The organism is Bartonella sp. P12B (assembly GCF_055796185.1).
Map to the genome: position 1 here is coordinate 172,803 of NZ_JBTTDI010000003.1, position 57,671 is coordinate 230,473.

General features: G+C 36.0%; 55 protein-coding genes and 1 tRNA gene (1 of these 56 only partly in view). 30 read left to right on the forward strand and 26 right to left on the reverse strand.

Going from position 1 to position 57,671, the window contains the following annotated elements; translation table 11 throughout:
* Positions 1 to 95: 95 nt before the first annotated feature.
* Complete coding sequence (locus AC0QT1_RS03430) at positions 96 to 776, reverse strand: alpha/beta hydrolase (protein WP_473200475.1); 681 nt, start codon at positions 774 to 776, stop codon at positions 96 to 98.
* Positions 777 to 936: 160 nt separating this feature from the next.
* Between AC0QT1_RS03430 and AC0QT1_RS03435 the strand changes: the two genes are divergently transcribed.
* From AC0QT1_RS03435 to AC0QT1_RS03480, 10 genes are all read left to right on the forward strand, one after another.
* Positions 937 to 2,082 carry a cysteine desulfurase family protein gene (locus tag AC0QT1_RS03435; RefSeq protein WP_473200474.1) on the forward strand — a complete coding sequence of 382 codons (1,146 nt, stop codon included), beginning with the start codon at positions 937 to 939 and terminating at the stop codon, positions 2,080 to 2,082.
* Positions 2,083 to 2,266: 184 nt separating this feature from the next.
* Positions 2,267 to 3,781 carry a Fe-S cluster assembly protein SufB gene (gene sufB, locus AC0QT1_RS03440; protein WP_473200473.1) on the forward strand — a complete coding sequence of 505 codons (1,515 nt, stop codon included), beginning with the start codon at positions 2,267 to 2,269 and terminating at the stop codon, positions 3,779 to 3,781.
* Positions 3,782 to 3,833: 52 nt separating this feature from the next.
* Entirely contained in the window at positions 3,834 to 4,589 is a 756-nt protein-coding gene (sufC, locus tag AC0QT1_RS03445; RefSeq protein ID WP_473200472.1) for a Fe-S cluster assembly ATPase SufC, read from the forward strand.
* A gap of 11 nt (positions 4,590 to 4,600) precedes the next feature.
* Positions 4,601 to 5,863, forward strand: coding sequence for a Fe-S cluster assembly protein SufD (gene sufD, locus AC0QT1_RS03450; RefSeq protein WP_473201641.1), 1,263 nt, complete (start codon positions 4,601 to 4,603; stop codon positions 5,861 to 5,863).
* 9 nt (positions 5,864 to 5,872) lie between these two features.
* Positions 5,873 to 7,117 (forward strand): cysteine desulfurase, encoded by a 1,245-nt coding sequence (locus AC0QT1_RS03455; protein ID WP_473200470.1) that lies wholly within the window; start codon positions 5,873 to 5,875, stop codon positions 7,115 to 7,117.
* Positions 7,110 to 7,511, forward strand: coding sequence for an SUF system Fe-S cluster assembly protein (locus AC0QT1_RS03460; RefSeq protein ID WP_473200469.1), 402 nt, complete (start codon positions 7,110 to 7,112; stop codon positions 7,509 to 7,511). Before AC0QT1_RS03455 ends, AC0QT1_RS03460 begins: the two co-directional genes overlap by 8 nt.
* An 82-nt stretch (positions 7,512 to 7,593) precedes the next feature.
* Complete coding sequence (locus AC0QT1_RS03465; protein ID WP_473201642.1) at positions 7,594 to 9,234, forward strand: site-specific DNA-methyltransferase; 1,641 nt, start codon at positions 7,594 to 7,596, stop codon at positions 9,232 to 9,234.
* Between the two features lie 21 nt (positions 9,235 to 9,255).
* Entirely contained in the window at positions 9,256 to 12,039 is a 2,784-nt protein-coding gene (locus tag AC0QT1_RS03470; protein WP_473201643.1) for a DEAD/DEAH box helicase, read from the forward strand.
* Between the two features lie 428 nt (positions 12,040 to 12,467).
* The gene (locus AC0QT1_RS03475; protein ID WP_473201644.1) at positions 12,468 to 12,806 is read left to right on the forward strand and encodes a hypothetical protein; all 339 of its coding nucleotides are present in this window, start codon (positions 12,468 to 12,470) and stop codon (positions 12,804 to 12,806) included.
* Positions 12,807 to 13,043: 237 nt separating this feature from the next.
* Positions 13,044 to 13,199 (forward strand): hypothetical protein, encoded by a 156-nt coding sequence (locus AC0QT1_RS03480; RefSeq protein WP_473201645.1) that lies wholly within the window; start codon positions 13,044 to 13,046, stop codon positions 13,197 to 13,199.
* A 320-nt stretch (positions 13,200 to 13,519) separates the two neighbouring features.
* On the opposite strand, the gene sodC is transcribed toward AC0QT1_RS03480, so the two are convergent.
* The 4 genes from sodC to AC0QT1_RS03500 all read right to left on the reverse strand — a co-directional run bounded on the left by sodC (position 13,520) and on the right by AC0QT1_RS03500 (position 16,626).
* Positions 13,520 to 14,047: a superoxide dismutase [Cu-Zn] SodC gene (gene sodC / locus AC0QT1_RS03485; RefSeq protein ID WP_473200465.1), complete on the reverse strand. Its 528-nt coding sequence runs from the start codon at positions 14,045 to 14,047 to the stop codon at positions 13,520 to 13,522.
* Between the two features lie 317 nt (positions 14,048 to 14,364).
* The gene (locus AC0QT1_RS03490) at positions 14,365 to 14,670 is read right to left on the reverse strand and encodes a hypothetical protein (RefSeq protein ID WP_473201646.1); all 306 of its coding nucleotides are present in this window, start codon (positions 14,668 to 14,670) and stop codon (positions 14,365 to 14,367) included.
* Positions 14,663 to 15,007, reverse strand: coding sequence for a hypothetical protein (locus tag AC0QT1_RS03495; RefSeq protein WP_473201647.1), 345 nt, complete (start codon positions 15,005 to 15,007; stop codon positions 14,663 to 14,665). Before AC0QT1_RS03495 ends, AC0QT1_RS03490 begins: the two co-directional genes overlap by 8 nt.
* 452 nt (positions 15,008 to 15,459) lie before the next feature.
* Positions 15,460 to 16,626: a UbiH/UbiF family hydroxylase gene (locus AC0QT1_RS03500; protein ID WP_473201675.1), complete on the reverse strand. Its 1,167-nt coding sequence runs from the start codon at positions 16,624 to 16,626 to the stop codon at positions 15,460 to 15,462.
* Between the two features lie 271 nt (positions 16,627 to 16,897).
* On the opposite strand from AC0QT1_RS03500, the gene pcsA reads away from it, so the two are divergent.
* Genes pcsA through AC0QT1_RS03515 form a run of 3 tightly spaced genes read left to right on the forward strand, consistent with a single transcriptional unit; the run spans position 16,898 to position 19,119 of the window.
* Complete coding sequence (pcsA, locus tag AC0QT1_RS03505; RefSeq protein WP_473200462.1) at positions 16,898 to 17,668, forward strand: phosphatidylcholine synthase; 771 nt, start codon at positions 16,898 to 16,900, stop codon at positions 17,666 to 17,668.
* Between the two features lie 21 nt (positions 17,669 to 17,689).
* The gene (locus AC0QT1_RS03510) at positions 17,690 to 18,727 is read left to right on the forward strand and encodes an enoyl-CoA hydratase/isomerase family protein (RefSeq protein ID WP_473201648.1); all 1,038 of its coding nucleotides are present in this window, start codon (positions 17,690 to 17,692) and stop codon (positions 18,725 to 18,727) included.
* On the forward strand, positions 18,724 to 19,119 hold the full coding sequence (locus AC0QT1_RS03515) for a DUF6163 family protein (protein ID WP_473201649.1): 396 nt from the start codon (positions 18,724 to 18,726) through the stop codon (positions 19,117 to 19,119). The genes AC0QT1_RS03510 and AC0QT1_RS03515 overlap by 4 nt, the downstream gene beginning before the upstream one ends.
* Positions 19,120 to 19,588: 469 nt before the next feature.
* Here the strand turns inward: AC0QT1_RS03515 and AC0QT1_RS03520 are convergent, their stop codons facing one another.
* The 9 genes from AC0QT1_RS03520 to AC0QT1_RS03560 all read right to left on the reverse strand — a co-directional run bounded on the left by AC0QT1_RS03520 (position 19,589) and on the right by AC0QT1_RS03560 (position 27,838).
* Positions 19,589 to 19,948: a hypothetical protein gene (locus AC0QT1_RS03520; protein WP_473201650.1), complete on the reverse strand. Its 360-nt coding sequence runs from the start codon at positions 19,946 to 19,948 to the stop codon at positions 19,589 to 19,591.
* 107 nt (positions 19,949 to 20,055) lie between these two features.
* The gene (locus AC0QT1_RS03525) at positions 20,056 to 20,871 is read right to left on the reverse strand and encodes an MBL fold metallo-hydrolase (RefSeq protein WP_473200458.1); all 816 of its coding nucleotides are present in this window, start codon (positions 20,869 to 20,871) and stop codon (positions 20,056 to 20,058) included.
* 10 nt (positions 20,872 to 20,881) lie between these two features.
* Positions 20,882 to 21,655 carry a TatD family hydrolase gene (locus AC0QT1_RS03530; RefSeq protein ID WP_473201651.1) on the reverse strand — a complete coding sequence of 258 codons (774 nt, stop codon included), beginning with the start codon at positions 21,653 to 21,655 and terminating at the stop codon, positions 20,882 to 20,884.
* Position 21,656: 1 nt separating this feature from the next.
* Positions 21,657 to 23,204 (reverse strand): methionine--tRNA ligase, encoded by a 1,548-nt coding sequence (gene metG / locus AC0QT1_RS03535; RefSeq protein ID WP_473201652.1) that lies wholly within the window; start codon positions 23,202 to 23,204, stop codon positions 21,657 to 21,659.
* A 61-nt stretch (positions 23,205 to 23,265) separates the two neighbouring features.
* Positions 23,266 to 24,321 carry a DNA polymerase III subunit delta' gene (locus tag AC0QT1_RS03540; RefSeq protein ID WP_473201653.1) on the reverse strand — a complete coding sequence of 352 codons (1,056 nt, stop codon included), beginning with the start codon at positions 24,319 to 24,321 and terminating at the stop codon, positions 23,266 to 23,268.
* Positions 24,318 to 24,965, reverse strand: coding sequence for a dTMP kinase (gene tmk, locus AC0QT1_RS03545; protein WP_473201654.1), 648 nt, complete (start codon positions 24,963 to 24,965; stop codon positions 24,318 to 24,320). The genes AC0QT1_RS03540 and tmk overlap by 4 nt, the downstream gene beginning before the upstream one ends.
* Positions 24,966 to 24,994: 29 nt before the next feature.
* Positions 24,995 to 26,158: a D-alanyl-D-alanine carboxypeptidase family protein gene (locus AC0QT1_RS03550; RefSeq protein ID WP_473200453.1), complete on the reverse strand. Its 1,164-nt coding sequence runs from the start codon at positions 26,156 to 26,158 to the stop codon at positions 24,995 to 24,997.
* 364 nt (positions 26,159 to 26,522) lie between these two features.
* Entirely contained in the window at positions 26,523 to 27,377 is an 855-nt protein-coding gene (locus tag AC0QT1_RS03555; protein ID WP_473201655.1) for a septal ring lytic transglycosylase RlpA family protein, read from the reverse strand.
* A 385-nt stretch (positions 27,378 to 27,762) separates the two neighbouring features.
* Positions 27,763 to 27,838 (reverse strand) — tRNA-Lys (locus AC0QT1_RS03560).
* An 819-nt stretch (positions 27,839 to 28,657) separates the two neighbouring features.
* Between AC0QT1_RS03560 and lexA the strand changes: the two genes are divergently transcribed.
* Both lexA and rimO read left to right on the forward strand, forming a co-directional pair.
* Positions 28,658 to 29,371: a transcriptional repressor LexA gene (gene lexA / locus AC0QT1_RS03565; RefSeq protein WP_473200451.1), complete on the forward strand. Its 714-nt coding sequence runs from the start codon at positions 28,658 to 28,660 to the stop codon at positions 29,369 to 29,371.
* 103 nt (positions 29,372 to 29,474) lie between these two features.
* The gene (gene rimO, locus AC0QT1_RS03570; RefSeq protein WP_473201656.1) at positions 29,475 to 30,788 is read left to right on the forward strand and encodes a 30S ribosomal protein S12 methylthiotransferase RimO; all 1,314 of its coding nucleotides are present in this window, start codon (positions 29,475 to 29,477) and stop codon (positions 30,786 to 30,788) included.
* A gap of 38 nt (positions 30,789 to 30,826) precedes the next feature.
* Here the strand turns inward: rimO and ttcA are convergent, their stop codons facing one another.
* The 4 genes from ttcA to AC0QT1_RS03590 all read right to left on the reverse strand — a co-directional run bounded on the left by ttcA (position 30,827) and on the right by AC0QT1_RS03590 (position 34,394).
* Positions 30,827 to 31,705, reverse strand: coding sequence for a tRNA 2-thiocytidine(32) synthetase TtcA (ttcA, locus tag AC0QT1_RS03575; RefSeq protein WP_473201657.1), 879 nt, complete (start codon positions 31,703 to 31,705; stop codon positions 30,827 to 30,829).
* 248 nt (positions 31,706 to 31,953) lie between these two features.
* On the reverse strand, positions 31,954 to 32,571 hold the full coding sequence (rpsD, locus tag AC0QT1_RS03580; RefSeq protein WP_473200448.1) for a 30S ribosomal protein S4: 618 nt from the start codon (positions 32,569 to 32,571) through the stop codon (positions 31,954 to 31,956).
* 181 nt (positions 32,572 to 32,752) lie between these two features.
* Positions 32,753 to 33,565, reverse strand: coding sequence for a glutamate racemase (gene murI, locus AC0QT1_RS03585; protein ID WP_473200447.1), 813 nt, complete (start codon positions 33,563 to 33,565; stop codon positions 32,753 to 32,755).
* A complete protein-coding gene (locus AC0QT1_RS03590; RefSeq protein WP_473201658.1) occupies positions 33,558 to 34,394 on the reverse strand; it encodes an RNA methyltransferase in 837 nt (278 codons plus the stop codon). Before AC0QT1_RS03590 ends, murI begins: the two co-directional genes overlap by 8 nt.
* Positions 34,395 to 34,687: 293 nt before the next feature.
* Between AC0QT1_RS03590 and sfsA the strand changes: the two genes are divergently transcribed.
* From sfsA to radC, 3 genes are read left to right on the forward strand one after another with little or no spacing between them, the layout of a single operon-like run.
* Positions 34,688 to 35,407, forward strand: coding sequence for a DNA/RNA nuclease SfsA (gene sfsA, locus AC0QT1_RS03595; protein WP_473201659.1), 720 nt, complete (start codon positions 34,688 to 34,690; stop codon positions 35,405 to 35,407).
* Positions 35,408 to 35,448: 41 nt separating this feature from the next.
* Positions 35,449 to 36,279 (forward strand): type I methionyl aminopeptidase, encoded by an 831-nt coding sequence (gene map / locus AC0QT1_RS03600; protein ID WP_473200444.1) that lies wholly within the window; start codon positions 35,449 to 35,451, stop codon positions 36,277 to 36,279.
* A gap of 17 nt (positions 36,280 to 36,296) precedes the next feature.
* A complete protein-coding gene (gene radC / locus AC0QT1_RS03605; RefSeq protein ID WP_473201660.1) occupies positions 36,297 to 37,091 on the forward strand; it encodes a RadC family protein in 795 nt (264 codons plus the stop codon).
* 27 nt (positions 37,092 to 37,118) lie between these two features.
* On the opposite strand, the gene AC0QT1_RS03610 is transcribed toward radC, so the two are convergent.
* The 4 genes from AC0QT1_RS03610 to AC0QT1_RS03625 form a co-directional block, all read right to left on the reverse strand.
* Complete coding sequence (locus AC0QT1_RS03610) at positions 37,119 to 37,331, reverse strand: DUF3126 family protein (RefSeq protein WP_473200442.1); 213 nt, start codon at positions 37,329 to 37,331, stop codon at positions 37,119 to 37,121.
* 483 nt (positions 37,332 to 37,814) lie between these two features.
* The gene (locus tag AC0QT1_RS03615) at positions 37,815 to 38,588 is read right to left on the reverse strand and encodes an alpha/beta fold hydrolase (RefSeq protein WP_473200441.1); all 774 of its coding nucleotides are present in this window, start codon (positions 38,586 to 38,588) and stop codon (positions 37,815 to 37,817) included.
* A complete protein-coding gene (locus AC0QT1_RS03620; protein ID WP_473200440.1) occupies positions 38,585 to 39,103 on the reverse strand; it encodes a DUF192 domain-containing protein in 519 nt (172 codons plus the stop codon). Before AC0QT1_RS03620 ends, AC0QT1_RS03615 begins: the two co-directional genes overlap by 4 nt.
* A gap of 251 nt (positions 39,104 to 39,354) precedes the next feature.
* Positions 39,355 to 39,930 carry a cold-shock protein gene (locus AC0QT1_RS03625; RefSeq protein WP_473200439.1) on the reverse strand — a complete coding sequence of 192 codons (576 nt, stop codon included), beginning with the start codon at positions 39,928 to 39,930 and terminating at the stop codon, positions 39,355 to 39,357.
* Between the two features lie 296 nt (positions 39,931 to 40,226).
* Between AC0QT1_RS03625 and AC0QT1_RS03630 the strand changes: the two genes are divergently transcribed.
* From AC0QT1_RS03630 to AC0QT1_RS03650, 5 genes are all read left to right on the forward strand, one after another.
* Positions 40,227 to 41,360 (forward strand): ABC transporter substrate-binding protein, encoded by a 1,134-nt coding sequence (locus AC0QT1_RS03630; RefSeq protein WP_473200438.1) that lies wholly within the window; start codon positions 40,227 to 40,229, stop codon positions 41,358 to 41,360.
* A gap of 118 nt (positions 41,361 to 41,478) precedes the next feature.
* A complete protein-coding gene (locus AC0QT1_RS03635) occupies positions 41,479 to 42,555 on the forward strand; it encodes a branched-chain amino acid ABC transporter permease (protein ID WP_473200437.1) in 1,077 nt (358 codons plus the stop codon).
* Positions 42,555 to 43,613 (forward strand): branched-chain amino acid ABC transporter permease, encoded by a 1,059-nt coding sequence (locus AC0QT1_RS03640; protein ID WP_473200436.1) that lies wholly within the window; start codon positions 42,555 to 42,557, stop codon positions 43,611 to 43,613. Before AC0QT1_RS03635 ends, AC0QT1_RS03640 begins: the two co-directional genes overlap by 1 nt.
* Positions 43,610 to 44,392, forward strand: a complete 783-nt coding sequence (locus tag AC0QT1_RS03645) for an ABC transporter ATP-binding protein (protein ID WP_473200435.1) — start codon at positions 43,610 to 43,612, stop codon at positions 44,390 to 44,392. Before AC0QT1_RS03640 ends, AC0QT1_RS03645 begins: the two co-directional genes overlap by 4 nt.
* On the forward strand, positions 44,379 to 45,089 hold the full coding sequence (locus AC0QT1_RS03650; protein ID WP_473200434.1) for an ABC transporter ATP-binding protein: 711 nt from the start codon (positions 44,379 to 44,381) through the stop codon (positions 45,087 to 45,089). Before AC0QT1_RS03645 ends, AC0QT1_RS03650 begins: the two co-directional genes overlap by 14 nt.
* A gap of 105 nt (positions 45,090 to 45,194) precedes the next feature.
* Here AC0QT1_RS03650 and gatA read toward each other — a convergent pair whose 3' ends face one another.
* Together gatA and gatC are read right to left on the reverse strand one after the other, a co-directional pair.
* On the reverse strand, positions 45,195 to 46,679 hold the full coding sequence (gene gatA / locus AC0QT1_RS03655) for an Asp-tRNA(Asn)/Glu-tRNA(Gln) amidotransferase subunit GatA (protein WP_473200433.1): 1,485 nt from the start codon (positions 46,677 to 46,679) through the stop codon (positions 45,195 to 45,197).
* Between the two features lie 30 nt (positions 46,680 to 46,709).
* Complete coding sequence (gene gatC / locus AC0QT1_RS03660) at positions 46,710 to 46,997, reverse strand: Asp-tRNA(Asn)/Glu-tRNA(Gln) amidotransferase subunit GatC (RefSeq protein ID WP_473200432.1); 288 nt, start codon at positions 46,995 to 46,997, stop codon at positions 46,710 to 46,712.
* A gap of 116 nt (positions 46,998 to 47,113) precedes the next feature.
* Between gatC and ruvX the strand changes: the two genes are divergently transcribed.
* Entirely contained in the window at positions 47,114 to 47,593 is a 480-nt protein-coding gene (gene ruvX, locus AC0QT1_RS03665; protein ID WP_473200431.1) for a Holliday junction resolvase RuvX, read from the forward strand.
* On the opposite strand, the gene AC0QT1_RS03670 is transcribed toward ruvX, so the two are convergent.
* Entirely contained in the window at positions 47,578 to 49,206 is a 1,629-nt protein-coding gene (locus tag AC0QT1_RS03670; RefSeq protein WP_473201661.1) for an acyl-CoA dehydrogenase family protein, read from the reverse strand. The genes ruvX and AC0QT1_RS03670 overlap by 16 nt on opposite strands.
* Before the next feature lie 126 nt (positions 49,207 to 49,332).
* Here AC0QT1_RS03670 and AC0QT1_RS03675 point away from each other — a divergent pair, with 126 nt between their 5' ends.
* The 4 genes from AC0QT1_RS03675 to dprA are packed head-to-tail and all read left to right on the forward strand — an operon-like array spanning position 49,333 to position 53,429.
* Positions 49,333 to 50,298: an aspartate carbamoyltransferase catalytic subunit gene (locus tag AC0QT1_RS03675; protein ID WP_473201662.1), complete on the forward strand. Its 966-nt coding sequence runs from the start codon at positions 49,333 to 49,335 to the stop codon at positions 50,296 to 50,298.
* The gene (locus AC0QT1_RS03680; RefSeq protein ID WP_473201663.1) at positions 50,295 to 51,590 is read left to right on the forward strand and encodes a dihydroorotase; all 1,296 of its coding nucleotides are present in this window, start codon (positions 50,295 to 50,297) and stop codon (positions 51,588 to 51,590) included. The genes AC0QT1_RS03675 and AC0QT1_RS03680 overlap by 4 nt, the downstream gene beginning before the upstream one ends.
* A gap of 17 nt (positions 51,591 to 51,607) precedes the next feature.
* The gene (gene plsY, locus AC0QT1_RS03685; protein ID WP_473201664.1) at positions 51,608 to 52,225 is read left to right on the forward strand and encodes a glycerol-3-phosphate 1-O-acyltransferase PlsY; all 618 of its coding nucleotides are present in this window, start codon (positions 51,608 to 51,610) and stop codon (positions 52,223 to 52,225) included.
* The gene (gene dprA, locus AC0QT1_RS03690) at positions 52,215 to 53,429 is read left to right on the forward strand and encodes a DNA-processing protein DprA (protein ID WP_473201665.1); all 1,215 of its coding nucleotides are present in this window, start codon (positions 52,215 to 52,217) and stop codon (positions 53,427 to 53,429) included. The genes plsY and dprA overlap by 11 nt, the downstream gene beginning before the upstream one ends.
* Here dprA and AC0QT1_RS03695 read toward each other — a convergent pair.
* Positions 53,359 to 53,565, reverse strand: coding sequence for a hypothetical protein (locus tag AC0QT1_RS03695; RefSeq protein WP_254771059.1), 207 nt, complete (start codon positions 53,563 to 53,565; stop codon positions 53,359 to 53,361). The genes dprA and AC0QT1_RS03695 overlap by 71 nt on opposite strands.
* Positions 53,566 to 53,830: 265 nt before the next feature.
* Between AC0QT1_RS03695 and topA the strand changes: the two genes are divergently transcribed.
* Positions 53,831 to 56,416: a type I DNA topoisomerase gene (gene topA / locus AC0QT1_RS03700; RefSeq protein WP_473201666.1), complete on the forward strand. Its 2,586-nt coding sequence runs from the start codon at positions 53,831 to 53,833 to the stop codon at positions 56,414 to 56,416.
* 3 nt (positions 56,417 to 56,419) lie between these two features.
* On the forward strand, positions 56,420 to 57,671 hold the 5' portion of the coding sequence (gene rnr, locus AC0QT1_RS03705) for a ribonuclease R (RefSeq protein ID WP_473201667.1). It continues 1,028 nt past the right edge of the window; the window shows 1,252 of its 2,280 coding nt (coding positions 1–1,252); the start codon lies at positions 56,420 to 56,422; its stop codon lies beyond the right edge, outside the window.

Here is a 57,671-nt window from a genome sequence, read left to right on the forward strand (position 1 = left end):
TTAAAACTCAAGCGGATGTAAGAGAGCTAGAAGATAATGTGAAAAACAAAATCCCTCTTTGATTATCAGAATGAATTTTTTATATTTTTAGTGTTCTAAGTAAGGGACAACATTTCAGGGGGAGGAGCGAGAAATTCGCCCGTAATATGATCATCCAAATATTGAGCGCATCGTTCAATAAGTTCTTTATTGCATCCACTAAAAAAGTGGTTAGCACCTTCTAAGGTTTCTTGTGTAATGGTGATACCTTTTTGTGTCTTTAGTTTATCTACAAGAGTTTGAATATCTTTTGGGGGAGCAACTTTATCGATATCGCCATGAATGATAAGCCCAGAGGAAGGGCAGGGAGCAAGAAATGAAAAATCATAAACATTAGGTTGAGGAGCAACGGATATAAAACCCTCAATTTCTGGTCGGCGCATTAAAAGCTGCATACCAATCCAAGCACCAAATGAATATCCAGCTACCCAACAGTTTTTAGAATCAGGATGCTGTGTTTGTACCCAATCGAGAGCAGCAGCAGCGTCTGAAAGTTCTCCTATTCCATAATCAAATTCGCCTTGGCTGCGGCCAATACCACGAAAATTAAAACGTAATGTAGTAAAGCCACGTTGTTGGAACATATAGAAGAGATCATAAACAATTCTATTGTTCATTGTGCCACCAAATTGGGGATGAGGATGTAAAATAATAGCAATTGGTGCATTTCTTTGTTGTGAAGGCTGATAACGTCCTTCAAGTCGACCTGCGGGACCATTAAAAATAATTTCTGGCATTAAATGCTCCTTAAATGCTATAAAGGCTCTTATTGACCTTAATCGACTTTTACCATAGAATCTCTATTTAATTACTAGATATTCTTTTTTAAGTGCATTTTTCAAGAAAATTGCACCATTTTTTTAAATCAATTCATAAGATTAATGGTTGCGATGTAAAATGGTTGTAAGACGCCGATATTTTGATCACAATGCGACAACACCGCTCAAGAAAATTGCACGGGTGGCATTATTAGAATCTCTAGAGATATTTGGTAATCCATCATCCGTTCATGCGGAAGGGCGTGCTGCTAAAGCCTTATTGGGAAAAGCGCGCCGACAAATCGCTGAAAGCCTTAATACACATTCAGACCACGTTGTATTTACATCTGGTGCGACTGAAGCAGCGATGACTTTATTGACACCTTTTTATAGTATGGGAAGCTCTAAAGTTCAATTTTCTCATCTATATCTTGGAGCTACTGAACACCCATCTCTTGCAGAAGGAGGACGTTTTTCTAAAGAATTCATCAGTACAGTTTCTGTTGATCAAGATGGTCTTATTCAACAAGATAAATTAATTTCTCTCTTAACTGTTCACGACAACACGAAAGGTCTTCCTCTTGTTGCCATTCAAGCTGCCAATGGTGAAACCGGTGTTATTCAACCAATAGAAGAAATAGCCGCTATTGTTCACAGTTTTGGAGGCATTCTTATTGTTGATTTGACACAATACGTAGACAAAAATTTTGTTGATATTCATCAAATGGGAGGGGATTTTTTCATACTGTCTGCGCATAAAATTGGTGGACCTAAAGGAATCGGAGCTTTTGTTTCATGTGGAAATCTTTTGATGCCATATCCTCTTATTATAGGAGGAGGGCAAGAGAAAGGTTCGCGTGGAGGAACTGAAGCCCTGCCGCTTATCGCAGCTTTTGGGGCAGCAATAACTGATTGTTTTACTCAAGAAGAAAGAGAACAGTTAATATATTTACGCAATAAATTAGAAGATGGAATACAGACAATATCTAATGATGTTGAAATTTTTGGTAAAAGAGTTCAACGTTTGCCAAACACAACTTATTTCACGGTGCGTGATATAAAAGCTGAGACTATGCAAATTGGTTTTGATTTAGCAGGATTTTCTGTATCAGCAGGTTCTGCTTGTTCTTCAGGAAAAGTAAAGCAAAGCAAGGTCTTGACAGCAATGGGGCATCATGTTCCTAATGGAGCGATACGCATTTCAATAGGACAGAGCACAACATCCCAAGATGTTGATGATTTTTTATTGTTTTTTTCTCAATTTATCAGTAAGAGGAAGAGGTAGAATTTAATCATTTACATTTAACGCTTCTAAATTAAAATTATTTTGAAAATTAAGTAAGCTTTTAAGCTTGATTGAAATTTTTCCACTTTCCATATAACCTAGAAAACGAATTGCTTACTTCAATTCTATGAAAAAACAAGACTTTTAGTTACCGGTTCTTGATGCCAAAAAATGGAGAAAGTTTATGTCGCCGGCAGTACAAGAAACAATACGCCAAGTACGGGAAATAGATGTTGATCAATATAAATATGGGTTTGAAACCAATATTGAAACAGATAAAGCCCCAAAAGGTTTAAACGAAGATATTATCAGATTTATTTCTGCTAAAAAACATGAACCTGAATGGATGCTGACATGGCGTTTGCAAGCTTTTCGTCGTTGGTTAACAATGCAAGAGCCTAATTGGGCGCGCATTAAATACCCCAAAATTGATTTTCAAGAGCTCTATTATTACGCTGCTCCTAAGAATCATACAGGACCAAAGTCTTTAGAGGAAGTGGATCCTGAGTTGTTGGCAACTTATGAAAAACTTGGTATTCCTCTCAAAGAACAAGAAATTTTGGCAGGGGTAAGAAAACAGTCTGATCCTTCTACTTTTGATGATAATATTTATGCATCAGGACAGGTCGCTGTCGATGCAGTCTTTGACTCTGTTTCTGTTGTAACAACATTTAAAAAAGAGTTGGCACGTGCTGGTGTTATTTTTTGTTCTATTTCAGAAGCAATTACTGAACATTCCGCTCTTATTAAGGAATATTTAGGAACCGTTGTGCCTGTCGGTGATAATTATTACGCTGCTTTAAATGCAGCTGTTTTTACAGATGGTTCATTTGTTTATATTCCTAAAGGCGTTCGTTGTCCTATGGAGCTTTCAACCTATTTTAGAATTAATGAACGCAATACAGGGCAGTTTGAACGAACATTAATTATTGCTGATGAAGATTCTTATGTTTCTTATCTTGAAGGGTGTACAGCCCCCCAACGTGATGAAAACCAACTTCATGCTGCTGTTGTTGAGCTTATTGCTCTTAAAAATGCAGAAATTAAATATTCTACAGTACAAAATTGGTATCCCGGTGATAAAGATGGTAAGGGCGGTATTTATAATTTTGTAACAAAACGTGGAGATTGCCGAGGCGATAACGCTAAAATTTCATGGACACAAGTTGAAACGGGTTCTGCAATTACTTGGAAATACCCATCTTGCTTACTCCGTGGCGACAACTCGCGTGGAGAGTTTTATTCTATTGCCGTTGCAAATGGCTATCAGCAAATTGATTCTGGTACAAAAATGATTCATTTGGGAAAAAATACATCAAGCCGTATTGTTTCTAAAGGTATTTCTGCTGGTTTTTCAAATAACACTTATCGGGGGCAGGTTACAGCACAGAGAAAGGCGCAGAATGCACGCAACTTTACGCAATGTGATAGTTTATTAATTGGGAATGATTGTGGTGCTCATACAGTCCCCTATATTGAAGCAAAGAATGCGACAGCTCAATTTGAACATGAAGCAACGACATCAAAAATTTCTGATGATCAGCTTTTCTATGTTATGCAACGAGGGATTCCTGAAGAGGAAGCTATCGCATTAATTGTGAATGGTTTTGTCAAAGAAGTCATTCAAAAACTTCCAATGGAATTTGCTGTTGAAGCACAAAAACTTATTGGTATCAGCCTTGAAGGTAGTGTGGGATAATTATTAAATAAAGAGCACACTTGATATAAAATAGCCAGAACAGGATTACATTATGTTGGAGATAAAAAATTTGCGTGCTCGTATTGTTGGGACCGATACAGAAGTTATTCGTGGTTTAAATTTGACCGTTCAAGATGGTGAAGTTGCGGCTATTATGGGACAAAATGGAGCTGGAAAATCAACTTTATCTTATTTACTTGCTGGTCGTGATGATTATGAAGTGATAGAAGGTGATATTCTTTATAATGGACAATCACTTTTAGAAATGGATCCAGCAGAACGTGCTACCTATGGTGTTTTTCTTGCGTTTCAATATCCAATGGAAATTCCTGGAGTAGCAACGATGGAATTTTTAAAAGTTGCAATGAATTCTCAACGTAAAGCGCGTGGTAATGAAGAACTTAAAATTCCTGAGTTTATAAAATATGTTAAGGAGATTTCTTCAAAACTTGAAATAGATATGGACATGTTAAAACGTCCATTAAATGTAGGTTTTTCAGGTGGAGAAAAAAAACGTGCTGAAATTTTACAAATGGCGCTTCTTGAACCTAAGCTTTGCATTTTAGATGAAACAGATTCCGGTTTAGATATTGATGCGTTAAAAATTGTTGCAGATGGTGTTAATAAACTTCGGGATTCAAAGCGTTCATTTTTAGTTATTACCCATTACCAACGCCTACTTAATTATATTATTCCTGATACGGTACATGTTCTTTATAAAGGACGAATTATTAAAAGTGGAGACAAATCATTAGCGCTTTATTTAGAACAAAATGGATATGCTGATCTCATTAGTGAAGCGGCTTAAGGTCATCAAATATGAAAGCACAGCAAAAGTTGTTACCAGTTGAAAAAGATATACTCAATAATTTCAACCAATGTATAAGCAATTTACCTGGCGATAGAGCTATACAGGCAGTTCGCAAAAAAGCTATTGAACTGTTTCAAAAAAAACAACTTCCTTCACGTAAAATTGAAAGTTGGCATTATACGAATTTGCGCACGTTATTGAAATCTGTTAGTCATTTTTCAGAAACAAACAATGAGGAATTCGTTGAATCATTACTTTCACAAAGTGCTATTTTTTCCATTTTTAATGGAAAAACAGTTACACAATCGAAGATAACAAATATTACAGTAAAACGTCTTGCAGAGGCATTAAAAGAAAATTCTATAAAGATAGATCAAATTATTTCTGATGAAGATTTTGTTGGACAATTAAATACAGCTTTTGTTACGGATGGTTGGCTTTTTCACATTCCTGAAAATACAAAGATAAATGTTCCTATTGAATTACAAAATGTTCAAATGGGAGGACAATCCCATGTTTTTTCAGAGATAAAAATTGAGAAAAACTGTCAAGCTATATTTGTTGAACATCAGATTGGTAATGATAAAGATACCTTTGTTAGTTCGATATCTTCCTTACATGTTGCCGCTTATAGTGATGTTACATGGATTATTGTTTGCAATCGTGATTTTCATTCCACGCAGTTTAGCCGATTTCGTGCTATCCTTGGTCAAGGAGCAAAATTATCCCTTTATGTAATTAATATAGGCAGTCAACTTAATCGTCAGGAAATTGATATTGAGTTACAAGAAGAAGAATCTAACTTTCAATTGCGAGTTATAAATTTGTTATCAGGACAAACGCATAGCGACCTCACGATGACTGTTCGTCACATTGAAGAAAAATCAACCTCAACCGAAATTATACGCAATGTTGTCACGGATAAGGCAGTCGGTGTTTTTCAAGGAACAATACGTGTTGCTCAAAAAGCTCAAAAAACAGATGCACGCATGGCTTGTAATAGCCTCATACTTTCAGATACTGCCGAATTTAATGCAAAGCCTGAACTAGAAATTTTTGCTGATGATGTTGCATGTGGTCACGGTGCGACAGTTGCCAATATTAACCATAATCATCTTTTTTATCTCATGGCGCGCGGTATTCCTTTTAAAACTGCTCGCGGACTTTTAATTAAAGGATTTGTCTTTGAACTTATTGAAGACATCAAACAAGATGATATTCAAGCTATTTTGAAAAATATTATTAGCAGATGGTTAGAAAAAAATGTTTAAGGGAAATAAATGGAAAATGACGGACAGACATTAAGTTATGATGTAGAAAAAATTCGGCGTGATTTTCCTCTTTTACAGCAGAGTGTTTATGGAAAACGATTAGTCTATCTCGATAATGGCGCCTCTGCTCAAAAACCACAATCAGTGCTTAATGCTATGAATAATTTCTATCAATGCAACTATGCTAATGTGCATAGGGGAATATATTTTTTAGCAAATGCGGCAACACAATCTTATGAAAATGCTCGTGAAACGGTTCGTGCATTTTTAAATGCTCAAACTGTTGAAGAAATTATTTTTATGAAAAATGCAACAGAGGCCATTAATGCTGTTGCTTATGGTTGGGGTATGTCCAAATTAAAGGAAGGTGATGAAGTCGTTCTCACTATTATGGAACATCATTCAAATATTATTCCTTGGCATTTCCTTCGTGAACAAAAGGGTATTAAGCTCACTTTTGTTCCGATTGATGAAAATGGTATTTTACATATTGAGGATTTGCAAAAAGTTTTAAGTGAACGAACAAAACTGATTGCTATTACGCACATGTCCAATATATTAGGAACTATTCCTCCTGTTAAAGAGATTGTTCAGCTAGCACATCAAAATGCCATTCCAGTTCTTGTTGATGGTTCTCAAGGTGCTGTACATTTAACAGTTGACGTGCAAAATCTTGATTGTGATTGGTATGTTTTTACGGGTCATAAGCTTTATGGTCCTACAGGTGTTGGTGTTCTTTATGGTAAAAAACATCGGCTAGAGGAAATGCGTCCTTTTCAAGGAGGAGGGGAGATGGTCGAGGATGTAACACCTGATAAGGTTTCTTATAATGCTCTCCCCTATCGCTTTGAAGCGGGAACGCCTCCCATAGTTCAAGCTATTGGATTGGCTGCAGCCATTGATTATATGCAAAAAAAGGGTAGAAATGCTATTCATGTCCATGAAACAGCACTGTTAGCTTATGCACATGAAAGGCTTGAAACGGTTAAGTCATTGCGTATTTACGGACGTTCTCCTCATAAAGGAGCTATTGTATCTTTTGAGATGGAAGGTATCCACGCACATGATATTGCTATGTTTATTGATAGAAAAGGAGTTGCTATACGTGCGGGAACACATTGTGCACAGCCTTTATTACAACGCTTTGGTTTAACATCTATTTGTCGTGCATCATTTGCTATGTATAATACCCACGAAGATATTGACCAATTAGTAGAAGCATTAGAAAAAGCAAGGACGTTTTTTAATGGCTAAAACAATTGAAGAGCATCATTCTACAGGACCTGTTGAATCTGTAAGTGAAAATGGAAAATCTTATATATCAGCCATTCCAGCAGATGAAATTGATCGTATGACGAATGATATTATTTCTGCTCTCAAAACAGTTTATGATCCAGAGATTCCTGCTGATATTTATGAGCTAGGATTAATTTATCGTATTGATATTGAAGATGATCGTTCAGTAAAAATTGAAATGACACTCACGGCACCGGGATGTCCCGTCGCCGGTGAAATGCCTAGTTGGGTAGAAAATGCTGTAAGCGCAGTTGAAGGTGTTTCGCATGTTGAAGTCTCCATGACTTTTGATCCCCCATGGACGCCTGATTGTATGTCAGAAGAAGCACAAATTGCTGTCGGATGGTACTAAGATATTGTTAAACAACTCTAATTTAGCCATTCATGAATAAGGTGTTTACTTTTCGCAAGCGTTTAAATTTAAGGACGATCATATGAGTTATAATAAACAAAAATTGGAACTCACTTGGATTGGAAAAGAGAAACGCCCAAAACTAGAACCTCGTATTTTATTAGAAGATCTTGAAAAATCTTACCACGCTCCACATCAAGTATCTTCTCAAGATATTTTTGATAATAAACTTATCTTTGGTGATAATTTACTTGCGCTCAAAGCGCTTGAACAAGCATATACAGGTAAGGTGAAATGTATCTATATTGACCCACCTTATAATACGGGCAATGCATTCGAACATTATGAAGACGGTTTAGAACATTCCATATGGCTAAGCCTTATGAGAGATAGATTAGAATTGTTACATCGTTTGCTTGCAGATGATGGAAGTATTTGGATATCCATTGACGACGATGAACAAGCTTATCTTAAAGTTATGATGGACGAAATTTTTGGTCGAAAAAATTTTGTAAATAATGTCATTTGGCAAAAGAAATATGCTCCACAAAATGATACAAAATGGCTTTCAGATAACCATGATTTTGTAATGGTTTATGCCAAAGATAAAACTATTTGGCGTCCTAATTTGCTTCCTCGTTCAGCTGATATGGATGCACGCTATAAAAATCCTGATAATGATCCTCGTGGATTATGGCAATCAGATAATTTATCTGCGAAAAGAGTAACACCTAAAGATATTTATGAAATCATTACGCCTTCTGGGCGTAAGGTGATGCCTCCAGCTGGAGCGAGTTGGCGCGTTAGTAAACAAAAATTTGTTAAGCTACTAGAAGATAATCGTATATGGTTTGGGTCAGATAATGGCGGAGTACCACGTATTAAACGTTTTTTATCAGAGGTGAAAAATGGTATGGTTTCAATGACTATTTGGCTCTATACAGAAGTTGGACACAATCAAGATGCTAAAAAAGAAGTCAAGGTCTTTAATTCTGATAATGTATTTGCAACCCCAAAACCTGAACGTCTTATCGAACGCATTATTCAACTTGCCTCCAATCCTGGTGATCTTGTACTGGACTCCTTTGCCGGTTCTGGTACCACTGGAGCGGTTGCTCACAAAATGGGACGCAAGTGGATTATGATTGAACTTGGGGAGCATTGTCATACACACATCATCCCTCGTTTAAAACAAGTGATTGATGGCACTGATCAAGGTGGCATTTCTAAAAATGTAAATTGGCAAGGTGGTGGAGGATTCCGCTATTATCGTCTTGCTCCCTCTCTGTTGCAAAAAGATCCATGGGGACAGTGGATTATTAGTCGTGAATATAATGCTGCTATGCTTTCAGAAGCTATGTGCAAACATATGGGATTTATCTATGCCCCCGATGAAAACCATTATTGGATGCAAGGATACTCAACCGAAACGGATTATATTTATGTCACAACCAATGCAATGACACATGAACAACTACGCGTTATCAGTGAAGAAGTTGGTCCTCATCGTACTTTACTTATTTGTTGTGCAGCTTTTGATACGAAACCAGAATCTTTTGAGAATCTCACGCTTACAAAAATACCCCGTGCCGTATTAGAAAAGTGTGAATGGGGGAGGGATGATTACAGTCTAAATGTAGCAAATCTTGAACCAATGGTGGTAGTGAAAAAAACTCAAAAAGATAAAGATATTGCACAAGTAGAATTAGATCTATTCGGATAAATAGAAAAAGCGGAGTTTTTCATGAACACTATTGAAAAAAGGATTTCTGCTCGCTTGTCATTGCGTTATCCTCAACAGGAAGCTTTAAATATTTTAGTGAAAATCCTAGACAATATTGAACTTTCTAAAAACACTGATTTAGTTGCAAATTTAGAAGGGATAAAAAAACTCTATCCTTCTATACAAGATTTTGAACGCGATTTTCCTTCTTTTTGTTTTGCTTTGGCGACCGGAGTTGGGAAAACACGTTTGATGGGCGCTTTCATTAGCTATCTTTATTTAACAGGCCACAGTCGCCACTTTTTTATATTGGCGCCTAATTTGACTATTTATGAAAAGTTAAAACAGGATTTCAGTCCTCAAAGTCCCAAATATGTATTCACTGGAATGAATGAGTTTATTGCAAATAGACCGGTCATTATTACCGGGGATGATTATGAAAGTGGTAAAGGAATTCACTCTACTGAACCAAAATTTTATGGACAAAAGCGTTTGTTTGAGGATGGGGATACAATTTTCATCAATATTTTTAATATTTCCAAAATTAACACAACCGATCATAAAAAAGGAACTGCAAAATCAAATGTTCCGCGGATTAAACGTTTACAAGAAACTATTGGAGAAAGTTATTTTGATTATCTTGCAAATCTTCCTGATCTAGTGCTTCTAATGGATGAAGCGCATCGTTATCGAGCTTCTGCGGGAGTTTCAGCGATTAATGAGTTAAAACCTGTTTTAGGCTTAGAACTTACAGCAACACCGAAAACAATAGGGGCAAAACCCGTGGATTTTAAAAATGTTGTTTACGGCTATTCACTTACAGAGGCTATGAGAGATGGGTTTGTGAAAGAGCCAGCTGTCGCTACACGCAAAGATTTTCAACCCCAAAACTACACGTCTGAACAATTAGAGTATATTAAACTACAAGATGCAATTCATGCACACGAAAAAGTAAAAGCAGATTTAGTTATCTATGCTAACGATTACAAAAAGAAATTCGTTAAGCCTTTTGTTTTGGTTGTCGCTCAAGATACAGAGCATGCGCAGAAATTACGTGATTTATTAGAAGCAGATAATTTTTTTGCGGGGGCTTATAAGGGAAAGGTTATAGAAATTCATTCAAAACAATCGAATACAGAAGAAGATAAAAATATTCAAAAGTTGATTGCAATTGAAGATCCTCGTGAGCCAACGGAAATTGTTATTCATGTTAATAAATTGAAAGAGGGATGGGATGTCACCAATCTCTATACCATTGTGCCGTTGCGCGCATCTACTTCAGAGATTTTAACTGAACAAACAATAGGTCGTGGATTACGTTTGCCTTATGGGAGTAAAACCGGCATAGAATCTATTGATCGTTTAACAATCATTGCACATGATCGTTTCCAAGATATTATTGATCGTGCTAATGAGCCAAACTCAATTATTAAAAAGCATATTGAGATTGGAATAGGCGGAGATATATCAACTGAAAAAACAGATATACTTACAGTACCAAGTTGTGCAGAAATAGAATTAACCAAGAAAACGATGACACGTCGCTCCAATATAAATGGAGCAGTTGATTTACAAGATGTCGTGTTGCATAATACGAATCCATCTATCACTCCCGAAGAGAAAAAAATTGCTGATATCACGTGGAATATTATCAAAAGATATGAAAATTTACCGAGTTCTCAGGCACTTTGCTCCACTGTAATCCAAGAAAAAATTAGTAATGAAGTTATAGCAACCATGCATGCATCAAAGGATGCTCTTATTTCTGATAGCAGAAAGGCAGAAGTTGAAGCTTTGGTGCCAAAAGTGGTTGCAGACCTAACAGAAAATTCAGCAAAGCTTATAATAGATATTCCTAATATTGTGCTTATTCCTACGAGTGAGGTTACTTATGGTTTTTCTGACTTTGACTTGAAGAACTTAGAAAGTTTAAATTTACAACCTGTGAGTAAAGAACTTTTAATTCGAGAATTACGCACACATAAAAGCATTTTCCTTACCTCTGAACATGAGTATCTCAAAGAACCTCATCTTGAGAATTATATCATTCGTGGTTTAATTGATAATGACTTTATCGATTATGACAACCATACACCACTATTACGAAAATTAGCGGGTCAGTTGGTGCAACATTTTCGATCTTATTTATCAAATGATGCTGCTATTGAGAATGTATTGATTCACTATCAGCATCAACTTAACAGTTTTATAGTTGCTCAATTAAAGTCACACCAGTGGAAAACACAACTGGATTATGAGATTAAAATCACGCGGGGGTTTACAACCTTAACACCTATTCACTACGTTCTACCAAAGGGTACATTACCCCTTAATTTTCGTTGTATTCCTTCCAATAAAAGCGACATTAGAACATTTGTATTCGAAGGATTTGAAAAATGCTGTTATCCTGTACAAAAATTTGATTCAGTGGAGGGAGAATTGCGGTTTGCCCAAATATTAGAGGATGATGTAAAAGTGTTAAAATGGATGAAGCCCGCACGAGGTTTTTTCAAGATAGAATATGATAAAGGATTGACATATGAACCGGATTTTGTTGTAGAAACGAAAGACGCAAAATATCTTTGCGAACCTAAAAAAGCATCTGAAATGCAAAATCCTATTGTTTTGAAAAAGAGAAATGCAGCGGTTCAGTGGTGTTATCATGCAACGAATTATGCTGTTACGCATGATGGAAAACCATGGCATTATGTTCTTATTCCACATGATACTATTAAGGCCAATCGTAGTTTTGAAGGTTTGTGCGCAGAGTTCACAATTTCAAGAGCTGAACCTAACGCAGAATAGCTCTTTTTCCAAATAATAATAACCTCAATGCGAAAAAAGAAGTTTATTTAAAATAAAAAAATATCCGGATTTCATTTAGCAAATTGAGTGATGTAAAAGAAATAAGCTCTTCTCAAAAAAGATAAAACTGTTTATTGCTCTTTTTCTTGTAAAACCTGACTATAGTAATCTACCTATAATAGACTATAAAAATGGATGATTTGATGTATGATGCTTCTAGATTTAACGAAAACTACTTTTAGCTTTTTAAAGCAAAATCCGACAAAAAAATTTACAGCTAGAGAAATCGCTCAATGGATATTCGAAAATTACCCAAAGGAATGTCATAAAAAACAAAAGCGTTCAACAGCAACAGTTACCCCCCCCTTAACAGTGAGGCTGCTCTTATTCAGCAAATTGTTGCTGAAATAGGATCTAGGCGCCCTCAATTGCAAAAACGTTATCCAGAAATTAAAACCACTGAGGGTCGACCACGACAATATTATTTTACACAATTAACAGATAAAGATGAAATTGACGAAGTAGAAAAAAGTGTATTGCATACAGCTTCTGAGACAGGTAGTTTTTCTATTAGAGAGCATGAACTGTATCCATTATTATCTCAATTTTTATGGTCAGAGCTTGAAGTGTATAGCAAGCGTATTGACGAGAAACGTTCTCGTAACAAACAAGGGCTTGGTGGAAATAAATGGCTTTATCCAGATCTTGTGGGGTTGCAAGATTTAAGTAACAAATGGCATCGTGAAATCAAAGATTGTGTTTTGTAATATTTTGATAAAAAAACAAAGCTCTGGTCTTTTGAAGTAAAAATTCTTATCAACCGCTCAAATTTACGGCAAGTCTTTTTTCAAACAGTTAGCAACTCCTCATGGGCTAATTTTAGTTATTTAGTAGCCAGTGAAATTGAGGGTATTGATACTTTAAAAGAGCTTCGGATACTTTCAAGTTTACATGGAATTGGATTTATAAGACTTAATAAGGAGAATACATCCGAGAGTCAGATTATGATTCCTGCTAAAGAACGCAGTGAAATTGACTGGAATACTGCTAATAGATTGGTAGAAGAAAACAAGGATTTCCTTGATTATATTAAACTCATTCGTCAATTTTACCAGACTGATGAAATTCGCCCATCTGATTGGAATCAGATAAATCCATGAGCATAGTGATAAAGATTACTATCACTCTAAAATTTTTTAGTTTATTTCTTTTATTGTTTTTAGCTATTTGTTATCAAGATAAAGTCATCAACTATATCTTGAAAAAATCCTTGTTTACATTCCCTTGAATTAAGAAATATTATTTTTGCGAGTATTTCTATCATAGAAACAATTAATGACATTCGTAATCAATAGAAAAAACTAACATTATTTATTGCTATGATAAAGTAAGCGAATATAAAAATATTCATCCTAAAAAATATAGTGTTGATGAACTATGGAAATGTACATTTTTTCCATAGTTTATCGCGATTTTAAGCTTATTCTTCGATAATACCACATGCCAAACGCGCTCCACCTCCGCCAAGCGGTAATGGCTTGTCAGAGTGGTTGTCTCCTCCTAAATGAATGATTAATGAGTGCCCTTTTAGCTCAGAAAGCTTTTTAATTCTTGGGGCAATAACACTCATTGTTGATTGCCCTTTATCATCAACATACAGCGCAGGTAAATCACCTAAGTGACCATTAACATTATAAGGTCCAAGATGTTTATTGGTATGCTGTGGGTCATAATGTCCACCTGCAGCACCACCAATTATACCCTCTTTCATATCACATGAAGGATTTACATGGACATGAAAACCGTGCAAACCTTCCGGTAAGTTGAACAAATTGGGCACGAAAATTAAACCATATGTATTTTCTTCAATTTTAATTGTACCAATAGATTTTTTTGTATTGTTATTTTCTATCTCATAAATCTTTACCTGCATAGATTTTGCTAAGGTTGTAGAATAATTAAATAAAAACATTAGTAAGGTCAAAAGGAGAAAGAAAGATCTATTCATATAACACCTCTTTATAGTTATTTGAAATAAATTTTATTAAAAAAAATAAAATAAAAATCATAATGATAAAAAATATTTTTTATATTCTATGTAATTCCGTACTTTATATACTTGATAAATCATATTTTTTGAAACAACTTTCTTTACACATTTTTAAGCATATCCTAAAATAATATCACCTCTTAAATTATTGCTTTTACAGGCAGTTTAGTTATATTTTTTTAGGAGATAACTCCTAAAGCAGATTTCATAATTTTATAAAAAATTTATGTTTCTAAGAAAGATTAATTTACAAAAGTGCTTATTTATCATTAAATTTAAGCTATTGTAATGTATATATATCCAACAAAAACACAAAATGCACCGATAAAAACACCCATTATTGATCCTATCATTGCACCAATTATCGTTCCGGTAAAAAATGCCATACTGATACCCATTGCAACAATTGGACCAAATCCTGGCAGAGAAATATAACCATAAGTTGCAAGAATCGCTGCAATTGCTCCTGATACACTACCATTTAAACTTCCAATAAAAGCAGGTTCTTTAATAGAATGATAGATTTTTTCGAAAAAAGTTTTCTCACAACTATTAGAATCGCTTTTGCTCAAATTAATCATATTTTTTTCTTTCGCTTTGAATACCAACTGTTCCAGAGTAATCAACTGATACAAGAAAATGGTGTTTTTTAAATTCTACTAAAGCGCGCCAAATACCTTTATCGTCTAAACGCAATCGTTTAATATCCATAAAACCATTTTGCATAAGACAGTTTTTAATTTGCGAAGCTGTAAATGAATTTTGCCCTTGTTTAGTGATATCTTTCGTGGAAGTATACGTGGAAGTTTGACAATAGGGAGCATAAAAAATCTTACTTATTGAAGCTGTAACTATAGATAAAAGACAGATAATCGTCATAAAAAGAATACCTGATCTTAAAATTTTACTTAATCTCATCTCTTCATCACCTGTTAAAACAACACTTCATTAACATCTGTATTACTAACAGGTTCCTCAAAATATTTTATTTTTACTATTATACTTAACGAAGAAATTTTTTTAAATTTATGTTAATTAACCAAAATCGTTTTAAGCTTCTTATAAGAAAAATGGACGTAAGTTTCTGTTTGTAATAATTTTTTATACTTCTGAAACAACTAATATAAATAGAAAAGATATATGATGATAGATTTTATGCATTATATTGTTATATGGATTATCACGTAATATTTTTTGATTACAATTTATTAAAAAATCTTACTGCTGTGATGACCTAGAAATAATATGGTATTTAATTTTAAATGTTTGATAAAAATCTGAAAACCAAAAATACTTCTTTTACCAGCATAAATATTCGCCGATCCTGTTTGTTCTCTTAATTACTATATATTTTGATTTCACTAAAAAAATCAAATGGGCGTGTTTGGTAGATTTTTTAGGAATGTTTGCATAATTTTTTTGAATCCGTAACTAGGATACATTCCTTCTCGCATAAATAAATTCCGTAACGGTGAGCAATTACGTAACAATCCAAGTCCAACACTTCGCACAATATGAACAGGCAACATATCGGAAAGTAAAGCAGAGTTAAGCGTATGAACAGCTCCACTTCTGATAATTATATCAGGTGTTCGACATTTGTTATAACGCACAATAATCATTTCAGCGTTAGAATCGGATATTTGGTTGGGTAAAATATCAATCAAAGTTTGGACATCACGAAATCCTAAATTTAATCCCTGTGCTCCAATAGGAGGAAAAACATGGGCTGCTTCGCCTATTAATATTATTCGGTTGGCAGCAAAACGATGAGCAATAAGTCCTGAAAGTGGCCATGCTTGAATTGGTGTTTCTAATGTCAGTGTTCCAAGCATAGACTGCATTTGATCTTCCATTATTTTTTCAATTGTTTTTGACCCTATTGTTAACAATTTCTCAGCACGAGAAGGACTAACAACCCATACAAGACTGGATTTTTTTCCTAGTAATGGAACCTGTGTAAATGGACCATTTTCTGTATGAAATTCAGTTGATGTATTTTGATGAGAAAACTCATGAGAAAAATTGAGAACAAGTGCTTTTTGCGGATAATTCCACTGCTTAACACCTATACCTGCTGCCGTTCGTGTTGGAGAGTGACATCCATCAGCAGCAATAACAAGAGAGGTTTGAATATCTCTACCATCTTCAAGAGTAATAGAGACATGTTTTTTTTGATAATGAAAAAATTTTGCTAAAGAAATAAATCTTATGATATTAGGTGTATGTGCAATTTTAGAGACTAAAGCATTGTTTAACTCTATATTAGGGATATTATAACCGAAAGCCTCTTCACCAATTTCAGCAGAAGAAAAATTTACAGTAGGGGCACGAACGCTTCTAGAGGTTATGTCTATAATTCTCATGAATGATAAAGGGGCGGCATGTTGTTTAAGAATATACCAAATGTTGAGTTTTTGAAGCATACGTATTGCCGGCATCATAAGAGCAGTTGTCCGTAACTCATTTGCACGAGTAGGTGGACCAATAAGACAAACAGAGCAGCCCTTATGTGCAAGACTAAGCGCTGCTAGCATACCCACTGGTCCCGCACCAATGACAGCAATATCTTTATGCTTGTTTTTCAATGTCACAGCGGATTGAGCCTTTTTCCATTTACCAAATATTTTAATGTTTCTAAAAAAATAATCTCTTTTTATTGTATGAAGATCTTCTATTATATTATGTAATAATAATGCGATATAAAAAAGTAACCTTTTTATGATTTTTGTACGGTAAGTCATATCATAAGTAAAAATGGCGTATTGGTATATTGATGAAAATTTTTGAAGCAAGGATAAGAAAACTTTGAAACGTAAGTTAACAAAAAAGATTAAAAAGAATGCCGATCTATTGCGCCATAAAAAAGTAACGATGCCACAAGCAAAGGCTTTTTCTGTCCATTTATTAACAGCTTCAGGTTCATTTTTAGCATTTCTTTCTCTAATATCGGCATCTCAAAAAGAATGGACTGCTATGTTTTGTTGGCTTGGATTTGCACTTCTTGTTGATGGTATTGATGGGCCAATTGCGCGCAAACTTGATGTCAAATACATTCTACCAACTTGGTCCGGAGAACTTTTAGATAACATTATTGATTACGTAACTTATGTTTTAATTCCAGCTTTTGCACTTTATCAAAGTGGTTTAATGGAGTCAGAACTATCGTTTTTATTGAGTGCTATCATTGTCATTTCATCCGCTATTTATTATGCAGACACTGGAATGAAAACCAAAGAAAACTTTTTTAAAGGTTTTCCTGTGGTTTGGAATATGATGGTTTTCGTGCTTTTTGTAGTAAAACCAGGGGAGTGGGTTACTTTTATCATTATTGTTTTGTCAGCAATTATATCTTTTTTACCAATTTATTTTATTCATCCAGTAAGAGTTATTCGTTTGCGGTGGCTTAATTTTCCAATTTTTCTTTTATGGTGCTCTTTTGGCCTAGCCGCATTTTTTTACAAACTAGATGCTCCATATTGGGTTAAACTAGGAATTTCAGTAACAGGCATTTATATATATTGTATTGGTGCTATCATGCAGCTATTTCCTAAATTGGGTGAGAAAAAACAAAAATAGATACTTTGGGAAAGGTATGAGATGCAGATTGATTTTGGGGCGGGTAATGATATTCTTTTTAAAAAAGAGGGACATGCTGGCATTATAAAGCTCACGCGTCCTTTAGCGTTAAATGCTCTTAATCATCGAATGGTTTACGCCTTAAAAAAAGCTCTCAACACTTGGGCAACAGATGATGGTATTTCTTGCATCTTAGTTGAAGGAGAGGGACGTGCTTTTTGCGCTGGTGGAGATGTTGTAGAAATCTATCATACGGATTCTTCTTACCAATATTTTAGCGACGAGTATCGTTTAAATGCTTATATTAAGCGTTTTCCAAAACCCTACATTTCTTTTTTAAACGGTATTTGGATGGGAGGAGGGGTAGGTATTTCCATATACGGTTCACACCGAATTGTTACAGAAAATGCGCTCTTTGCTATGCCAGAATGTGCTATTGGATTTTTTCCAGATGTTGGTGCAAGTTTTTTCTTACCATCTCTTCCTGATCATTTTGGTATTTACCTTGCATTGACTGGCGCGCGCATAAAATGGGGTGATTGCTTAAATTTAGGGTTAGCAACACATGCTGTTCCTGAAATTGATTTAGAGTACATTAAAAAAACTATTATTGAACAAGGAGATCTTAAATTAGCTTTAGAAGAACGAGCAATAACGAAAGACTATGAAACAAGTCATGAAATACGCTGTATTATCAACGCTTGTTTTGGTGCCGATACGTTGGAAGAATGTCTCGAATTGCTTGATAGAAAAAGCAAAGAAGGCATTTTATTTGCCAAAAAATGTTATGATATTTTGCGATCACGCTCTCCAATAAGTTTAAAAGTGACTTGGAAACAAATGAAACGAAATCTATCTCAAACTTTAGAAGATTGTATAAAAATTGAAAATCGCATCGCACATCATATGATAAGTTCGCATGATTTCCGTGAAGGTGTGCGTGCAATGTTAATTGATAAAGACAAAACACCTAAATGGCAGCCAAACAAACTTTCGTCAGTAACAGATGAAATGATAGATGCTTATTTTCAACCTGTTGAAAAAGAATTATTATTTTGAAAAAAGATTCTCAAAAACAGATCGCAAAAATCAATTTAATTTATAAGTGTTATTTGCGTTTTTTAGCGCTCATTTGCTTAGCTTTAAGCGTTTTTTATTGGGTGCGTCTCGTTGGTGTTCTGCCAGGTATTCTATGGCGTTTTGATCTCATGCCATGGCAGTGGCAATTTGCATCAGCCATATTAGCTATTGTTTATCCTATCGCCTTAATCGGACTTTGGATGTATTCACTATGGGGTGTTGTTTTATGGTGCATTGCTGCATTTACTGAAACAGTAATGATATATTATTCTGCTTCTATTTCTATCGTACTGTTACTTTATGGGATGTTATTTCTAGCCTTTGTGATAATACAGATTATCAAAATTAATGTTTTAAAAAAGAAATCGTGATCATGATTAAGTGGCAATTTAAGTTTTCGGGCCAGAATGAACTGACCCGATTTTTAATCTTAAAAGCTTATTAAGTCTTCTTAAACAAATTAAACAAAAGGTACCCACCACAAATCGAAAACACTATTGTATTTTGTTGAAAATATCCATAATAATGTTGAAACTGTTCCCCAAATTGCCATTGCTGCCATGTAATTTATATCCTTTCATTTTTAAAAGTTCCATAATATATATTATGCGATAATGTTATGACGTAGAAAAAATAAAGAGCCTAATCTATACGAAAACAGAGCAACCCTTACTTTAGACACGTATTGTTCATATTTATGTCGCATAATTCATCTTTTAAACAAAATTATGGCAAAATTTTGACAAAAATATTTTAGACAATAAATAACATATTAAAAACTTGGCTTTAAGTAATATGACTTAAAGCCAAAAAAAATACATATGGTATAATAATGCGAAATTATTGTGGTAGTTTACAATGTTTCATATACGCAAGGTCACTTAAAACAGCATTACGGTTATTTAGAGCAGCAATTTCGTTACTCTCACTTGATTTTACATCTAGAAAAAACAAAGCAGGAACAAAGACAACACTTGCTGCTGTTAAAGCTACGTTTTTATTTCTTGCCTTAGATCGCTCTGCAGCTGTGTCATTAATCTGACGTCTATTAGCAAAAAACTCTCGTTGAATATCACCACAGCTCATTGCTCCATCGTGTAATGTTGTAACTGAAATGTTTTTTTCTACACGTCCCCCACATGCTGATAAGAAAATCGCTAAAATCACAATACATGTTACCCGCTTAAAATAGCTATACATAGAAACCTCACTCTAATATAAAAAGTAGACATAAATAAGTTGAAAATAAAACAAAATAAAGGCTATAATTTAAAAGAATTTTTTAGTTAACAGGAAATATTTGGTTGCTAGATCGGTACATCTATTTCAAAAACAAGCCCTTGATATGCAGGTGTAACATATGATGGGACATAGTTTACAACTTTACTGTAATCAAGAGATCTATCCATATGAGTGAGTATAGCTTGTTTTGGTTTTAAATATTTTATCCATTGTATTGCTTGATCAACGGAAAGATGACTTGGATGAGCTTCAAATTGCAGCGCCTCAATAATTAAAACATCCAAATTCATTAATTTTGGTAATGTTTTTTCAGGAAATTTACTCACATCTGTACAGTAAGCAACATTACCAATACGAAAACCTAAAGATTGAATTTTCCCATGACATTGCAAATGTGTATTAACGATTATTGCTCCTCCCCGCCCCTGAATTATGAACTGGCTCTCTTCGTTGATAAGATGCTCTTTTAAAATGGGTGAATAAGATGAACCTTTTAGATTTTGAAAACAATATCCGAAAGCATTTTTCAAATGCCCTAATGTGCAAGTGTCTGCATAAATATCGATTAAGCATTTTTGTGCAAGCGCATAACTGCGCAAGTCATCAATACCGTGAATATGATCTGCGTGAAAATGCGTATAGAGTGCAGCATCAAGATGGTTTACACAAGCCTCAATCATTTGTGATCTAAAATCTGGACCAGTGTCAATAACGATAGTTGTTTTTTTTCCGGATGTATGAACGCGTTCAACTAATAAAGAACTTCTATAGCGTTTATTTTTAGGATTATTGGGATCACAAGCTCCCCAATCACCATTAGGGCGTGGAACTCCTGGAGAGGAACCACAGCCTAATATTGTAAATCGGTATTTATCAAACATACCTTTTACCTTATTTCATTTTGCTAAATAAACGAAAAGCATTGCAGGTTGTTATCTGAACTGTTTTTTCAATGCTTAAGCCAATTGTTTCAGCTAAAATAGCTGCTGTATGACAAACAAAAGATGGCTCATTTCTTTTTCCTCGATGAGGCATAGGCGCTAAAAATGGTGCATCTGTTTCCACCAATAAATGTTCATGAGGCACAATTTTTGCTATTTCGCGGATTTCAAGCGCATTTTTAAAAGTAAGAATGCCTGAAAAAGAAATATAACCACCAAGTTCAATGCCAGCACGAGCAAGTTGCATTCCAGATGAATAACAATGAAGAACGAATGGAAAAGCACCTTCTTTTATTTGTTCGCGTAATATTTTTTCCATATCCAAATCGGCATTGCGTGAATGTATGACAAGAGGAAGCTGTGTTTCTCGAGAAGCAATGATATGTTCTTGAAAAACTTTCTTTTGTTTTTCTGGTGAAGAATAATTATAATGATAATCAAGGCCAGCTTCTCCAAACGCAACAATTTTAGGATGCTGTGAGTATTGAATAAGCTCTTCGGCTGTAATATTCTGTTCTTCATGGACATGATTGGGATGCGTGCCAACGGAACAAAAGACTTGCTGATAAGTCTGCGCAATTGCTAAAAGCTTATCCAACTTATGAACATGTGTTGAAATTGTTATCATACGTTCAACGTTAGCATCTAAAGCCCGCTGGATAATATCATTCAAATCTTGTGAAAAATCTTCAAAATCAAGATGACAATGTGTATCAATGAGCATACTAAGTCTCGTCTTTCTTTAAAATATAACGGGGGAAAATGGGTTCTGGTGGTGGAAGATCAAGGCCTTCTTGAATTTTTGAATGATTAATATGATGCAATAACCGCTTGTCTTCTGCTATCGCAAGGCTATCAAGAAGTTTGGTCGCTGACTGTGGTATGAAAGGTAAGAGCATAATTCCTATTCGCCGTAGAATTTCTACAGTTACGTAAAGAACTGTAGAAAATCTTTCTGGATTACTTTTCCGTAAACTCCAAGGTTGTTCGCTAGCAAAATAGCGATTAGCATCTGCTATAACTAAAAAAATAGCTGAAAGTGCTAAATGCATCCCATGGCAAGACATGGCTTGGCGTACAATTTTAAGTGCTTGAAGAGATTGTTCTAAAAGCTGTTGATCTTGAACTAAAAATGCAGCTGGTATAGGAACTTTTGCCTCACAATTTTTGGCAATCATAGACAAAGAGCGCTGTGCTAAGTTACCAAGATCATTAGCAAGATCTGCGTTAATGCGATTCACAAAACTATCATGGCTATAACTACCATCTTGTCCAAATGGTACTTCACGAAGAAGGAAGTAACGTACCTGATCAAGACCATAGTGATCAACCATTTCAAAAGGATCAACGACATTTCCAATGGATTTTGACATTTTTGTACCGCGGTTAAGTAAAAAACCATGAGCAAAAATATGCTTAGGAAATTCAATTCCAGCAGACATTAAAAATGCTGGCCAATAGATTGCATGAAAACGAATAATATCTTTACCAATAATATGAGTATTTGCAGGCCAAAAATCTCGTTTATTCGCAGTTTCATCGAAAAAGCCAATTGCTGAAAGATAATTTGTCAGTGCATCAACCCAAACATACATCACATGTTTTGGATTATTTGGAACAGGAACTCCCCAATTAAAACTTACACGTGAAATGGAAATATCCTTTAAACCCGATTTGACAAAACTTATAACTTCGTTACGTCGTTCAGGCGGAGCAATAAAATCAGGGTGTTTTTCATAATATTCAAGAAGAGCTTTTTGATAACGGGACAGTCTAAAAAAATAACTTTCTTCTTCGTTCCATTCAACTGGAGATCCTAACTCCTTTTCGCGACGGATATTATCTTCCCCAACTACAGTATCTTTTTCTTCATAATAGGCTTCCTGACGAACTGAATACCAACCAGTATAACGACTAAGATAAATATCACCATTTGCTTCCATCTTTTTCCAAATGTTTTGACAAGCCTGATAATGGCGCTCTTCTGTGGTTCGAATAAAATCGTCATTAGAACAATTTAATACTGCAAGCATTTTTTGAAATGCTGCGCTATTACGGTCTGCAAGCTGTCTAGGTGTTATACCTAACGCTTCTGCTGTCTGTTGCATCTTCAAGCCGTGTTCATCTGTACCAGAGAGAAAAAATACATTTTTTCCGTCTAATCGCTGAAAACGAGCCAAAACATCGCTTGCAATTGCACTATAGGCGTGCCCAATATGTGGGGTACCATTAGGATAAAAAATTGGAGTTGTTATGTAATATGTGTCGCGCATGTCAGACTCGTTGCAAAATACAATAAAAGCTACAATGACATAACGTCTGTTAATCACATTGTCACGGAAAAAGCTCAGTCTCACGAATGATCTTATGAACTTTAAAAAGCAGGTTAATAATGAATTGCTTTTTATCGAGATTAAATGACTGTATTTCTCCTATTTCCTGATGAATCTCCTGCCATGTTTGCGCACATTTTTTTGAAAGATACAAATCTTCCCTCTCAACAAGCATGATAGCTTTTTTTTGAATTTTATCAAGAATTTCATCGCAAAATTGTTGAAATTGAATTCCTGAAGAAAGAGATGAAAGTGTTTGTGCAATTGTATGTACAACAGTTGGATTGCAAACGGATTGCTCCAAGAGAGTATCAATGGTTTTAATAATTTCAAAACCACCATCGCAAATAAGTAAAGCAGCTTTTCGAGGGCTTCCTTTGGATCTTTTAATAATCATTTCAACAGTTTTTTCATCAGGTAAATTCTGATTGGAAAAAATATGTGTAATGGCTTTTTTCATCTCATCATCACGCAAGGAACGCAAGGAAATTTGCTGGCATCGTGAGCGAATTGTTGGGAGCAATTTTCCTAGAGAATGTGTGATAAGAATGAATAAGGTCTTTGTAGGAGGTTCCTCAAGTGTTTTAAGGATGGCATTGGCTGCACTTCTATTCATATCATCTGCAGGATTAATGATAACAATACGCCACCCATTATCTTGCGATGTTTGATTTAAAAAATGCATAACATCGCGGATATCATCAATGAGTATACCTGTTTTAAATTTTTGCGTTTTTAAATCAAAACGACGTGAAATATGTAAAAGGTTAGGATGACTCCCCTGTGTAATTTTGTGCCATGTAATAGAATTATTCTCTGGTTGCAAAAAAACATCTCTTTGAGAGCTTAAAATATTCCAAGCAAGATGAAATGCCAATGTGGACTTGCCAATTCCATATTCTCCTTCAAATAATAAAGCATGATGTAAATTTCCCCCCTTAAGCATTTGTGCCAAAAAGTGACGAGCATCCTCATGACCAAAGATCTTATTATTCTGTGAAGGGGATAAAACTGTCGCGATATCATCATATTGGCGCAAAAAATTTACATCATTCATGAAAACTGATCCAACATTGCTTGATAACAAATATCTCTTATTTGATGCGCAATAACTTCCACTGTATCTGTGGCATCAATTACGCGAAACCGATGAGGCTCCTGTTTAGCTAATTGCAAAAAGGCTTGCCGCCTTTGTTCTTGTATCTCTAAATTATCTTTTTCAAAATAATCTATTGTTTTTGTTATTTTTTTTCTTCGCAAATTTGCACGCTCCATACCATATATTGCTGGTATATCTAACAAAAATGTTAAATGAGGCATTGCCCCATTAAGTGCAACACATTCTAAAACAGTAAGAGTAGAATAATTCACGCGATCATTGAGTCCTTGATAAACGCGTGTGGAATCAATAAAACGATCACATAAAACAATTTTTCCTTTTTGTAATGCAGGTATAATAACTTCACTAACATGATCAGCACGCGCTGCTGTAAACAAAAGCGCTTCCATTAAAGGTCCATAATGTTGAGCTTTACCAGACAATAGAATATAGCGGATTGCTTCTGCACCTTGTGTCCCTCCTGGTTCTCGCGTTGTAACAACGTCATAACCTTGGCCAGAAAGATATTGAGAAAGCAAAGAAATTTGCACTGTTTTCCCCGCTCCCTCCCCTCCTTCGAATGTAATAAAATAACCTGACACGTATAAACCTTAATCTTATCTAGCTCGTATTATAAATATTTTCGTAACCATCCAATTGTTATTTCATAGAATGCATTTTTTGCTTTTATCAAAAAGCTTCCTTCCTGAACATTGTTTCCAGCAAAAACCGTTTTTTCAAGAAGAACTTTTTTATCTTCTAAAATTTGTAGAACACCAACAGGTTGCCCTAAAACAATCGGTGCCTTTAAAGGACCATGATATTTAATTTTTGCCTTAATATTCATTTTTTTTTCATTCGAGAGCATAAAGCTTATCGGTTCTTTAACAATAAGAGAAACAGAATTTTTTATTCCACCATAAACAGAAGCATGGCCAACCGTCTCTCCCTTTTTGAAAATTGTTTTAAGATCAAAAGCTGTCATTCCCCATTGAAGAATGCGTTCTACTTCCGTTGTACGCCTTTTAGCATCTTGCAAACCATTTATTGCTAAAAAAAGACGTCGTTGATTTTCATAAATGGTAACAACCATTGAACCTCCATCCTTTTCGCTATAGCCAGAACTAAATCCTTCAACGCCAATTTCTTTAGAAATAAGAGGATTTTTGTTCCGTTGAAAAATATTATTCCAAGTAAAGTGAGGTTCACGGTAAATCATGTAGTAATCAGGATACTCATGAACAATATGACGCACTAATGTAATCATATCATGTAATGTTACAAATTGCCCCTCTTCAGGAAGCCCTGTTGCATTAACAAAATGACTATGTGATAATCCAAGTGTTTTAGCTCGCTGATTCATCAGTTTAGCAAAATCAGCCTCACTTCCTGATATTCCTTCAGCGAGAATAATAGCCGCATCATTACCATTGACAATAATTAAACCACGCAGAAGGTCAGAGATACTAATTTCTGTTTTTACTTTTGCAAACATAGTGGTTGTACCAGAAGGTGCTCCACCTTTACGCCAAGCATTTTCACTGACCTTAAATTTCTGTGTAGTGCTTAACGCTCCTTTTTTTAATTGATGAAAAACGACTTCAGCCGTCATCAATTTTGCTAATGAAGCAGGAAAAAAAACAATATCACTTTGTTTTTCAAAAAGTATTGTATCTGTGTTATCATCCAATAACAGTAATGACGACGTAGGAAATTGAAAATTCTGTGCTTTGCCCCCCCCATTTAACGTCAACATCCAAAGTAAGGTAAATAAAACTCTTAATGCTGTATGCATAGCTGCTTCTCCCATATCTAAAGAATCAGCATAAAGAATCTCCTTGTGTAAGAAAAGATTTGTTTTCTGCAAACTGTCATTACAAACTTAGAATAGCTTTCTCTTTTTGCTTATGACTATCAAAATGAACAACACACTATACTCTATTTTTCATTTTTCTTGTAGAATTTATTTTTGATATTTTAATGTACTCGTAAAATGCAAAAATGATACCAAAGTGCATTACCTTTTTTATAGTAACACACAATTTTATTTGTTTTATTTAAGATGAAACATTATTACAATTAACCATTTCTAATTATCTATAATTTGATAATTATATAAAGGTCAGAAAAAACTTGTTTTTTATATGCAACAGCTGTAGCTAATTGACTCTTAGCTTTTTGTTTAACTTATTTATAAAAGCCACTTGATCAAACAGCGGTGGCTTATCAATCAAAACAGGACCAATTTCTGGCAATCTTATAAAAACAGCCTTATTAGGTTGCTTTTGATTATCTGTACTGAATCTTCTTTCTAATGCGGCACTTTCTTTTTCTTTAGACAAATTTGCCAATACCAATGAGGATGAGGCGTAATTTCCTGATGTATAAGAAGCCATTAAATAAGCACCATCATAATGTCCAACTGGTGCTTCAGAGATGTATTCCACTTTAACATTTGCCACACCTGCATTTGCATAACCAAGAATTTCAGCAGCTTGCTTTGATAAATCAATAATTCTATCTTTTATAAAAGGACCACGATCATTAACTCTAACAATGATAGAAGATCCATTTGCTAGATTCGTAACACGAGCATAACTGGGTAAAGGCATTGTTGGATGAGCAGCAGTCAAGAGATTCATATCATAAACCTCACCATTTGCAGTTAAACGCCCATGAAAATCTGAACCATACCATGATGCTTCACCAACACGTTGATAAGTTGGATCATTTTGAGGATAGTACCACTTTCCTTTTATTTGATAAGGTTTACCAACAATGGCTTGCCCACTTCTCTTTTCTTTTGATTGATTTTTTTCACTTAAAGTTTTTTTAGGAAACACAGCAATTTTTACATCTGTTGGCTTATTATTATGATAATAACTCTTTACTCCAAAAAATGCTGTTTGGCTTGCACAGCAAGATACCAATAACTGAGAAACAGCTACTACAGAAACAAATTGAAATGTTGAATTAAGAATGGAAGTAAACTTCTCTTTGCTAATTAAAAGCATCTGTCAGCCCGCTTATTTTTATTGCTATACTGCGAAAACCACATCGCACATTCGCGCAATAGGGAAATTCACATTTCTGGATGATTCCCCTCGCGCGCTTATAGTATCTTGAAAAAGCATCTGCTATCAAGAAATTAATACAACATTAATCTTTTTATGATTTTTCGCAGGAAAAAGATACAATACAATAGACATTGTGTTCAATTAAAAAATAAAAAAATCAATATATTAATAAAAAATATAATCACATAATATAAACTGTGAATAAATATGCTGATTCTGCAAGATAAGCGATAAAACTCTCTGATTAACGTAGAAAAACTATAATCACTGGAGCAATTTAATAATTACGTATCATTTTTCTGGAATTTTAAAATGCTGCTATTGGTGAGCGCGCAGGGATTCGAACCCTGGACCTACTGATTAAAAGTCAGTTGCTCTACCAGCTGAGCTACGCGCTCCCAAACAAGTCAAGTCGCTTGTAGAAAGTGAATGGAACATACGGTCGACTTTTCATTTGGTCAACACCTTTCGAAAAAAAATATTATATTTTGTTTAGTTATCAATACTTTTATGTTTCCCCCTATTCCTCATCACTGTAATAATATAAAATTCTCTTCCTTCCGAATTTGAATAAAAGGAATAATTTTAAAATATAGGAAACGTATGTAGAAACAGGTAAATGAATTTTACAAATAATAAAAACGAACAATAAAAAAGTGATTCTACTGTCTTTAGATGTTTTTCCAACTTTCTAACATGAGCATGGCGTTGGTAAGGTTATAATTTCCATGGACTGGAAGCTTATTCTTATATAAAAATAGAGGAAACATAAAACAGAATTTCAGCATAACTAAAATGATGTTCTAAAATATCAGTCGTGACGATAAAAAGATTATCGTTTAATGTTTTATAGAGTTATAAATACTTATCCTAAAAAAAGAAAAACTGAAATAATATATAAAATTATTCTAAATATACAAAGAATTTTCAATCTTTTTCAAATTTACAGGATGCTTTTTAACTGAAATATTTTATAATAGGATTTATTTTAAGGTAATTTATCTCACTTTATATAAGTAAATCATATAAAAATAATAGATTGCAAATATTTTATATTTATAAAATGAAATTTTAAATTATAGTATATTATATTATTAATATAAAAAATAAAGTAAATTTGTTTGATGCAGTTTCCAAAAAAATGTATAATATTTATAGATTAATATATCTTATCTTCCTTTTTTTCTCATATTTGATGTTTTTAACTGGAATATTGAATGTTAACATGTAAACAATATGAATTACTTTTGTTCATTCATAATCATATAAAAGAAACCGGTGTATCTCCTTCCTTCGAAGAAATGAAAATTGCATTGGAGCTTTCGTCAAAGTCTGGCGTTCATAAGCTTATTATAGCCTTAGCTCAACGAGGTTTTATACGCCGCTTGCCCAATCGTGTCCGCGCAATAGAAGTAATTCGACTTCCAGAAAAAATAACATTTAATCTTTCTTTAGCGCGTAAAATTTCTCCAATTATGATGGAAAAAAACAAAAGAAAAATATTTAAAAACTTAAATGATCTTGATAATTTTGAGATAGAAGAGAAAAAGAATATCACTATCCCTATTATGGGCCGTATTGCTGCAAGTATGCCTGTCTCCGCTATATCACAACAAATAAATACGCTTTCTTTACCACAAGAGATGATTAATTCGGGTGAGCACTATGCTTTAGAAGTTAAAGATAATTCTATGATTGAAGCTGGTATTCTTGATAAAGATACTATAATTGTTAAACGTCAAAATACTGCGATAACAGGTGAAATTGTTGTGGCGTTTATTGACAAAGAAGAAGCAACTTTAAAACGTTATCGACGCAATGGGGGTTCCATTGCACTGGAGGCAGCAAACCCTCATTACGAAACACGCATATATGAATCGGAGCGTATACAGATACAAGGTAAAATTATCGGACTTATTCGCAAATATTAAAAAATAAATTGCACACATATCAAAAATAAAGAAAACTTTTTATTCTTAATAATTTAAAAAATAATAAATAAAATTTAATCGTTATAAAATTGCAAGATATATCATGGCAGCACCTCGTATTAGTTTTGTCTCCCTCGGATGCCCAAAAGCACTCGTAGATTCTGAACGAATTATTACAAAACTACGCTCTGAAGGTTATGAAATTTCACGTAAGCATCAAGGTGCTGATCTCGTTATTGTGAATACCTGTGGTTTTCTTGATTCTGCTCGAAAGGAATCATTAGCTAATATTGATGAAGCCCTCAAAGAAAATGGAAAAGTTATTGTAACTGGATGTCTAGGTGCTGATCCTGATGTTATTCGTCAAGCACACCCTAATGTATTAGCTATTACAGGACCGCAGGACTATCAAAGTGTTATACAAGCTGTTCATTCAGTAATTCTTCCAGTTCATGATCCCTTTATCGATTTAGTTCCTCCGCAAGGTATTCGCTTAACTCCTCGCCATTATGCTTACTTAAAAATTTCTGAAGGATGTTCTAATCGCTGTAGCTTTTGTATTATCCCTACTCTACGTGGTGACCTTACTTCACGCCCCATCAATGATGTTCTTCGAGAAGCGGAAAAACTTGTACAGGCCGGTGTAAAAGAGCTTTTGGTTATCTCACAAGATACCAGTGCTTATGGCATTGATATGAAATATTCCGAAAGTTCTTGGAAAGATCGCACAATAAAAACTAAATTTTTTGATCTTTGTCGCGAACTAGGCAATATGGGTATTTGGATACGCATGCATTATGTTTATCCTTATCCTCATGTAGATGAAGTTATTGAGCTTATGGCAGAAAAAAAGATTCTTCCTTATTTGGATATCCCTTTTCAGCACGCGTCACCAACCGTTTTACGCAATATGAAACGTCCTGCTCTTATGGAAAAAACTAATCGTAGAATTGAAAAGTGGAGAAAAATTTGTCCAGATCTCACTTTACGATCAACATTTATTGTAGGTTTTCCAGGCGAAACGAATGAAGATTTTAATATGCTTCTCGAATGGCTAGAGGAAGTAAAAATTGAACGTGCTGGCTGTTTTCAATACGAAGAAGTAAAAGGTGCTGCCGCAAATAATTTAGGATTAGAAAAAATTTCTGAAGAAGTAAAAAAAAGCCGCTGGCATCGTTTTATGGCCAAACAACAACAAATTTCTACCCACCTTTTAAAGAAAAAAATTGGAAGAAGACTTCAAGTTCTGATCGATGAAAGTCAAGGAAAAATTGCTAAAGGTCGAAGTCAATATGATGCTCCAGAAGTAGATGGTGTTGTGCATATATCATCACGACGACCATTACGTGTTGGTGAATTTGTCACCGTAAAAATTGAACAATCAGATGCTTATGATCTTTATGGTGTAGCGGTTTAAAGATAAGATTGAAACTCATCGTGCGTAATAATTAAATTTTATAACAAGTTTTGAAAATCAAAAAGTTTTTTATCAAGCAAATGACTTGGACGAACATTTGTTAAGGCGCGAATCATGGTATCTTTACGTTTAGGCATCCTTTTTTCAATATCTTTTAGCATTTCTTTCATTGCATTGCGTTGTAGACCATCTTGGCTGCCACAAAGATTGCAAGGAATGATAGGAAAGCGCATTGCTTGAGAGAATTTCTCCATATCTTCCTCAGCAGCGTAAACAAGAGGGCGCAAAACAAACAGATCTCCTTCATCATTTATCAGCTTTCCAGGTATAGCGGCTAATCGGCCACCATGAAATAAATTCATAAGAAACGTTTCTAAAACATCATCCCGATGATGACCAAGAACCAATGCAGAACATCCCTCTTCACGTGCGATACGATATAAATTACCACGTCGCAATCGAGAACAAAGTGAACAATATGTTTGTGTATCTGCCAATTTATCTGTGACAATAGAATAAGTATCCTGATATTCAATACGATATGGAATTTGATAAGAATTTAAAAAGTCTGGAAGAATATGTCTTGGAAATCCTGGTTGTCCCTGATCAAGATTACAAGCTAGAATTTCAACAGGTAAAAGTCCGCGCCATTTTAAATCGAGAAGAAGCGCTAAGAGTCCATAAGAATCCTTTCCGCCCGACAAAGCAATAAGCCATTTTTTTCCTGAAGAAAGCATAGAAAAATCATCAAACGCTTGCCGCACATGGCGAAGAAGTCGTTTACGCAATTTATTAAACTCGATAGTTGAAGGAGCAGACCGAAATATTGGATGACAATCATCAGCTTCTTTTGTCAAAGAATCATTTTTTTTTACATTCTTTTTCATTGCTTGATATTCGTCTGAAACATGATCCATAATGCCATATTCTGTATAATAAACAGCTTATTCTACTAAAATAACAGAAACAGACAAAGACTTAACGTTGCTTAAACAAATGCTTCGTTTATTTATCTGTGAAAAGAAACGGAGCTATACAAATTATGCTGTTGTAAAATACAACAACAAACTTTGATATAACACCATTCACAAAAACACCTGTTAGCTTCAAAAACTATAAAGCAACATCATACCGTATAGAGAATGCTCCACTCTCTTTAGAGAACTTAACGAGAATAGAATTCAACAACCAAATTGGGTTCCATTTGTACAGCATAAGGAACATCCGCAAAAGCAGGAACACGCGTAAACGTTGCTTTCATCTGATTATGATCCGCTTCAATATATTCAGGCACATCACGCTCAGCTAACTGTACGGATTCTAAAACCAAAACAAGTTGTTTTGACTTTTCACGAACCTCAATAACATCACCTGGCTTACAACGATATGATTGAATATTGGTACGCCGCCCATTTACGTTAACATGTCCATGATTGATAAATTGGCGAGAGGCAAAAATCGTAGGTACGAATTTTGCACGATAGATAACAGCATCCAAACGCGACTCTAAAAGTCCGATAAGATTTTCACCAGTATCACCACGCCGCCGAGCAGCTTCTTCATAAGTTTTACGGAATTGCTTTTCTGAGATATCACCGTAAAATCCTTTTAACTTCTGTTTAGCACGCAATTGGACACCATAATCAGAAAGCTTTCCTTTACGGCGTTGCCCATGTTGACCTGGTCCATAATCACGGCGATTTACTGGAGATTTTGGACGCCCCCAAATGTTTTCTCCCATACGGCGGTCAATTTTATATTTCGTTGTTTCGCGTTTACTCATCGCATTTCCTTTAAAAATAGAACACAAGATCTCTTAGAAAGATCTTAAGGAAACGCGCCCTCCTCTGCCTTCAAACCAAAAGACTGACAGGACATCTTAACATAACATGCAAAGTCATCCACGGGACACGTCAATTAATATCATTTTCTCGAAAGAAAAAGCTAAAGAAACTTTATTGATATCAGCCCATAAAGTCAACTCCTTTCATAATATTTAAGTCAAACTCTTTTAACAAACGCTCTGTCGAGGAAGTTATATTTTGCGATGTAAATAATGCAAAATCTTTATGCTTCTTTATGATTTTTGGCTGCACTTTTGTTGATAATAATGATCTTGTGTGTTTGGCTATAGCTTTAGCTGAATCAATCCATTCAACGGGCCATAAAGCTTGTTCACGAAAAAAATCAATTAAAAAAGGATAATGTGTACAAGCTAAAACAATAATATCCGTATATTTGCCATCTTTCTCAACAAAACAGGGAAGAATTTCGTGACGTAACTGTTTTAAATCAATAGGTTTTCCACGTAAATAATCTTCAGCAAATTCGGCAAGTTTTTCACTTCCAACAAGTTTAACATCACATTGTGCAGCAAAACTATTGATTAATTCACGCGTATAAGCACGCTTAACTGTTCCAGGAGTGGCCAATACGGAAATAAAACCAGATTTTGTTTTTTCAGCTGCTGATTTAATTGCAGGAACCGTTCCTACAAAAAGGATATGGGAAAATTTCTTTCGCAAATTTGCCATCATCAATGTAGAAACGGTATTGCAAGCGATTACACATAAAGCAGGATTATAAAGTGTTAAAAGATTTGTAAAAACCTTTAAAATACGTTTTTTTAAGAGATTTTCTTCCCAATTTCCATAAGGAAATCCCCTATCATCAGCAACATAAATAAATTGCCTTTCAGGGATAAGAAAGCGCACTTCCTTCAACACTGTTAAACCGCCAATGCCACTATCAAAAAAAAGAATAGGCCGATCATCCATCAGTTTTCACACTTGTTTTTAATTTTTTACGTTCACGACCTGCAGGCGCCCCACTGCCTCGCGGAAATTTAGGTGAAAAATGATCCAATGAAGAGACAATTCCCCGTAGCAAGCGCACCTCAGATTCACTAAAATTAGCACGCGTAAAAACAGAGCGCAGATTTGCAAGCATCACCTCTTTGCGTTCTTGAGGTCTAAAATATCCACGGATCTCTAAAGCATCTTCTAACTGAGATAAAAAACCATGAAACGTTGCTTTATTTGCTGGCTCCATCTCTACCGCACGAAAAGCCGTATCATTCATATCTTTTAAACCTGATTTCATCCATTCATAAGACATAAGCAAAACCGCTTGTGCGATATTAAGTGAAGCGAAAGCAGGATTAACCGGAAAAGTAATAATTTTATCAACAAGACTTATTTCATCATTTTCTAATCCCCACCTTTCTCTTCCAAATAAAATGCCGGTTTTCTGTCCAATGTTTTCACGCTGACGTAATAGATTCGCTGCTTCAACAGCACTTTTTACAGTCTTAAAACCACATCTTTCACGTGCTGTTGTAGCAAAAACATAATGCAAATCTGCAATTGCATCACGCAACGTGTCAAAAGTAACAGTGTCATTAATAACATGATCTGCTTTACTCGCAGCAGCTATAGCTTTTTCATTTGGAAATCCTTCTCGAGGTTTAACTAATCGAAGCTTAGAGAGCCCAAAATTTGCCATTGCCCTTGCTACCATACCAATATTTTCAGGCAATTGCGGTTCGACCAAAATAATAATTGGACCCTTTGTTAAATTTTTACGATTCCTATTGGTTCCAGCCATTAATTTTTCCTAATTTCATACATTCTTAAGAGAACATTCTTCCAAATAACCTTTTAACAACAAAATAATATCAATATTGTTCTTTTATCCAGAAGTTATGGGGAAGTAACAACTTAAAAATTAAAAATGAATTATAAAAACAAATAAACTTCGTTTTTTTAATGACTTAGAGTGATTGAGTAAACTCTCATGACATTTTCGTGCATCAAAAATGCTTTAATGAAGTATGCTATAAAGCTTATAGATAACAAACTGGGTTGAATTATCAAATCATAAATTCTAAAATAAGGAACATGCTCTTTATTTCTAAACTTTTTCCTGCAAAACTTATCCGCCGTTATAAACGTTTTCTTGCTGATGTTAAACGAGAAGATCAGCACATTTTTACTGTGGCGGTCCCTAATACAGGATCGATGCTCGGTTTGACAACCCCGAACTCCAATATTTGGCTTTCATATAATAACAATTCCAAGCGAAAATATGCATATCAATTAGAAATTGTTGAAGCAAATGATACTTTAGTTGGCATCAATACGACTTTGCCTAACAAACTTGCCCTAGAAGCACTTCAAAATGATTTGTTACCAGAGTTAAACGGATACAAAACAATTTTGAAGGAACAATGCTATGGTACACAATCACGAATTGATTTTCTTCTGCGTGATGGCATCCGCCCTGACTGTTATCTAGAAATTAAAAATGTTCATTTTATTCGCCAAGAAGGATTAGCGGAATTTCCTGATACCGTAACAAAACGTGGCACACGTCATCTTGAAGAACTGATAAAAGTTGTGCAACAAGGAAAACGAGCTGCTATGCTTTATGTAATTCAACGGGAAGATTGCTCAGCTTTTAAAATCTGCCATGATCTTGATTCAGCTTATGGACGTAAATTTGATTTAGCATTAGAATCGGGAGTAGAATTTTATGCTGTAAAGTGTCACGTAAGTACAAAAGGTATTTTTCCGATTCATCGAGTGGAAATAGAAAACAGATTCATCGAGTGGAAATAGAAAACAGATTCATCGAGTGGAAATAGAAAACAGAAAAAATAATGACTGATTATATTGAATATAATAAAATCCCCTTAAAATTTAACGGGCAAATTCGCATTTTTGATGAGCACGCTTTTGCTAAAATGCGTGAAGTTGGTCGTATTGCTGCAGAATGCCTTGATGCACTTATGGATATTATTAAGCCTGGCGTTACTACACAAGAAATTGATGATTTTGTCTTCATTTTTGGAGCCGAAAGAGGAGCTCTTCCTGCTGATCTGAATTATCATGGATATGGACATTCATGCTGCACATCAATTAATCACGTTGTTTGCCATGGCATCCCGAATAAAAGACCCTTACAAGAAGGCGATATTGTTAATGTTGATGTAACCTTTATTCTCGATGGTTGGCATGGAGATTCAAGCCGCATGTACCCTGTTGGAAAAATCAGACGTGCTGCAGAACGTTTGCTAAAAATAACGCACGAGAGTCTTATGAGAGCAATCGCCATAGTCAAGCCTGGAGCTACCACAGGTGATATTGGATCCGCCATTCAACGCTACGCAGAATCTGAACGTTGCTCAATTGTAAGAGATTTTTGCGGACACGGAATCGGTCAACTTTTTCATGATGCGCCTAATATTTTACATTATGGAAATCCTAGAGAAGGAATAGAACTCAAACAAGGTATGATGTTTACAATTGAGCCAATGATTAATCTTGGAAAACCACAAGTTAAGATTTTATCTGATGGCTGGACTGCTGTTACACGTGATAGATCTCTTACTGCACAGTATGAACACACAATTGGTATAACAAGTGAAGGATGTGAAGTTTTTACACAATCTCCTAAAAATATTTTTTATATTCCAAACTCAAGCGCTTAAATAAATGTAGAAATGTCATGGCTAAGAAGATAAGTAAAAAGAAAGATATCCAAAGTCATCATTTTGCATCGACATCACAATCTCCACTTACCCCAAAACCAGAAACAAAAAGTGAAAAAGTTCAGAGAAATTTACAGATAAATAAACATTACCAAGGACATCGTGAACGTCTCCGTAAACGCTATTTAAAATCAAAAGGAAGTGCACTTGAAGATTATGAATACCTTGAATTATTGCTTTTTCGCACGATTCCCCGCGCAAATACAAAACCAATAGCCAAAAATTTAATAGCACATTTTGGCTCACTAACAGACGTATTGAGAGCTGATATTCATCGACTTCAAGAAGTTCAAGGATGTGGTCCAGCAACTGCAATCGATTTAAAAATTATTTCAGATGTTGCTGGACGTCTTGCTCGCGCAGAATTGTATAAACGTGATATTTTTTCATCATGGGATAAAGTATTAGCTTATTGTAAAGCCGTCATGGCGCACGAAACACGCGAACAATTTCGTGTTCTCTTTCTTGATAAAAAAAATGGTTTACTTGCTGATGAAGTCCAACAAACTGGAACTATTGATCACACCCCTGTCTATCCCCGTGAAGTCATATCTCGAGCTTTAGAATTATCTGCATCAGGACTTATCTTAGTGCATAATCACCCCTCTGGGGATGCTAGACCTTCTCAAGCAGATGTAACGATGACATACAGATTAAAAGACGCAGCAAATGCGTTAGGGATTACTATTCATGACCATCTTATTATCGCACGAAATGAATATACAAGCTTTAAAGCATTAAAACTCATATGAATCTTACTCAATATTATTGGGGACGAATCAATTTCCTAAATCAATATCTAATATAGCCATTGAAAAATTGTATGATAACTCATCCTCATCGTCATCTCGATAGATAATACCTAAAAATTCATTACCAATATAAACTTCACAAGAATCAGTTTTTTTAGGCCGCGCTTTTACTTGCAATGCTGAATTTTGGAATATATTTTTAAAGTAATTATCAAGTTTTTTTATTTCATCAGCATTCACTATGCTCTCCTATTTTTTAAGACTCCTAAATTAACGCTTGTAAGGCGGGTAAAGCACTCCTAAGATTTCTGTAATGATAGTAAAAACTTTATTTTCAATTTTCTATATTAGCTATATTCGAAAAAGCACTCTCTTAACACATTCACTAAAAGGTCTACCATTGTGAAATATATTCATATAACTGCAAAAGTAAAAAAACGGTTAGAAAACCGTAAATTTTAAATAATTTCTACTTTATCTCCAATTTTTAGCTTTTACGTTCATAAGCACCCTCTGACGGAATATTGATCAATCACTTATAATTTTTTCTTTTTATCAAAATAAAATTCTATAAAATAAAGAGATCTTTCATCCTTTCTAACTGCTTTTTTATAAAGAAATTCCTTTTGATAATGATAGACAAACAGCTAAATAAGTTTTTTACTTTTATCCAAGATAAAAAATATTGGATATTTTTGCAAACATATAAAATCCATGGGCATTTTATACGATAGGATAACGAGAAAGAAAATTAATGACACCCTCCTTATAGACCCTATCTCCAACAGCAAGCATATGGTCTCGATCAGGAATTGGTAACGCTTCACCACAAGGTAACAAAGCTGCCAACGGTTCTGCTTCACCGCCAATGTCATCTAATGAACCAACAGCAACGAGTGCAGGTTGTTTAAGTTTGTAGAGCTCAGCTGCTGTTAACTCCTGTTTTGATGTGATAATACAAGCTGCGAGAGCACGTCTATCGCTTTTCGTGTGGTCTGCAAATTTACGAAACATTAAGCCACGTGGATTGGTAATCGTGGAAATATCTTCTGCTAAAAGAGCCTCAGCGACAGGTTGCCAATCCCCTGCTCCCGTCACCATACCAATACCTAAACCACCAAAAATGATACTGTGTACATATGTTGGATACAAAAGAGCCATAAATGCGCTAATTCGAGCCCCCATAGAATATCCCATGACATGAGCTTTAGATAACTCCAAATGCTGCAACAAACTCATTGCATCTTCAGCCATGGCTTGAGGTGTGTAAAAGCAAGGATCGTAACTTTTAACAGAATCTCCATGACCACGATTATCAAGAGCAATAACACGATACCCTGCTTCAGTGAGGACACGAAACCAACCTGTAGCGTACCAATTCACACGTGCAGAAGATGCAAAGCCATGGATCAACAAAATAGGATCTCCCTGCCCTTCTTCTCGATAAGCAAATTGCAAACCGTTATATTCAAAAAAACGAAGATCCTCTGCTGTCATTTTTTATCACCTTCGCATTTTCCACAAATAGCAGGATGAATAACACGTTGTCCCTTCTGTATTTGTTTTTCGGAAACTTCACCGGCATTAACCTCAAGAGCGAAAGTTGCAGGAACTCTCGACGCAATAATATCCGTTGAAAATGGTAAAGTTTTCTCGACAATCGACACAATAACTCCCTCAGCATTTAAAAAAATCATATCTAAGGGCAGAGGTGTATTTGCCATCCACATAAAAAATTCCTGCGTATCCTTTAACTGCTCACTTTTCTGCTGTTTAAAGAGCATTGCCCGATCTCGGGGAAAATGAGTGCGATACATTAAACCAGCTGTTGCTTGAGACGGAGTAAAAGCAATCTCTACCTTGTAAGAGATTGTACCTTGCTTTGTTTGTATTTCTAAAGGAACTGGATCAACAGGAATCTCGATAGGTGTCTTTGCTACGACTAGGCTCACTTCTAAAAAGAAAAACAGCGTCACTATAACGATATACCCTTTTTCAAAAGGTTTTAACATTTTTATCTCCACGGCAAACAATTCTTTAATTTTGTTTTACAAAATAGAAACATCAAAATTTTTAAAGTAAAAAAAATACAAAAGTTCATCTTTTTATTGCATTCAATGCAACAGTTTAATTTGCTCTATTTGATTTATGACTGTACAGATGAACTCTTTCTTGCAAATGCTGTTCACTTTAATACCTCTTATCGCTAGCGATCTTTCTATCAAAAAGAACAAGAGCAGAGTATATAGATTTAAGAAGGAGTTTAATGCGTAGCAAACGGAATCCCGATATCTGGATAAATTTCTGCTGTCATTAAGCCTTTTTCCCCTTTACCAAAACGTACAAGGACAACCTGACCAGAACGAAGCTCTGCTAAACCAAAACGACGCAATGTTTCCATATGAATAAAAATATCTTCTGTTCCCTGCCCACGGCTAAGGAAACCAAATCCCTTATCTCGATTAAACCATTTAACAATCGCACGCTCTAAACCGCTTTCTGGTGTCACAACAACATGTGTACGAGCCGGAATTTCTGACGGATGAACTGCTGAAGAGAAATCTATGGATTTCACTTGAACACATTTCAATCCCCGCTCAGTTTTCTCCACAGCACAGATCACTTTAGCACCCTCTAACGCTGTTTGAAAACCATCTCTCCGCATGACAGTAACATGTAATAATATATCGGGGAAATTAGGCAAATCAGGCACAATAAATCCATACCCCTTACTACTATCAAACCACTTAATGACACCACTGATTTCAATAATTTCACCATAAGCACCTACACTGCCCTCAGATAGGGAACAATCCTTTAATGCATCTTTACTGGTCATAATAAAACGTGATCCTGTAGCTTTAATTGTACGATATTGATTCTCTACATTTAAGTAAACATTGCTCTTGCATCAACACGCAAGCCCCAAGATAAGATTTCCCCATATTGTCGTACCTCCTCATGTGAATATCAACACGAATATTCACAAAAATGTTTGCTCATACGCCCTACATATCTTACAATTGAAAAAGAAGAGATTTTTCATCAGTAATATTTTCATGAATGTGTAACTTGCATGATGAAGAAGTTCACGATAAGGTGCAAAAACCTCAACTCATTCAAGGAAAGTGCATAATGCAATTGAAGAAAATCCTCACCAACCTCGCAGCTATCATGGCACTTGTAACAAATGTTTATGCGAATGAACCTATCAAAATTGGTGTTTACCTTCCATTAAGTGGTCAAAATGCATTTGGAGGACAACTTGAAATTGGAGGCATAGAATTGGCACATAAAAAAGTTCCAGAAATATTGGGACGTAAAGTAGAGCTTGTTATTATTGATAATAAATCTGATAAAGTAGAAGCTGCTAATGCTGTTATGCGTTTAACCGCCAGTGAACAAGTTAATGGAATTATTGGTAGTTATGGCTCTTCACTCTCGTTGGCTGGTGGAGAAATATCTGAAAAAGCAAAGACTCCAACCATTGCAACTTCTTCAACGAACCCACTTGTTACACAAGGTAAGAAATATTACTTTCGCGCTTGCTTCATAGATTCCTATCAAGGAATTGGAATTGCAACTTATGTGCGTCAAACTTTACATGCAAAAAAAGCGGCTATTCTGAAAGATATATCAAGTGATTACGCAATTGGCCTTGCAAGTTATTTCTCGCGTGCTTTCAAAAAGCTAGGTGGTGAGATTATCTCAAATTTAAACTACAATTCTGGAGATCAGGATTTTTCAGCTGTTCTTACACAGATTATAGCACAAAAACCTGATATCTTATTTATTCCATCCTACTTTTCTGAAGGTGCCATTATTATGAAACAAGCACGCGAGCTAGGTGCAAAGTTTCGGATTATGGGTGGAGATGCCATGGATAATCCAGAAACCATCACAATTGCAGGAGAAGCTGCAGAAGGTTTTTTACATACGACACTTCCCTATAGTGAAGACATGCCGAATATGTCAAAAGCTGCACAAGAATTCACAAATGAGTGGAAAGCAGCTTATCCTGGTAAAGAACCCAATATCAATTCTGTTTTGGGATACACGAGTTATATGATGTTTATGAAAGCCATTGAAAATGCTGGTAGTGCAGATCGTGAAAAGATCACTATAGCACTTAGCAAATTAAAAGATTTTCAAACCCCCTTTGGTGATATGTCTATGGACGAAAATCATAATCCTAAAATTCCTATTGGTATAATTGAAATAAAGGGTGGAAAACGTGTCTATTTAGATGAAGTTAAACCTGCTTTTTAAAAAATCAGCAATTTTTGTAGTCAAGATCTCAAGAGATAGTAGAGGGCTTTTCCTCAACTGAAATTTGATGATTTCTTATTTTATCCTGTATGAATTAACAAATGTGGAAGGATAATAGATGAGCACTGAAATGTTCATCCAGTATTTTTTTAATGCACTGGCATTGGGATCTCTTTATGGACTTATCGCTATTGGTTACACCATGGTCTACGGCATATTGAGGCTTATTAATTTTGCTCACGGTGACATCTTTATGCTAGGGGCATATTTTGTTTTCTTTTCTACAATTAGCTTTATGCCTGCTTGGACTGCAGTTCTTCTTTTTCTTCTAGCAATTCTTATTTATTATTCGGTATTTATAGGATACAAAAAGCGCCCTTCAACTTTTTGGATTGCTGTTTTTTTAGTCCTTATCTTAGGGTTTATTTACTATTTTAAAATTGCCCCACGAGATTTTACACCGATTTGGATATTGGCCTTGTGCTTTTCAATTTTTATTACAAGCGCCGTGGGTATTACTGTTGATCAATTCGCTTATAAACCTTTGCGTCATGCTCCTCGTATCTCAGCACTTATCGGCGCAATTGGAGTTTCCTTCTTTATTGAAAATCTCTCTACTGTACTCTTTAGTGGTGTCCCCAAAGGAGTAAAACAACCAGATTTTCTTGTAATACCGTTCCTATGGCATTTAAAGTCAGGAGTAGACGGAATCATTATAATTGCTCCAATGTCTCTAATTGTTCCTACTGTTTCGTTTATTCTTATCATTTTACTGTTATGGATTATCCATAAAACAAAACCTGGTCTTGCTATGCGTGCAATCTCACATGATATTGAAACGACCCGTTTGATGGGTGTTTCTGTCAATAAAGTTATTGCATTTACATTTGGCATAGGCTCAGCGCTTGCTGCTATTGCAGGGATTATGTGGTCGTTACGCTATCCTCAAATTCAACCTTATATGGGGGTTCTTCCTGGCCTCAAAGCATTTATCGCTGCCGTTATTGGAGGGATTGGCTCAATTCCAGGAGCAATGTTGGGGGGATTGTTATTAGGATTTATTGAAATTATGATTATTGCATTTTTTCCCGCATTATCTGGATATCGAGATGCTTTCGCTTTTATTTTATTAATTCTGATTTTATTGATAATGCCTACTGGATTAATGGGTAAAAAAAGTCAGGAGAAGATCTAATGGTAAAATCAGCTACAACTTTTCTATCCTGTATCAGTATTTTTATTCTTATCGGTTTTTTATTTTATGCTGACAACCATTTTAATGACTATACCCTTCGTATCATCAATCTTATTGCTATTAACGCAATATTGGCAATTTCGCTTAATTTGATTTACGGTTTTACCGGTATGTTTTCTCTAGGACATGCTGGCTTTATGGCTATTGGTGCTTATGTCTGTGCAATTTTACTTCTTTCTCCTGAACAAAAAGAAATGATGTGGATTCTTGATCCTATAGCTGAACCGTTGCATCATCTCCAATTTCCTTTTTTTATTGCCGTTGTTATAAGTGGTTTATCTGCTGCAGTTGTAGGTTTATTGATTGCTCTTCCTATATTACGGCTTGGTGGTGATTATCTTGGAATTGCAACATTGGGTTTTGCAGAAATTATTCGTATTGTCATTACGAATGCCTCATCCCTGACAAATGGTTCTTTGGGAATTAAAGGAATACCTCAAAAGGCGACATTATGGTGGAACTATGGTTGGTTAGCATTTACAATTCTCTTTATTATTCTCTTACTACGAAGCAATACTGGCAACGTATTACGTGCTATTCGTGATGATGAAATCGCCGCGAAAACAATGGGTGTTAACGCTTTTTTCTACCGGAGCTTTTCCTTCACTGTTGGTGCATTTTTTGCAGGTATAGGAGGAGCATTAATGGCTGCTCTCATTTCAACGATCGATCCAAAAATGTTTAATTTTCTCCTAACATTTAATATTTTAATGATTGTTGTTGCTGGTGGGCTTGGTTCAATTACAGGAAGCGTTCTTGGGAGCATTATTATTACAGTGATGCTTGAATGGCTTCGTATTATTGAAAGTCCTTTTGATTTGGGTTTTGTCCATATTCCAGAGACACCTGGGCTTCGTATGGTTGTTTTTTCTCTTTTATTGCTAGTCATTATCCTCTTTTGGAGAAAAGGGTTGTTGGGACAACATGAATTCTCATGGAATGGAATTTATAGCTTTTTGACACGTAAGAAACTCTCTAATACTGAGGGAAAGCTATGAACGACACCATCCTTTCACTCAACAATGTTTTGATGCGTTTTGGCGGCTTGGTTGCTGTAAATGACATTAATATGACAATTAAACGGGGAACAATTACTGGATTAATCGGTCCAAATGGAGCTGGAAAAACGACAGTTTTTAATATGATTTCTGGATTTTATGCTCCCACAAGTGGAACAATTCTTTTTGATGGTAAAAAAGTTTCTGGATCTTCTCCTTATATTATCTGCAGACGCCATATTGCACGAACATTTCAAAATATTCGCCTTTTTTCAGGATTGACAGTTTTGCAAAATGTTATGGTAGGAGCTCATGTTCGACAAAAATATCCGTGGTTTTCTTCAGCACTGTTTTTTCCAAAAGCAATAAAAGAAAAGCGAGAAGTCCATAAAAATTCAATGGAACTTCTTGAACGGCTTCAGCTTGATCATCTTGCGAATCAATCGGCAATGACTCTGCCCTATGGTGTACAACGACGTCTAGAAATTGCACGTGCTCTAGCGACAAAGCCAAAATTGCTGCTTCTTGATGAACCTGCTGCGGGTATGAATCCACAGGAAAGTGAGGATCTTAGAAAATTCATAGCAAAAGTGCAGAAAGACTTTGATCTTACAATTCTGCTTATAGAACACGATATGAAAGTTGTTATGGGGCTTTGCCAATATATTTGGGTAATGGAATATGGCTGTTGTATTGCCAATGGTACACCGGATGAAATTCGTAACAACCCTAAAGTTATTGAAGCTTATCTTGGCGGAGATGTTTATGGATATTCTTAAAATCAAAAATCTTCACGTTCATTATGGTGCCATTAAAGCTATCCAAAACCTTTCTATGTCTATAAAAAAGGGGAGTATAGTAACTTTAATTGGCGCCAATGGAGCAGGAAAAAGTAGCATTGTACGCTCTATTACAGGACTCAACCGATCTGTTTATGGAGAAATTACCTATAAAGGCGAATCAATTATTAAAAAATCACCAGAAAAAATTTTACGCTTAGGCATTGCTCTCAGTCCTGAAGGGCGGCGTATCATGCCCCACCTCACTGTTTTAGAAAATCTACACCTAGGTGCTTATATTCGCCATGATAAGCTAGCAATTGCTCGTGATATTGAATGGGTATTTGATCTCTTTCCACGTTTACGTGAAAGGGCAAAACAATTGGGCGGAACAATGTCTGGTGGTGAGCAGCAAATGCTTGCTGTAGGTCGTGCACTCATGAGTAATCCTGACATGGTAATATTAGACGAACCCTCTCTAGGTTTAGCACCACTTCTTGTAAAAGAACTTTTTTCAATTATCCGAAAAATTAATGATATGGGAAAAACCATTCTTCTTATTGAGCAAAATGCATTTGCTGCGCTTTCGATTGCTGACTATGCCTATATTTTAGAGGTAGGGCACATTTTATTTCATGGTGAAGGCAAAACGATGCTTTTTGATCCACGTGTTAAAGAAGCATATCTTGGTGGATAAAAACTACACAGCATTAAAAAGTCAACAGTGCCCCTTTTCAAAAAAACGCGCTATTTTAAGAGAACAATGTTTTTATGAAATTCTTTTCATAAAATTCCCGATTTCTTACAACCACCACTTCTCTGGGCTGAACACGCCTGCTGCTTGTTCTATAATGTACGCTATCTGAAAGATAACTTCCTCAGCGAAAGGTTTACCAATCAATTGCAATCCTAGTGGTAGTCCATTTTCTGAAAGACCAGCAGGAACAGAGATACCTGGTAGACCAGCCATATTAACGGGCACAGTAAAAATATCATTGAGATACATTGCTACAGTATCTTTTTTTATTTTTTCATCGGCAATACTAAAGGCGGGTGTTGGTGTTGCCGGTGTGAGGATAGCATCAATACCGGACGCAAAACATTGATCAAAATCACGCTTTACCAATGTTCGAACTTTTTGGGCTCTTAAATAATAAGCATCATAATAACCCGATGAGAGAACATAAGTACCAATCAAAATACGACGTTTAACTTCATCTCCAAAACCAGCTGAACGGGTATTTTCATACATTTCAATAACGTCTTTTCCTGGTATACGAAGACCAAAACGAACACCATCATAGCGTGCCAAATTAGAAGATGCTTCTGCAGGAGCGACAATGTAGTAAGCAGGCAAAGCATATTTTGTATGGGGTAATGAAATATCGCTTATTTCAGCACCCGCTTCTTTTAGCCAATTCATTCCTTTTTGCCAAAGATCAATAATTTCAGAAGACATTCCTTCCATATGATATTCTTTTGGAATTCCAATTTTCATTCCTTTGATTGATTGACCAAGATAGCTTTCATAATCAGGGACCGGTAAATTAACAGAAGTAGAATCTTTTTTATCAAAAGAAGCCATTGATTTAAGCAAAAGAGCACAATCGCGAACATCACGTCCGATAGGCCCAGCTTGATCAAGTGATGAAGCAAAAGCGATAGTACCCCATCGTGAACAACGCCCATAAGTTGGCTTAATTCCTACTGTTCCAGTAAATGCCGCTGGCTGGCGTATTGAACCGCCTGTATCTGTTGCTGTTGCACCAGCACAAATCCGCGCGGCAACAGCAGCTGCAGAACCACCAGATGAACCACCAGGCACCAGCTTCTCATGGGAGCCTTTTTTTCTCCATGGACTAATGACAGGACCATAATATGACGTCTCATTGGAAGACCCCATAGCAAACTCATCCATATTGAGCTTACCTAACATAACAGCTCCATCCTGCCATAAATTAGCAGATACCGTTGATTCATAATGCGGTTTAAAACCATCAAGAATATATGAGCAAGCTTGAGTATGAACCCCCTGTGTGGCAAAAAGATCCTTAATTCCCAACGGAATTCCTTCTAAAGCTCTCCCCTGCCCTCTAGCCAAACGGCACTCTGATTCAGCAGCCATTTTTCTTGCTTCTTCTGCTGTTATTGTCACATAAGCATTCAAAGTTGGATTAGCCAATTCAATTGCTTTTAAATAAGCTTCTGTTAATTCAGTTGCTTTGAACTCTTTCTTTATGAGAGAATCACGAGCTTGTGCAATGGTAAAGGTTGTTAAATCGGTCATATTGGTTCTCAAGTTCTTAAAATACAAAAATTACTCGACGACTTTTGAAACAAGAAAGAAGTTTTCTTCTGTAACAGGTGCATTTGCTACGATATCTTCTGCTAGATTACCATCTATGACACTATCTTCTCGCATTCGTAAAGCCATTGGTATCACAGATGTTAATGGTTCAACACTCCTAACATCGACTTCATCTAATTGTTTTACAAAACCTAAAATGACATTGAGTTCTTTTGTCATACGTTCTGCTTCATCGTCATGGACAGCAATACGCGCTAAATGCGCTACCCGCTTGACTGTTTCTTGATCAACAGACATACTGTGCCTTTCTGCTTTTTTATTTTTACATTTGCCTATTGGCTATACAAGGCTGCGTTTGCAAGCGCAAGAATATTGATAACCTGAAACACGAAAAGACTTAAATTATAAATCATATGGCTATTATTAATATCAATGAAGTTATGACACATCTTTTACCTGGGCAAGTCATAGCAGGTTTAGATTTGGGAAAAAAAACGATTGGAATTGCAGTTTCTGATATAGGGCTAACTTTTGCAAATCCGCGTCCTGTAATTCAACGAAAAAAAATCATGGAAGATGCGCACAGCCTTATAAAAATTTTTGATCATGAAAATGTGGGGATTATTATCATTGGATTACCCCTTAATATGAATGGAAGCTGCGGTCCTCGTGCTCAAGCAACCAGAACTTTTGTCAGCACTATGAAAGCATATATAAAAATTCCATTTGTTTTTTGGGACGAACGTTTATCAACAATTGCCGCAGAACGTTCTCTTCTAGAAATGGATGTATCACGCGCTAAAAGAGCAACAAGAATTGATTCGGCCGCTGCTGCTTTCATATTGCAAGGTGCACTCGATAGACTTCAAAGCCTTCATCATATGGAAGGATAAAGAACATTTAACAAATGTCCTGCATTATACCGTGCAATAAGCATTCCATAGGAAGATCTCCATTGTCCTCCAAGGCGGCTTTCCATATAAGCATTTGCCACATGTTCTATATCTATAGAACGTAATGACGCGGCGGCGGCGGCATACGCTACTTGTTCAACAAAAAATCTTCCAGCTCCCTCACTTGCCGATGCCATCTCAGCAGCAGACTTAATGATCTCGATTGCCCGTAGTCCAGCTGGTCCAATATCAACAGCAATTTTTTCTAACAATTTCTGAAATAATCCCGGTGCCCTTTCGGCGATGAGAATTGCATCTTTCACCAATTGATTCGCAGAGCTATTTCTCACAATCCGTGCAGGACCATTGTACAACATTTGTGATAATGGATTACCTTCTACAAAACTTTCGATGCCAAGCTGTGCAATAATCTCGCCAATAATAGGTATGACGAGTTGGCTTACATGATAAGCAATAATAGGAGTCATAATTCTCGCAAAAGCTGCTTCAGAGCGATCATTTGCAGCATTATCAAAGGCTCGTGCTAAACGTAAAACCAATGCTTGTGCAGCAGCAACATCCAGTGCAATATCAGCAAAAATACGTTCTGTTAATGGGGGCAAAGGTTGATCTGGCATCTTTTGCCGAAAAAAATCGATACCAGATTGGAGTGCAGCGCGCAAAACACCTGCCGATACGACAGATTGATCAAAACGCATCATCGTTTCAATATCTTTAATGACTTTCAATCCCTCCCCCATATTTCCTAAAAGCCAACCATAACTCCCTTGAAATTCAACAACTCCCTCTGGAGTTAAAGATTCTCCAGGACGTTGTAGCAAATGACGAATCGATATAATGCCATTTAACGCTCCATTTTCTTGTATTCGTGGAACTAAAAAGCAACTTAAATGACCATCTGATTCTGCACTCACAAGATATCCATCAACTATAGGGTTAATAACATTCGTTTTTACAACATTTAAACGGTACAGATCACAGCCAACTTTTTCATCAAAAGAAATTTTTTTAACAATTGGGAAATTGAAAGAGTACTTTTCGTGTTGTTCAACATCATCAAAAGCACAGGTAAATGAAGCCGCCCTTTTGCTATTAATAGGTTTAGACGATGAATCATATTGTCGTGATAAAAGCACATTTTGCCATTTGTTAAAGAGCCCAACATCACTAATTAAGACTGCTATAGCTGCACTTGCTATAATCACCTCATTCAAATGCCCTGTTTCTAAACCAGCAGATAAAGCTAAGCGAATTGCACGAGCTTGGTAGCGTACTCCGTTTTCTGAAGTGGTATTCTCCCAAAGTGAAGTGACCAAGCCAGCGTGTCTAGAATATTGTTGAAGAGCTTGATAAGAAGAATGGATCTCTAATTTTTCTATTGGATGTCCCCATTCATCATTGTAACGCAATATGGGCCGATAATGATTCGCTAAAGAGGAAAGCTCCCATGCTTCACGACTCGCTACAAAATCTCCTATTTCTTCAAAACTTGCTAATAAAAATTTAGGCAACGTAGAAGCAATACGAAACATAAGCGTATCACTGAGAAACGCATTTTTTTTGCGGACATTTTGCGCAGATACAGCACTCATAGGCATATTCCTATTATTCAAATCATTCACATCATAGACTATTTGTCATTTTGCAATTAAAAAACATTTATTATATTCAAACAAATGCTTGTTTAATCTGTTTAGAGAGAGATAGAAAATAATGCTATGACTCAAAATACTTTTTTTCCCCTTTTTCCCCATCAACATCTTTTAGGCATTAAAGATTTGAGTGTAGAAGATCTCACCGTATTGCTGGATCGTGCAGATGCAAATGTTAATCTCTCTAAAAAAATTGATAAAATGAAATCTCCAGTGTGTGGATACACTCAAATTAATCTTTTCTTTGAGGCTTCCACGCGTACACAATCTTCTTTTGAATTAGCTGGAAAACGTTTAGGCGCAAACGTGATGAGTATGGCTATTGGCAATTCATCTGTAAAAAAAGGAGAAACATTAATTGATACAGCAACAACCCTCAATGCAATGAAACCAGATATACTTGTTATTCGTCATAATAGCGCTGGAGCTGCCGCTTTGTTAGCAAAAAAAGTGAATTGTTGTGTGATTAATGCAGGTGATGGTGCCCATGAACATCCAACACAAGCTTTATTAGACGCTCTGACAATTAAAAGGACAAAAGGCCGCATTGAAGGATTAACTGTTGCAATTTGCGGAGATATTTTGCATTCACGTGTCGCGCGTTCTAATATCCTCAGTCTCAACGCCTTGGGAGCTCGGGTTCGTGCTGTTGCGCCTTCTACACTCCTACCCACAGGAATTGCTGATATGAGTGTTGAGGTTTTTAACACGATGAAAGAAGGACTTAAAGGTGCTGATGTCATCATGATGCTCCGCTTACAACATGAACGTATGGCAGGTTCCTTTATTCCCTCCATTCGTGAATATTTTCATTATTTTGGTTTACATAAAGAAAATTTGTCTTATGCCAAAAGTGATTGCATTGTTTTGCACCCTGGTCCAATAAACCGTGGCATAGAAATAGCATCTGACATAGCAGATGGACCACAAAGTATGATTCATACACAAGTAGAAATGGGAATCGCTGTACGTATGGCTGTCATGAAGGCTTTATTGGATTCACGCCTTAAAGCAAGTGGAGAGAAAAAATGATAAAGCCAATCGTTTTTCAAAATGCCCGTGTTATTGACCCCTCACGCACAATGGATGAAGTTGGCACTGTCATTGTTGAAAATGGACTGATTGTAGCCGCTGGAAAAGAAGCATTAAATCAAGGTATCCCCGAAGGGGCAGAAATTATTAATGCACAAAACAAAGCAATCCTTCCAGGACTTGTTGATGCTCGTGTTTTTGTTGGAGAGCCAGGAAATGAAAGTCGTGAAACAATTACATCAGCAAGCCAATCTGCAGCAGCCGGTGGTATTACTTCTTTCCTTATGATGCCAGACACGAATCCAATTATCGATACTGTAGCACTTGTTAAATTTATTAGGCATACAGCACAAGAAATGTCATCGGTCAATATTTATCCTGTTGCTGCGATCACTCAAGGTTTTCAGGGACAAGAAATAACCGAGTTTGGTTTGCTAAAAGATGCAGGAGCTGTTGCTTTTTGTGAAGGAAAAAAAACACTTCAAAATTCATCTGTTATGCGGCGTGCTATGACATATGCACGTGATTTCGATGTTCCATTAATGCATGAAACACAAGATGAAGATCTTACAGGAAAAGGCGTTATGAATGAAGGACTCCTAGCGAGTTGGCTTGGTCTTTCTGGAATCCCTCGAGAAGCAGAAGTTATTCCACTCGAAAGAGATTTGCGCTTAGCTGCATTGACACAAACACGCTATCATGCGGCACAAATATCGACAGCATTATCTGCTGAAGCATTGCGCTTAGGCAAACAACGCAGCGAAAAGATTTCAGCCGGTGTATCTATTAATCACTTGTCTCTTAATGAAAATGACATTGGTGAGTATTGTACATCTTTTCGTCTTATGCCTCCATTGCGTAGAGAAGAAGATCGCAGAGCAATGATTGAAGCAATAAAAGATGGAACGGTAGATATTATTGTCTCTTCCCATGATCCTCAGACTGTTGATACAAAACATTTACCATTTAATGATGCAGCAACAGGTGCCATTGGTATGGAAACTTTATTGAGTGCAGCTTTACGCCTTTATCATGATGAAAGCATCTCTCTTTTACGATTAACAGACCTTTTATCAACAACACCTGCAAAACTCTTTGGTCTGAATGCAGGGACCCTCAAAAGAGGTTCTTATGCGGATCTCATTTTGGTTGATCTTGAAGAACCATGGGTGGTTTCTGCAAAGAAACTATATTCACGCTCAAAAAATACACCTTTTGAGAATGCACGCTTCCAAGGGCGTGTTATTCAAACTTTTGTTAAAGGACAATCAATTTTTAAACTTGATCAGTAAACTTAATGAGATTTTTAATGAATGAAAGTGAAATAGTTTTTCAGTTTTGGACTTGGTTTATCTTTCTGATGTCCTATCTCACCGGATCGATCCCATTTGGTTTGCTTTTTACGCGATTAGCTAAACTTGGTGATGTAAGAACAATTGGCTCTGGTAACATTGGAGCGACAAATGTTCTACGGACAGGAAATAAAAAAGTTGCCGCTTTCACACTTCTTTGCGATATGTTGAAGGGAACTGTTGTTATTCTTTTTATAAAATTTTTAGATGCTCCGATAGAAAATAGTCTCCTTATTTCTTTAGTTGGTTTTTTTGCATTCTTGGGGCATCTTTTTCCCATATGGTTGAAATTTAAAGGTGGAAAAGGTGTTGCTACCTATCTTGGTGTGTGCTTAGGAGTCTACTGGCCAGCAGCAATTATTTTCATTGTTGTATGGATGACGATTCTTCTACTCACACGCTACTCTTCATTATCCGCACTTATTGCTGTGATTATCACTCCGATATTTGTTTTTTACTTTTCCGATCCTTATTTCTCTTTTATGCTGTTTGTGATGAGCATATTTGTGTATATAAAACATTATGTAAATATTCGTAGATTATTAGTTGGAAAAGAAAGCAAGGTTGGTAAATAAAACGGGGATGAATAAAGGAATCTTGCTCACTGATCGTCAACGTCTCAATTGGTTACGGTTATTGCGAAGTGAAAATATTGGAGCAGTGAGTTTCCGCAATCTCATTGATCATTATAAAACAGCAGAAAATGCTTTAGCGGCACTTCCTGAGCTTGGTAGAAAAGGTGGGCTTTCTACTTCTATTCGAATAACAACGATAGAAGATGCTGAAAAAGAAATACAAGAAGCTGAAAGGTTAGGCATTCGGTTTATCGGTGTCGGAGAACCGGATTATCCTGCTTTCCTTAAGGTCACGGAATCTCCCCCTCCTCTCATTGCCATAAAAGGGAATGTTTCAGTTTTCCAAAAACCTTCTGTTGGAATTGTAGGATCTCGCAATGCTTCAGCGGCTGGCAAAAAACTTGCTGCTCAATTTGCTAATTTTCTTGGAGATGCTGGTTTTACAACAATCTCCGGACTTGCTCGCGGAATTGATAGCATTGTACATCAATCAAGTTTATTAACAGGTACAGTCGCAGTAATGGCTGGTGGAATTGATCACATCTACCCTCCTGAAAATAAAAAACTCCATGAAGATATTATCGCCAATGGGGGAGCGATTATCAGTGAAATGCCGATTGGTTGGAAGCCACGCGCTATCGACTTTCCACGGAGAAACCGCATCATTGCAGGTCTCTCGCTCGGTCTCTTAGTTGTAGAAGCTGCTCTACGATCAGGTTCCTTAATCACCGCACGTCAAGCCGCAGAAATGGGACGATTAACTTTCGCCATTCCCGGCTCTCCACTTGATCCAAGATCTGTTGGTACAAACAACTTAATTAAAGATGGCACTCTGCTCACCACGCATCCCTCTGACATCATCGAAATGCTTACACCATTAACCCCAATTTCCGCACATTCCCAACTCAATTTTTTTGAGGAACCGTCCTCTCTACAACTTGAAAAGGATAGCTCCATCCTTCCTAATCAAAAAACCAGCAGTCCCTCTTCGGTTGTAGATGATGCAGAGCGTGCGGCCGTTTTTTCCGCCCTTTCAACAACTCCAATCGATCTAGATACACTGAGCACTCACTCAGGTGTTTTACTGCCACACCTTTACCTTGTGCTTGTAGAGCTCGAGCTTGCTGGAAAGCTTATTCGACACTCTGGTGGTTATGTGTCATTGTCGAATTCGGATCTTCCCCAAGAGCCTCAGCACTATTAATAATGCTTTGCCCTTCTTTAGCAACCATATCCAAAAGCAACGCTAAAAGTGGGCTATGTGCTTGACGCGCCATCTGATTCATTTGTTCTGACATATCTGTAATATATTGGATAACTTTTAAATGATTTATAAACATAATTCTCTATCCTTGAGCATTTCCCCTCCTACTTCTCAATAGATGTTATCTTAGTAATTTTCCGTATGTTTTTGTATTAATAGTATAAAATAAACAGTGTAACTTTATATAGGGTGTATTTTAATAATAACAATCACAAGTTGTGCAATATTAATGTTTTTTATATGGCTAATATTTTTTTATGTGCTCTTAACGAATTGCCATTAGCTATTCCTATGAAAGAGGTTTATAAAAAAAATTTTTATTTCAACATTCGGGTAAAATTATGGATATCGTTATCGTTGAATCTCCAGCAAAAGCAAAAACAATTAATAAATACCTTGGTTCTCAATATAAAGTAGTCGCATCATTTGGACATGTTCGTGATTTACCGGCAAAAGATGGCTCTGTTCTACCCGATCAAGATTTTTCTATGAAATGGAGTGTAGATTCTGCTGCTGCTAAGCGTTTGAATGAAATAGCAAAGGCTGTCAAAGAGGCGGATAGCCTCATCTTAGCAACAGACCCTGATCGTGAAGGAGAAGCAATTTCATGGCATATTCTTGATGTGCTTCGTCAAAAAAAAGTTTTAAAGGATAAACCTGTTAAACGGGTTGTCTTTAATGCCATCACCAAAAAATCTGTTCTTGATGCCATGAGTAATCCACGTGATATTGATACATCACTTGTAGATGCATATCTCGCACGTCGTGCTCTTGATTATCTCGTTGGTTTTACACTCTCACCTGTTTTGTGGCGTAAACTTCCTGGTGCACGTTCAGCTGGTCGCGTTCAATCCGTTGCTCTACGTATTATTTGTGATCGAGAATCGGAAATAGAACATTTTATCAAAGAAGATTATTGGTCTATTACAACAAGCTTAAAAACCATCCGAAATGATGTTTTCCAAGCAAGATTAACAATGTTTAATCAAAAAAAGATTGGCAAACTTGATATTCAATCTCAAGAACAAGCAGATCAAATTCGTCTTATGTTGGAGGAAGCAAAATATCATACACTCAATGTTGAAGCAAAGCCCACAAAGAGGAATCCTTCTCCTCCGTTTACAACATCTACTTTACAGCAAGCAGCTTCTTCAAAATTAGGATTTTCAGCCTCTCGCACTATGCAAGTTGCACAAAAACTTTATGAGGGCATTGAAATCAATGGTGAAATGGCTGGACTTATTACTTATATGCGTACCGATGGTGTGCAAATAGCTCCAGAGGCCATTGATTCAGCAAGAAAAGTCATTCATACCTCCTTTGGCAGTGATTATGTTCCTGAAAAACCACGTTTTTATTCAACAAAAGCAAAGAATGCACAAGAAGCACACGAAGCTATTCGCCCAACCGATTTTCAACGAATACCAAAACAAGTACGAAGTTTTCTCGATAGTGATCAAGCAAAACTCTATGAACTGATATGGAAGCGCGCTATTGCTAGCCAGATGCGTTCAGCTGAAATTGAACGCACAACTGTTGAAATTGAAGCACAACAAGGAGAAAACTACGCGAAGTTACGTGCGACAGGTTCTGTTATTCGTTTTGATGGCTTTATTTCTGTTTATACTGATCCACGAGAAGAAGAAAACGATAATGAAGAAAATGAAACAACACGTTTACCGCAAATAAACACTGGTGAAGCACTTACAAAAGAAAAAGTTGAAACTATACAACATACAACAGAGCCACCTCTCCGTTATTCTGAAGCTTCCTTAATTAAAAAGCTTGAAGAATTAGGAATCGGTCGCCCTTCGACTTATGCGTCTACATTATCCACACTTTGTGATCGTGGATATATTGTCATTGATAAACGGAAACTTATTCCTGATGCAAAAGGGCGTATTGTTACAGCTTTTCTTGAAAATTTCTTTAATCGCTATGTAGAATATGGTTTTACAGCAGATCTTGAGGAAAAACTGGATCTTATATCGGATGGCAAACTTTCTTGGAAAGATGTAATGCGTGATTTTTGGGATGGATTTAATACATCTATTACCAACATCAAAGAACTGCGTATCACAAATGTCCTTGACGTTTTAAATGTGACATTAGCTCCTCTTGCTTTTCCTACACGTGAAGATGGAAGTGATGTCCGTTCTTGTCCTCTTTGTAAAAACGGTGAGTTATCATTAAAGCTAGGACGTTATGGCGCATTTGTTGGCTGCTCTAATTATCCTGAGTGCAAATACACACGCCAACTTGGAACAGAGACAGGAGAAGAGCATGAAGCCATGCGTAATGATGAACCTATCATACTTGGTATTGATCCTCAAACAGGAAAAGATATTTCTCTTCGCAATGGTCGTTTTGGTCCCTATATTCAGCTTGGTGAAAGCAAAGAATCCAAACGTGCAGGACTACCAAAAGAATGGCAAGCAGAAAATGTAACCCTTGATAAAGCCTTGGCCTTACTCTCCCTGCCTCGTGAAATTGGCAAGCATCCTGAAACAGGAAAAATGATTACAGCAACTATCGGGCGTTATGGTCCCTACCTTACGCATAATGGCAAATCTGCTCCTCTTGTTCATGTGGATGAAGTTTTTGATATTGGCATCAATCGTGCCGTTACAGTGCTTGCTGAAAAAAAAGAAAATAAAACAACGCGGAGTAGAACAACCTCAGCTGCACTCGCAACATTAGGGGAGCACCCAGATGGAGGAGCTGTCACCTTACGCGATGGGCGTTATGGTCCATATGTTAATTGGGGCAAAATTAACGCAACATTGCCAAAAGACAAAGAACCAATTAGTGTAACACTTTCAGAAGCATTAGAACTTATATCGGTTAAAGAATCTGGTAAAAAAGCAACCGGTAAAGTTTCCAATAAAAAAACAAAAAGAGCTCCTTCCAAAAGAAAAGAGACATAAAATTTGACTAAAGGTGCAAAAAAAACAAAATATTTCCAATCATTCAATATGGAACAGCTGCCCAACAAGGCGGAAATTCTTTCCTTTATTAAGGAGTATCCTGACCAATCCAGTAAACGCGAAATTGCCAAAGCTTTTAACTTAAAAGGTGATTCTCGTATCTGGTTGAGAGGTATATTACGTGAGCTGAAAGATGAAAACCTCATATCAAACCAACGTAAAAGGGCAATAAACAAAGAAAAATTACCACCTGTTGCTTTGGTAAAAATTAATGGCCGAAATGAAGATGGCGGTTTAATTGCTCAACCTCTTAAATGGGAAGGTGATGAAAAACCAAATATCGAAATACACTCTTTTCATCACATAAAAGGAACAAACGTTGGCGTTGGAGATCACGTTCTTGTAAAAATTTTTCAAAATAAAACGTCTCAACACCCTCATTATACAGGGCGAATTATTCGTAAAATTGATGCGTCCCCAAAGAGCGTATTTGGTGTTGTACAAAAATTAAAAACTAATCAATGGAAATTTATCCCTATAGAACGCAAAACGAATGAACTCATTATTGAGAGCGCCAAAACAGACTCAAAAATAAAGATAAAATCTGGTGACCTTGTTGAAGTTGAGATTAAAAAAAATACTGGTTATGGACTAAAAAGCGCACAAATCAAAAATATTTTAGGATATATTGAGAGTGAAAAAACACTATCGATGATTGCTCTTCTCTCAAAAGGAATTCCCTATATTTTTCCTGAAAATGTTCTTGAGCAAGTAAAGCATATAAAACCTGCTAACATAGAAAATCGTGAAGATTGGCGGCAATTACCACTTATTACAATTGATCCAGCAGATGCAAAAGACCATGATGATGCGGTCTATGCAACAAAAGATAAAGATCCTAAAAATCCTGGTGGTTGGATTATTGTTGTCGCGATTGCAGATGTTTCTTATTATGTTAAAACAGGAAGTTCTTTAGATAAAGAAGCATTAAAACGAGGGAATTCTATTTATTTTCCTGATCATGTTGTACCAATGTTGCCAGAACGCATTTCTAATAATTTATGTTCTCTACGTGAAGGAAAGGAAAGACCAGCTTTAGCCGTTCGTATGATTTTTGATGCGAATGGGCACAAACGAAAACATAGTTTTCATCGTGTTATGGTGCGTGTATTAGCTAAACTTTCTTATCAAGAAGTCCAATCAGCAATTGAGGGAAAGATAAATGAAAAAAGTTCTCCCTTTTTTAAGAACATTT

Coding starts and splice junctions, on each gene's coding strand:
- AC0QT1_RS03510 (WP_473201648.1), top strand. CDS start 17,690: ATGCAGATTGATTTTGGGGCGGGTAATGATATTCTTTTTAAAAAAGAG.
- AC0QT1_RS03550 (WP_473200453.1), bottom strand. CDS start 26,158: ATGCATACAGCATTAAGAGTTTTATTTACCTTACTTTGGATGTTGACG.
- sufD (WP_473201641.1), top strand. CDS start 4,601: ATGAAAGCACAGCAAAAGTTGTTACCAGTTGAAAAAGATATACTCAAT.
- AC0QT1_RS03460 (WP_473200469.1), top strand. CDS start 7,110: ATGGCTAAAACAATTGAAGAGCATCATTCTACAGGACCTGTTGAATCT.
- AC0QT1_RS03540 (WP_473201653.1), bottom strand. CDS start 24,321: ATGAATGATGTAAATTTTTTGCGCCAATATGATGATATCGCGACAGTT.
- map (WP_473200444.1), top strand. CDS start 35,449: ATGACTGATTATATTGAATATAATAAAATCCCCTTAAAATTTAACGGG.
- AC0QT1_RS03465 (WP_473201642.1), top strand. CDS start 7,594: ATGAGTTATAATAAACAAAAATTGGAACTCACTTGGATTGGAAAAGAG.
- AC0QT1_RS03670 (WP_473201661.1), bottom strand. CDS start 49,206: ATGAGTGCTGTATCTGCGCAAAATGTCCGCAAAAAAAATGCGTTTCTC.
- AC0QT1_RS03470 (WP_473201643.1), top strand. CDS start 9,256: ATGAACACTATTGAAAAAAGGATTTCTGCTCGCTTGTCATTGCGTTAT.
- rimO (WP_473201656.1), top strand. CDS start 29,475: ATGGCAGCACCTCGTATTAGTTTTGTCTCCCTCGGATGCCCAAAAGCA.
- sufB (WP_473200473.1), top strand. CDS start 2,267: ATGTCGCCGGCAGTACAAGAAACAATACGCCAAGTACGGGAAATAGAT.
- AC0QT1_RS03495 (WP_473201647.1), bottom strand. CDS start 15,007: ATGAGATTAAGTAAAATTTTAAGATCAGGTATTCTTTTTATGACGATT.
- topA (WP_473201666.1), top strand. CDS start 53,831: ATGGATATCGTTATCGTTGAATCTCCAGCAAAAGCAAAAACAATTAAT.
- sufC (WP_473200472.1), top strand. CDS start 3,834: ATGTTGGAGATAAAAAATTTGCGTGCTCGTATTGTTGGGACCGATACA.
- AC0QT1_RS03435 (WP_473200474.1), top strand. CDS start 937: ATGGTTGTAAGACGCCGATATTTTGATCACAATGCGACAACACCGCTC.
- AC0QT1_RS03590 (WP_473201658.1), bottom strand. CDS start 34,394: ATGGCTGGAACCAATAGGAATCGTAAAAATTTAACAAAGGGTCCAATT.
- sfsA (WP_473201659.1), top strand. CDS start 34,688: ATGCTCTTTATTTCTAAACTTTTTCCTGCAAAACTTATCCGCCGTTAT.
- AC0QT1_RS03430 (WP_473200475.1), bottom strand. CDS start 776: ATGCCAGAAATTATTTTTAATGGTCCCGCAGGTCGACTTGAAGGACGT.
- sodC (WP_473200465.1), bottom strand. CDS start 14,047: ATGAATAGATCTTTCTTTCTCCTTTTGACCTTACTAATGTTTTTATTT.
- murI (WP_473200447.1), bottom strand. CDS start 33,565: ATGGATGATCGGCCTATTCTTTTTTTTGATAGTGGCATTGGCGGTTTA.
- AC0QT1_RS03625 (WP_473200439.1), bottom strand. CDS start 39,930: ATGACCAGTAAAGATGCATTAAAGGATTGTTCCCTATCTGAGGGCAGT.
- AC0QT1_RS03635 (WP_473200437.1), top strand. CDS start 41,479: ATGAGCACTGAAATGTTCATCCAGTATTTTTTTAATGCACTGGCATTG.
- ruvX (WP_473200431.1), top strand. CDS start 47,114: ATGGCTATTATTAATATCAATGAAGTTATGACACATCTTTTACCTGGG.
- AC0QT1_RS03520 (WP_473201650.1), bottom strand. CDS start 19,948: ATGTATAGCTATTTTAAGCGGGTAACATGTATTGTGATTTTAGCGATT.
- lexA (WP_473200451.1), top strand. CDS start 28,658: ATGTTAACATGTAAACAATATGAATTACTTTTGTTCATTCATAATCAT.
- rpsD (WP_473200448.1), bottom strand. CDS start 32,571: ATGAGTAAACGCGAAACAACGAAATATAAAATTGACCGCCGTATGGGA.
- AC0QT1_RS03615 (WP_473200441.1), bottom strand. CDS start 38,588: ATGACAGCAGAGGATCTTCGTTTTTTTGAATATAACGGTTTGCAATTT.
- AC0QT1_RS03480 (WP_473201645.1), top strand. CDS start 13,044: ATGATTCCTGCTAAAGAACGCAGTGAAATTGACTGGAATACTGCTAAT.
- AC0QT1_RS03630 (WP_473200438.1), top strand. CDS start 40,227: ATGCAATTGAAGAAAATCCTCACCAACCTCGCAGCTATCATGGCACTT.
- radC (WP_473201660.1), top strand. CDS start 36,297: ATGGCTAAGAAGATAAGTAAAAAGAAAGATATCCAAAGTCATCATTTT.
- gatA (WP_473200433.1), bottom strand. CDS start 46,679: ATGACCGATTTAACAACCTTTACCATTGCACAAGCTCGTGATTCTCTC.
- gatC (WP_473200432.1), bottom strand. CDS start 46,997: ATGTCTGTTGATCAAGAAACAGTCAAGCGGGTAGCGCATTTAGCGCGT.
- AC0QT1_RS03675 (WP_473201662.1), top strand. CDS start 49,333: ATGACTCAAAATACTTTTTTTCCCCTTTTTCCCCATCAACATCTTTTA.
- AC0QT1_RS03490 (WP_473201646.1), bottom strand. CDS start 14,670: ATGATTAATTTGAGCAAAAGCGATTCTAATAGTTGTGAGAAAACTTTT.
- AC0QT1_RS03500 (WP_473201675.1), bottom strand. CDS start 16,626: ATGCTAGCAGCGCTTAGTCTTGCACATAAGGGCTGCTCTGTTTGTCTT.
- metG (WP_473201652.1), bottom strand. CDS start 23,204: ATGCGCGACACATATTACATAACAACTCCAATTTTTTATCCTAATGGT.
- plsY (WP_473201664.1), top strand. CDS start 51,608: ATGAATGAAAGTGAAATAGTTTTTCAGTTTTGGACTTGGTTTATCTTT.
- AC0QT1_RS03525 (WP_473200458.1), bottom strand. CDS start 20,871: ATGTTTGATAAATACCGATTTACAATATTAGGCTGTGGTTCCTCTCCA.
- AC0QT1_RS03695 (WP_254771059.1), bottom strand. CDS start 53,565: ATGTTTATAAATCATTTAAAAGTTATCCAATATATTACAGATATGTCA.
- AC0QT1_RS03455 (WP_473200470.1), top strand. CDS start 5,873: ATGGAAAATGACGGACAGACATTAAGTTATGATGTAGAAAAAATTCGG.
- AC0QT1_RS03555 (WP_473201655.1), bottom strand. CDS start 27,377: ATGCTTTTAATTAGCAAAGAGAAGTTTACTTCCATTCTTAATTCAACA.
- AC0QT1_RS03640 (WP_473200436.1), top strand. CDS start 42,555: ATGGTAAAATCAGCTACAACTTTTCTATCCTGTATCAGTATTTTTATT.
- AC0QT1_RS03620 (WP_473200440.1), bottom strand. CDS start 39,103: ATGTTAAAACCTTTTGAAAAAGGGTATATCGTTATAGTGACGCTGTTT.
- AC0QT1_RS03650 (WP_473200434.1), top strand. CDS start 44,379: ATGGATATTCTTAAAATCAAAAATCTTCACGTTCATTATGGTGCCATT.
- ttcA (WP_473201657.1), bottom strand. CDS start 31,705: ATGGATCATGTTTCAGACGAATATCAAGCAATGAAAAAGAATGTAAAA.
- AC0QT1_RS03645 (WP_473200435.1), top strand. CDS start 43,610: ATGAACGACACCATCCTTTCACTCAACAATGTTTTGATGCGTTTTGGC.
- AC0QT1_RS03680 (WP_473201663.1), top strand. CDS start 50,295: ATGATAAAGCCAATCGTTTTTCAAAATGCCCGTGTTATTGACCCCTCA.
- AC0QT1_RS03530 (WP_473201651.1), bottom strand. CDS start 21,655: ATGCTCATTGATACACATTGTCATCTTGATTTTGAAGATTTTTCACAA.